We start from the raw sequence: 56437 nt of genomic DNA on the forward strand, positions 1-56437 counted from the left end.
TCGAGGTGGTCGTAGTGGTTGTGGCTGATGACGACCGCGTCGACCCGGGGCAGCGCCTCCCACGGCACGCCGACCGGCGTGATCCTGGCGGGGGTGCCGGGGATGCGGCGCGACCAGACCGGGTCGGTGAGCACGGTCAGCCCGCCGACGCTGATCACCCAGCTGGCGTGCCCGGCCCAGGTGACGCCGATGGTGCCGCGCCCCGGCTCGGGCAGCGGGCCACGCTCGACGGGGAGCAGCGGCACCTGCCGCAGGGTGTGCGCGGGCGGGCGGATGACGCACTCGCGGACGGCGCGCACGAGGGTGCGCAGCCCCGGCAGCGGTTCGGTGAGCCGGTCGGCGAAGGACCTGGGCCAGACGCGGTGCTCACCGTGCGGGCGGGGCGCGGCCAGGGTCCGTTCGCTCTGATCGGTCATCGGGACTCCGTCCGTGCGGTCCGTGCGGCCTGTGCTGCCGCCGGCCGGGAGGTCGCGGGTCGGGAGGTCGCGGGTCGGGGGGTCGCGGGTCGGGGGGTCGCGGGTCGGGGGGCGACGCCTCGAACGTAAGTCAGCCCGCCGCGCCCCGCGATCCCAGGTCGGCCGAACCGCTGACCACATCGGGGCCGGTCAGCGCGGCGAAGGCGGCCGTGAGGGCGTCCAGCGCCGCCGCCACATGGGGGACGGCGAGCGGGTCGGCGGCGGCCAGCGTCGTACGGCGTTCGGCCTCGGTGCCGCCGTGCAGGGCGCCGGTGGCGATCCGCACCCGGGGCTCGGCCGGGTCGTCGCCGAAGCGGTGGCCGCCTGGCACGGTCCTGCCGAGCGCGGCGCTCAGGCGCTCTTCGAGGGCGGCAGCGTCGAGGTCGGGATTGCGCAGTGTCGGGTAGATCTGGAAGCCGGCCTGCGGCGGGCGGCACACCGCGCCGGTACCGGTCACGGCCCGGTAGGCGGCGGCGGCCGTCCTGGCGTGCAGGCGGTTCGCGGCGGCGGCGCGTTCCACGACCTCGGCGGGCTCGGTGAGGACGTAGGCGGCGGCCGCGGCGACCGGCGCGGGCAGCACGGCCCGCAGCGCGGCCAGCGCCGCCGCGGTGCGCTGCCGCCACGCGGTGCCGTGTGCGGTGGCCGGGAAGCGGGCGATCGCGACGGGCACGCCGGCGGGCACCAGGGTGGCGCCGAGGTCGGTCAGGACGACGGTGTGGTCGGGCAGCATCTCGGCGGGGCTGAGCAGCACGGTGGCGCGGTGGTGCAGGGTGTCGGAATACGTCTCGTCGGAGACGATCTGCAGCCCGGCCTCGGCGGCGGCCTCGCAGGTCTCGTGCAGCAGCTCGGGCGCGGTCACCGTGCCGGTCGGGTCGTCGACGGCCGACAGCACCAGCAGCCGCGGGTCGGCGCCTGCCGCCCTGGCCCTGCGGACCGTCTCCAGCAGCGCGAACGGGTCGGGCACACCGCCGCCCTCGGGCGCGCTGCGCACCGCGTGCACGGGCCGGTCCACCAGGGCCGCGACCGGCGCCTGCCAGGCGGGCGCGGGACGGGCGAGCACCGGGTCGCCGCCGGACGCGGCGAGCAGCGCGAGCAGCAGCGGTTCCGCGCCGGGGGCGGCGAGCACCTGGCCAGGACCGCTCCACATGCCGCGCCGGGTGAAGTAGCCGCAGGCGGCGTCCAGCAGCCGCGGCCCGCCGCCCGCGGGTTCGGTGCCGGGCGTGGCCGCGGACAGGTGGGCGTGCCAGTACGCCGGCACCGGAAGGCCCGGCTCCGGCCGCACGTCGTGCGGCAGGCTGATCGGCATTGCGCACCTCCGCTGCTGGACGCCCCCGTGTGCCCACCTTCCCCCGCCGCGGGCCTTCCCGCACCAGCAGGCGCCGGCGGGGCGGTCAGCCCTGGAGCAGTGCGGGGAGTTTGCGCATGTCGTCGAAGACCGTGGTACCCGGGCCTTCGAGGCGGTGCGCGGGGGTGAGGCCGCCGCAGTAGCCGTACGCGCGCATGCCCGCCGCGCGGGCCGCGGCGACGCCGTACGGGCTGTCCTCGACGACCGCGCAGCGCGCCGGGTCCACGCCCAGGGTGTGCGCGGCGTGCAGGAAGAGGTCGGGCGCGGGCTTGCCGCGGGTGACGTCCTCGGCGCTGAAGACACGGCCGGCGAAGCGGTCGTAGAGCCCGGTCAGGCCGAGGGTGTGCCGCAGGCCGCGGTGGCTGGTGCTGGACGCGACGCAGACCGGCAGGGTGAGCGCGTCGAGTGCCTCGACGACGCCGTCGACCGGGGTGAGGTCCGCTTCGAAGGCGTCGCGGTAGAGCTGCCGGTAGCGGGAGTCCCAGCCGTCGGGGAGCGGTCGCCCCAGGTGGGCGGCGATCTCCGCGCCCATGTCGGCGAAGGAACGGCCGACGAAGCGCTCCACGACCTCGTCCTGAGACAGCGGCCAGCCCAGCTCGGCGAGCATCCGCACGTCGATCGTGACGGCGATCTTCTCGCTGTCGACCAGGACGCCGTCGCAGTCGAAGACGACCAGGTCAGGGGGCTCGGGTCGGGTGGCTGTCACCCGGCGAGCGTACAGCGAGCGTGCACGGCCCGGCGCAGGGTAACCGGCAGGCATGGCATACCCCTGGAAGAGCTGGGACGCGGCGCTGTTCGCCGAGGTGGCAGGTCGGCATTGGCCGGGCGCGGAGCCCGTGCTGCCACGGTTGAGCCGGGCGGCGAACCACGGGCGGCTGTGGTGCGCGGTCGCGGCCGGCATCGCGGTGGCGGGCGGCAGGGACGGGCGGCGGGCCGCGCTGCGCGGCATGGGCTCGCTGGCGCTGGCGTCGCTGACGGTCAACACGGTCGGCAAGGGCACGGTCCGCCGGACCAGGCCGCTGCTGGACGCCGTCCCGGTGATAAGGCGGCTGCACCGGCAGCCGGTCACCTCGTCCTTCCCCTCCGGGCACTCCGCGTCCGCGGCGGCCTTCGCCGTGGGTGTGGCCATCGAGTCGGCGGGCTGGGGCGCGGCGGTGGCACCGCTGGCGGCGAGCGTGGCCTTCTCCCGGATCTACACGGGCGTGCACTACCCGAGCGATGTGCTGGTGGGCTGCGCGCTGGGGGTGGGCGCGGCCCTGACGGTACGGGCGCTGCTGCCTCCCGCGCCGGGTGTTCCGCGGTCGGGTCCGGCGGCGCCGACGCCGTCGCTGCCGGAGGGGCGCGGGCTCCAGGTGGTGGTGAACGCCGCCTCGGGGCCGCCGCCGCTGCTGACCCCGCCGGAGGTGCGGATCGCCGCGGCGCTGCCGATGGCCGACGTCACCGAGTGCACGGAGGACGACGACCTGGCGGAGCTGCTGGAGAAGGCGGCGCGCACCGCGGTCGAGGTCGGCGGCGCGCTGGGGGTGTGCGGCGGCGACGGGACCGTACGGCTCGCGGCGGCGATCGCGATGCGGCACCGGCTGCCGCTGGCGGTCTTCCCCGGCGGGACGCGCAACCACTTCGCGCTCGACCTGGGCTTCAGCACCGTCGAGGACACCGCGCGGGCGGTGCTCGACCGGCGGGCGGCGGGAGTGGACGTGGCCCGCGTCACCGGTCTCGACACGCCGGACGGGGTGGCCGAGCCCTTCCTCAACACTTTCAGCATCGGCTCCTACCCGGACCTGGTGCGGGTGCGGGAGCGCTGGTCGCGGCGGGTCGGGTCGTGGCCGGCGAGCATGCTGGCGGCGGTGCACGTGCTGCGGACGTGTGAGCCGGTGGACATCGAGATCAACGGCAGGCCGCGCTCGGTGTGGCTGCTCTTCGCGGGGAACTGCCGCTATTCGAGTGTCGGCCTGGCGCCGGTGCGGCGGCGCGACCTGGCCGACGGGCGGCTCGACGTGCGGATCGTGGACGGCGGCCCCTTCGCCAGGACCCGGCTGCTGGGCGCGGCCCTGACCGGGGTGCTGACCAGGTCCCCGGTCTACGAGACGGCGGAGGTGCCACGGCTGCGGGTACGCGTGCCGGGCGCGGGCGTCCACCTGGCCTGCGACGGCGAGGTGGCGCCCGCGCCACGGGAACTGCTGCTCGACAAGGCGCCCGGCGGCCTTGTGGTCTACCGCGGACCGCGCTGAGGACGCGCGGGGGCCGGCCTGGGCTCAGTCGGTGCCGCCGACCAGGCCGGCCAGGGCGCGTACGCCTTCGCCGGAGATGCTGAGCGAGTCCTCGTTGCCGGTGTCGATGGAGAGGATCAGCTCGTCGGACGGCCAGGCGCCGCTGAGCGCGGCCAGCTGCACCAGCCGGTAGCGGCGGGTCGTCGGCAGGGCCTCCGCCATCCGCGTCTCGGAGGTGAACACCGGCACCAGCTGCCTGCCGTCCTCCTGCTCGAAGACCGGCAGCTGGATCTCCGGGGGCGGCTCGGAGCCGTCCACGCCTTCCGGGTAGTCGTCGACTGCGGGCACCGGCAGCAGCACCTCGCTGACCGCGAGGGTGCTGAGCGCGATGACGTTCTCGCTGCCGTTCGCTATCTCGTGCAGCGCGCGCTGCGCGGGGGGCAGTGCGCCGTTGGGGCTGATGTCGTCGGTCATCGCTTCTGTGTCCTCTCGCCGCGGGGGCTCGTCGCGCGAATACGGTCTCGGACCGCTGAACCCGGCGCGTACCCATCCCTCGGCGGTCCATGCCGTCCGGTCCGTGAAATGACGTTGACCAGGGACGTGGTCGGCCGGTTAGCGTGCGCGCATGGTCGCCGAGCACCCCGCACCCACTGTCCTCGAAGGCCGCCGTGTCCGGCTGGAGCCGCTGGATCCGGCCGCGCACGCCGCCGCGCTGTTCGCCGCGGGCGGCGGTGACGAGGAGGTGTGGCGCTGGCTGCCGGTGGAGCCGCCGCGCAGCCGGGACGAGATACGCGAGCTGGCCGGCCGGGTCGTCACCGGCGCCGAGGAATCGGGCGGGCTCGCCTTCGCGGTGGTCGACCGGGCCGGCGGGCAGGCGGTCGGCTGGACCACCTACTGCGACGTGAGCGCCGTCGACGAGCGGCTGGAGATCGGCTGGACCTGGTACGGACGGGCGTACTGGCGCACCGCGGTCAACACCGAGGCGAAGCTGCTGCTGATGGGCCACGCCTTCGACGAGCTGGGCTTCGGCCGGATCTGCTGGAAGACCGACCTGCTCAACACCCGCTCGCAGCAGGCCATCGCCCGGCTCGGGGCGGTCCGGGAGGGGGTGTGGCGGCGGCACCGGCTGCGGTCGGACGGGGTGACATGGCGGGACAGCGTCTTCTTCTCGATGCTGGCCGACGAGTGGCCGGACGCGCGGCAGCGGCTGCGCGCCCGGCTGGCGGACTGAACTTCCTCGGTCACTCGTATTCGGTGCCGCCCTTGCGGGTCAGATACGCGTCGCCGACGACCTTGGCGACGGCCCGGCTGCCGATGACCGGGCTGTAGGTGTCGTCGGCGGTGCGGACGACGACACCCTCGCGGATGTGCTCGCCCCGGCCGGAGACCGTCTCGCGGCCCTGGGCCAGCTCGAGTATCCGGTCCAGGTCGAAGGGACCGTGGTAGAGGCGCGGCACCAGCGGCAGGTCGCCGACCGGCAGGTCGGCCGGGTCGAGCCAGCCGATCCGGCCGCCGATCTCCGCGCACACGTCGAAGGCGGCGTAGCCGGGCAGCTCGCGGCGGGCGTCGACGCCGTAGCCGAGGTCCTGCACACCGCCGCCGTAGACCTCGCCGTAGATGCCGACCCTGGTCGCGCCGAGCTTTCCGGCCAGGTCCGCGGCGAGCTGCGGCAGACCGTAGCCGCGCACCGCACGCCAGTAGAGATTGCCGGGTGACTCGACGAGGGCCAGCCGCTGCGAGCCCAGGCCCTTGGACGTGACGTGGATCGCGCCGGTGTCGGCGTGGTAGGTCAGGCAGCAGGCGGTGCCGTGCAGCTTCTCGGTGACGGTGACCAGGTCGCCGGGCGCGAAGATGTCCGGGTGGCGCTTGAGGTTCTCGATGTCGATCCACGGCAGCAGGTCGGGGGCGGACTCCACGTCGCCGCTCATCGAGACCGGCACCGGCGGCACCCATTTGGTGATGCCGAGGCGCTCGGCGAAGTCCTCGTCGGCGGCCGCGGCGCTCGCCAGGTCGGTGCCGTCGAGCACGGCGGGGCGGCACACGATGCCCTGGGACAGCTCCCCGCGCAGCCGCACCGCCCGCACGCGGTTGGCCGCGCTGCCCGCGAGCCGTCCGGTCAGGCCCAGCTCGTCGATCAACGGGTCGGGCAGCACCGCCTGTTCGGGGATGTACACCGCGAACTCCCCCGTGCGGAAGGCGCCCTTGGCGACCACCGCGCGATACAGGCCGACCTGCGCCAGCTCCAGCGCATCGGCGTTGGGGTGCTCCACGATGGTCAGCTGCTCGGCGGTCACCCGCAGTGTGGACATGGCTGTCCCCTTCCCCCGACTCCCCCGTCGGCATCGTGATCGCCCCTGTGACCAGGGGCGCCGCGACCACTGTGGCGGGCGGGGCACGGGCCCGGCCACCGGTTTAAGCGTGCCCCGCGTCCGGGGTTCAGTCGGCGGGACCTATGGTGTCGGGCCGCATCAGGAAGTCGTAGCGGGCGGGCAGCGGGTGCTCGGCTCTGGCCGCGGCCCGCACCGCGTCGGTGATCTCGCCGTCGCCGGCCACCAGGCGCTCGGCCACGGCATGCCAGGTCTCGCTCAGCTCCTCGGCCCCCTCTCGCAGGTCGGCGACGACGATCCCGGCGTCCAGCAGGGCGCGGGCGGCGGCCGCGTCCCCTTGCGCCAGTGCCGTACGGGCGCGCAGCAGCCTGACGCGTCCGTCGTCCAGCGGTGCGGCGAGCAGGCGCTCGGCCTCGTCGGCACGGCCCGCGGCCAGCAGCACGGGCACCGCCTCGACCAGCAGCGCGCGCTGGACGGTCCGCGCCTGCGGCCCGTACTCCCCCGCGGTGGCCTGGAAGCCCTCCCAGGCGGCGACATAGTGCTCGGCTGCCTGCCCGGTCCTGCCCGCGACGCTGTCGGCGACGGCCAGCGCGCGGTGGCACCAGGGCGAGGGGTGGGCGGCGAGCGAACGCTCCCAGCTGCGCACTGCCTGCGCCCGGTCGTCGGCGGCCCACTGGGCGATGCCGAGGTAGTAGTCGAGGAACCACTCGTTGCCCGGGTAGGTGTCGGCGGCCTCCAGCAGTTCGCGCCACTGCGGGGACACCAGGCACGGGCCGGGCGGGGCGCCCGCTGCCGGCCGGGGGAAGACGCCGGCCAGCAGCAGCTCCAGCCAGGGCTTCTGCGGGTCGCCGAGGGTGGTCGCCTCGAAGGGGGTGCCCGGCAGCCGGAGGTGGCCGCGCTCGGCCTCCAGTGCGCCCCAGCCGGAGCCGGTGGCCAGGATGTCCTTGGGCTCGGCGTCGGCCTGCGCGAGCCAGTCGGCATAGGCGGTGTCGACGGCCGCGCGCGGCAGCGCCGCCTCCAGCCGGGCGGCGGCCTCGGCGCGGGCCGCGGACCAGTCCTCGGAGTGCACCAGCTCCGGGTCGGCGCTGAGCGGGCCGTAGGCCTCCAGCCAGGACAGGTCGGTGTCCGCGGGCATCGGGATGTGCTCGAACTGGGTGCGGGCCAGGCCCGCCTGGATCTCCAGATAGCCGCCGGTGCCCGGCTCGGTGAGCCACTCCTGCCAGCGCCGGCCGCCGCTGCCCCGGCCCCACCAGAAGATCTTCCGCCCGCGCAGCAGGTCGGTGGACGTCTGGACCAGGCCGTGGCCCTCGCAGTCCAGTGCGGTGATCCAGCGGCGGTCGTCGCCGCGGACGTCGAGGAAGTAGTCGGCGGGGTGCCGCGACCCGGCCGGGTAGCTGACATCGGGACCGCCGGCCGCCGGGACCGGCAGCCCGACCTGGCGCAGTGCGCGCTGGTGCCCGAAGTGCCAGGCCGCCTCCGCCGGCGCCAGCACACGGGTCCCGTCGGTCTCGGGGACGGCGGTGTTGGACCACCAGTAGGCGGGGACGGTGCGGTCGTGCGGATTGCGGACCCGGATGCCGACGTAGAGGAAGTCGGAGTCCTCCGGGAGCCACAGGTCGATCTGAAAGGCCAGGTCGCGCAGCCGCTCCCATTCCCACAGCCGGAGCATCTCGCCGCCGTCGGGCGCCGGCACCCGGCCGGCGTGCAGCGGGGCGCAGGTGTGCGCGGCATGCCCGGTGGCGCCGAGATTCCACTCGACGCCGCCGGAGAACCAGGCGCCGGCCAGCGCGAAGTCCGCGGGCTGGAACACCGGGTTGCGGTAGAGCAGTTCCCGCCCGGTCGGCTTGTGGAAGAGCGAATACAGCCGCCCGCCGAGGCCCGGCAGCACGGTGGCGCGCAGCCGGCTGTTCTCGATCACCAGGGCGTCCAGCGCGGCCGGCTCGCGGTCCCGCCCGTAGCCGTCGAGCAGCCGCACCGGGAGGACCGTCCGCAGGGGTGCGTACCCGATCTGCCGCACCATGTCGGCGGGCAGCCCTCCGAGGTCGGCCGCGTCGAGCCGGTGCAGTTCGCCCTGCGGGCGCAGCGCGGGCAGCGGATTCTCCGGTCCGAGCGGGGCGGCCGGGATGCTCACCTTCGTACTGCGCACGGTCGTAGCCAAGGCCACCTCATCCGGTTCGTCGGGTACGGGCCGGCCGCCGCGGTGCGGCGGGCCGTCGTCGGGGGGTGCGGGACTGACGCTTCTGACGATCACCATGGAACAGCCTCCGTGGCTCTCTGAACAGGCCCCACCTCAGTCAGGGTTGGGCAAAACTGCTGTAATCGGTCACCTTGGCGGCGGGCTTCCCGGACTCGCCCGCGACCGGGTTGGTTGTCGGTATTCGCTGCTACAACGGAGCCCATGACGACTTCGCCGGCGCCGCGGTTCGATGAATGGCTCGATCTGATAGCCGAGCAGTCCGCCGCGCTGCGCTCCGCCGCGCGCAAGGCGCCCTCCGACGCCAGGATCCCGGCCTGCCCGGACTGGACGGTGCCGGACCTGCTGGCGCACGTCGGCGGAATACAGCGCTTCTGGGCCGCCGCCGTCACGGCCGGCCCCGCGACCCGCCCGCCGGCGGACGGCCAGGTGCCGGACCGGGCGCCGACCGGTGATCTGCTGGAGTGGTCGGAGCATTCCACGGCGGCGCTGCTCGCCTCGTTGCGCGCCGCGGGTGCGGACGCGCCGTGCTGGACCTGGTGGGCGGACTCGGGCAACGCGTCCACGGCGGGCGCGGTCGCCCGGCACCACGTCCATGAGGTCGCGGTCCATGTCAGGGACGTCCAGGACGCCACGGGTGTCCCCGAACCCCTGCCGTCCGGGCTGGCGATGGATGCCGTCGATGAGTTCCTCCACATCCTTTTCGGCTCGATGGACGGTTGGCCGCACTCCCCCGCCCGGGTCGCTCTGGTCGCGGACGAGGGCCGGTCCTGGACGCTGATCCTGGACGCGACCGGCGCCTCCGCCGTGCTCAGCGCCGTGGGCGAGGGACGGCCCGAGGCCGACGCGACCGTGTCGGCCCCGGCGAGCGACCTGCTGCTCGCCCTCTACCGCCGGGCACCCTGGGGCTGCGGGACCCTGCGGGTGACCGGGGACGCGGCCCTCGTACGGCAGTTGGTGGTCTGGCCGCCGGTCGACTAAGGACGTACCTTCCTGATAAAGGGGTGATGCCCATGTCAGGTCGAGCGTGGCAAGCGGCCGGTGTGACGGGTGGGGCTCTGCTGTTGGTTGCCGGCTGCGCCTGGGGCGGCCACAAGGACCCGCCGGCGTCCCTGGACCCCACCGAAGCCCCCGGCCCTCCGGTCGGCAGCATCGAGCACCCCCGCCCCGTCGACTGCACCGACGGTGCGACTCCGCTGCCCAGCCGGACGACCGAGCCGACCCGGTCGGCCGACCCCACCGCCACCGCCGGCCGCCCGTGGTCGCCGCCCGTCTCACCGCCGGCCAGCCCCCGGCACGACGACGTCACGGTCGGCCCGTTGACACTGGCCGGCCTGCGCGGCCTGTCCGGTGGCGACCAGGACGCCCACGGCGTGCACAATGCCGACGGCTGGCACTATCTGGTCGGCGCGTCCGTCCGTGACGGCGGGGCGGTGACCGTCACGATCGGAGCCGAGCAGCGTGCCCGGGCGGGTCTGGAATTCGGCGGCAGCCAGAGCATGGCTCCCACGCCCGCGGTGACCTTCTACGCATGCGCCGATGCGGCGACCTCCTATCTCGGTGCCTTCTTCGTGGCGGGTGACGGCCGGGCGTGTGTGCCGCTGGACATCCGGGTGGGTGACGCCGCGCCACAGCGAGTGGTGATCTCCTTCTTCGACGGCCAGTGCCCTGCATAGGGTGGGCCCATGACCGAGCCGACCCCAGGACAGCGCCCCGAGCCCGACACCGAGCGCGAGCCCGCCCACGACCCAGAGGTGCTGCAACTGGCGGGGCAGGTCTTCGATCTCGCCCGGCAGGGCGACACCGCGAAACTCGCCGCCTACATCGATGCCGGCGTCCCGGCGAATCTGGCCAACGACAGCGGCGACACGCTGCTGATGCTTGCCGCCTACCACTGCCACGCGGACACCGTCAGGTCGCTGCTCCAGCGCGGCGCGGAGACCGACCGGGCCAACGACCGCGGCCAGACCCCGCTGGCCGGTGCGGTCTTCAAGGGCGACCAGGACGTGATCAGCGCCTTGGTCGAGGCCGGCGCCGACCCGACGGCCGGGGCTCCTTCGGCCGTCGACACGGCCCGGATGTTCGGCAAGGCCGACCTGCTCACCCTTTTCGGCGCCGCGTGACCCTCCTGGCCGGGCGGCGGGACATGACGCCCGGTCAGGCCCTTTCCGCGGCGCGGCGGGCGAGCCGGTCCACACCCTGAGCGGTCAGGGAGCCATGGAGCCGCAGTCGGGCTATCCCGCCGTCCGGGAAGATGTCGACCCTGACGTGGGTGGCCGGCCTGGCGTCGACCAGGAAGCGATGGACCGTGTCGGGCTGCAGCCGCACCCGGTCCAGCAGCGGGAACCAGCCCGCACCGCCCTCCTCGCGCGGCCCGCCGCCTTCCAGCTCCGCACCGCCGCCGTCACCGTCTGCCACGCCCGCCTCCCCGTCCTTGGCCCACAACTCCGCCCAGCCCGCCGCATTGCCCTTGAGATATCCGGTGTCGATCTCGACGGCGCGGATCTCGCCCTGCTCGACCAGCCGGTAGCTGATCCAGTCGTGCCCGCTGTCGCGCCGCCGCCTGGTCTCCCAGCCGTCGTCCATCTTCTGCGAGCGGCCCGGCAGGATGGTGTGCTCGGGCGGTGAGTAGAAGCGGTCGGAGGCGTCCTCCACCGCCCCGCCGTTCTCCAGCGCCACCAGGTCGAACGTCCCCAACCCCGCCAGCCACACCGGGTCCGGGACCACCTCGCCCAGCACCCGCAGCCGCGCTATGCCCCCGTCGGGATGCTGGCGCAGTCTCAGATGGGTGAAGCGGCGCTCCACATGGACCGCGAAGGCATTCTCCGCATGGCCTCCGACCGCGCTGCGCGCTATCACCTCGGTCCAGTGAAGCGCCGGATCCAGCAATTCCTCAGGGGAGGCCGACGGTGACGCGGCCACCGCCTCCACCGACACCGCGTGCGGGTAATTCCCCCGGAAGTGAGCGGTGTCGACCACGATCGCGCGGATCACCCCTGGCGTCCCCAGCCGGATCAGCGCCCAGTCGTGGTCGGCCGCGTCCGGGTGCGGGACCGCCGCGGACGCGCCGCGCCGCCGCCTGGTCTCCCAGCCGTCCATGACCTTGCCCTTGTGCCCGAAGCGCACGGGATCGAAGACCGCGGGGCCCCGCAGGAGGAGATTCTCCCGCTCGGCGAAGAACTCGTCATTCGCCGCGACCACCCCCGCGCCGAGCCGGCGGTCGGCCAGGTCCGAGAGCCCGGCGAGTCCCGCCGCGCCCAGGTCCGTACTTCGATAGTCCGCGAACGGATTGCCACCCGCATAGGGAAGCGCGTCCCCCGTGAAGGACGTCAGCGCCGTGAAGGTCGCCCCCGCGCCGGCGCCCGCGCTCGTACCCGCACCCACACCCGCCGCTGTGCTTGTCATCGCCTGTCCGCCTCCCTCGTCTGCTCCGATCTCCTCCTGCCTCTACTCTCCGTCCCCACGGCCGTTCACGTCCATCGAAACTTACTGAACAGACCTTTCAGTTGAGCTATACAATGGGTCGAGGTCAGCGGCCTGCCGCAGCGCCTCCAGCGTCCGGCGCAGCAGCGGCGCGTCCTGTGCCCCGCCGCGTACCGCCCCCACGATCCGGCGCCGCGGCCGGTCCGCCTCCAGCGCCCGCACCACGACCTCCTGCCGCAGCCCGCCCGCGGTCGCCATCCGCGGCACCAGCGCGATGCCCATGTCCGCCGCGACCAGCGAGAAGATGGCCGGCCAGTCCGACGCCGCATGCGCCTGCTCGGGCACGAATCCGGCGTCGGCGCAGGCCGCGAGTGTCAGGTCGCGCCACGGGCCGCGGCTGCCGAAGATCCACGGCTCCTCCGCGAGCTGGGCCAGCCGCAGGGCGGGCGCCGCAGCCAGCGGATGGCCGGGCGGCAGTGCGATGTCGAGCGGGTCGGTGAGCAGTGGGAAGAGCACGAAGCGCGGGTCCCCCGCGGTGGGCGCCTCGACGGCGAGCGACAGCGCCAGGTCGACGTCGCCCGCGGCGAGCTGCTCGTAGACCTCGGCGGCCTCGGCCTCCCGCACCGACACGGTGATCCCGGGCGAGCCGCGGCGCAGCAGCGCCACGGCGGGCACGACCAGCCGGGTGATCGCGGTGGCGATGGTCCCGATCCGCACCACGCCTGCCTCGCCCTGGGCCCAGCCGTCGATCTCGGCCCCGGCACGTTCGAGCTGCGCGAAGACGATCTCGGAGTGCCGCAGCAGGACGTGGGCGGCTCCGGTGAGGCGCACCCCCCGGCCGCGTGCCTCGATGACGGGGGTGCCGACCTGCTTGGACAGCGCGGTCAGCTGCTGCGACACGGCCGACGGGGTCATCCGCAGCGCGCCCGCCGCGGCGGTGACGGTGCCCGTGTCGTGCAGGGCACGGAGGATCTGCAGTTTGCGGAGGTCCCAGTCCTTCATGCAGCCAGCCTAAACATTCATCGCCGGAATGTTCTGCCGACGCGGCAAGAGGGACCATCGTCAGGAGGCCGCCGCGGCGCGCTCCCTGTGTTGCCGCGGGCTGACCCCGCGAACCCGTTTGAAGGCCGCGCTGAGCGCGAAAGGGCTGCCGTAGCCGACCCGGCGGGCGACGGAGGCGACGGTGGCGTCGGGCTCGCGCAGCAGGTCGGCGGCCAGGGCCAGCCGCCAGCCGGTCAGGTAGGCCATCGGCGGCTCGCCGACCAGGTCGGTGAAGCGCCGGCTGAGCGCGGCCCGCGACCCGCCGGTCCTGGCAGCCAGGTCCGCGACGGTCCAGGGGTGCGCGGGGTCGTCGTGCAGCAGGCGCAGCGCGGGGCCTACGACCGGGTCGCCCTGCGCGGCATACCAGGCGGGGGCGGCGGCCTCGGGCCGGGCGAACCAGGCCCGCAGCACGGCGATCAGCAGGAGGTCGAGCAGCCGGTCGAGCACCACCTCCTGGCCCGGCTCGTCGCGGACGATCTCGTCGCCGAGCAGCGCGGGCAGCGGGCTGGACCAGGCGTCGCCGGCCAGCACCAGGACCCGCGGCAACGCCGACAGCAGCCGGCTGCTGATCTCGCCGCGCATCTGGTAGGTCCCGCTGATCATCACGGCGGACGCGGGCGACCCGCCGGCGGTCCCGCCGCCGGGGGCTTCCACTCCGTCCGGGTCGTCCCCCCAGGTCCGCACCCCGAGGTCCATCTCCTCGCACAATTCGGTGCCGTCGACACCGGTGGAGACCTGGCCCGGCCTGATGACGATCTGCGGCTCGGTCTCCCGGTCGCCGGCCACGACGTAGGGCTCCGGCCCGCGGATCACCGCGATGTCGCCGGGGCGCAGCGGCCGCGCACGGCCGTCGTCGGTCCGGATCCAGGCGTCCCCCCTCGCCATGTGCACCAGGGTCAGCGGCGCCAGGTCGGCGATCCTGACCGACCAGGGCGGGGTGAGGACCGACCGCAGCAGGAACGCGCCGCGTGCCCGCGGGCCGTCGAGCAGGTTGGCCAATGCGTCCATGAACGACAGCCTAGGCGTGGACGCCTGCGTATGGGGATGAGCTTTTCAGCGATGGCCGGGCCGTCCGCCGCGCGGATTCACTGAGGTCATGACGCAGCAGACGCCTCCCGCCCCCCTCACCCCCGTCATCCGCCCGCATGTCCCCGCGCCGCATCCCGAGCGCCGCCCGACCCGAGGAGCTGCCGTGAACGGCGACCTCCGCAGCCTGGTGCTGCTTGCCGCCACGCTGACGACCGGCCTGACGGCCGGGCTGTACTTCGCCTTCTCGGTGGCCGTGATGCCCGGTCTCGCACGGGTCGGCGACCGCGCGTTCATCGAGACGATGCAGCGGGTCAACGTGGCGATTCTCAACGGCTGGTTCACCCTCGCCTTCGGCGGCGCCCTCGTGCTGGGCGTGGTCGCCGCGGTGCTGCACCGCGGCGGGGAGGGGCGGCCCGCGCTGCCGTGGATCATTGCCGGCGTCGTGCTCTACACGGCCTCGCTGGTGATCACGATGGGCTTCAGCGTGCCGCTCAACGACCGCCTGGCGGACGCGGGAGCACCGGAGCGGATCCACGATCCCGCGGCGGTGCGGGCACAGTTCGAGTCCGCCTGGGTGCACTGGAACATCGCGCGGACGCTGGTCACCACCGGCGCGCTCGGCTGCCTGGCGTGGGCGATGCGGGCGGCGGGCGCTGCGGGCCGCGCGTGACACGCGGTCGCGCGCCGGCTCCGCTAGAGTCGGTGGCGGTCGCGACTGGCGAGGGTGGACCACCACCGGGGAGCGGCCGTCCGCATCCGTGAGCGTCGACCGCCTGGGCGCCTCCCGTGAACGCAGCCCGTCCGCTCCGCACTTGCGGGGCCGCGGGCTCGGACCGAGGAGGCCGGGACGTGGAATTGCGGTACGGAACCAACCCTCAGCAGCACGCGGCGAGCGCCGCGCCGGTGAGCGCGGGCGCATGGCCGGTCCGGGTGGTCAACGGCGAGCCGTCCTACATCAACCTGCTGGACGCGCTGAGCGGCTGGCAGCTGGTCAGGGAGGCAGCCGGGGCGCTGGGGAGGCCGGCGGCGGCGTCCTTCAAGCACGTCTCGCCCGCCGGAGCCGCGCTCGCCGGCCCGCTCGACCCCGCCACCGCCGCGCTCTACCGCGCCGATCCCGCCGCCGGCCCACTGACCAGCGCCTACGTGCGCGCCAGGGACGCCGACCCGAAGTCGTCCTACGGTGACCTCGCCGCCGTGTCGCACCCGGTGGACGAGGAACTGGCCGCGTTGCTGGCCCAGGTGGTCTGCGACGGCATCGTCGCGCCTGGCTATGCGCCGGGCACGGTGGCCGCGCTCCGCCGGAAGAAGAAGGGCCGATTCCTGGTCCTGGAGGCGGACCCGCGGTTCGTGCCGCCGCCGCAGGAGGATCGCGAGGTGCACGGGCTGCGGCTGACCCAGCAGCGCGACGACGTACCGCTGCACACGTCGCTGCTCGACGACGTGGTGTGCGGCGGACCGCTGCCGGACACCGCCGTGGAGGACCTGCTGCTGGGGCTCGCGGTGGTGCGCTACACCCAGTCCAACTCGGTGTGCTACGTCCGTGACGGCGTCACGCTGGGCATCGGGGCCGGGCAGCAGTCGCGGGTGGACTGCACGCGGCTGGCGGGGGCGAAGGCCGACAGCTGGTGGCTGCGACGGCATCCGGCGGTGTCGGCGCTGGACTTCGTGCCGGGGATACGCCGCCAGGACCGCGTCAACTGGCACGTGCGCTTCATCGAGGGCGACATGACCGACGACGAACGCCGCCGCTTCGACCGGGCGCTGGCGGCCCCGGCCGACCCGCTCACGGACGCGCAGCGCCGGGAGTGGGGCGCCCGGCTGACCGGTGTGGCCTTCGCGTCCGACGGAGCCCTGCCCTTCCGCGACAACGTCGACCACGCGGCCCGCCACGGTGTGCGCTGGATCGCCGAGCCCGGCGGCTCCATCCGTTCGGGTGACGTGGCGGAGGCCTGCCGCGAGCACGGCATCACGCTGGCGCACACCAGGTTGCGGCTCTTCCGGCACTGACCAGGTCGCGCCCGGCGCGATCAGCCGCCGAAGGCGCCGTGCCGTCCCTCGCCGGCGGCGAAGCGGGCAGCGCCCCGGGCCGCCTCGGCCAGCGAGATGCGGCCGTGGGCCAATTCCACGGCCAGGGCGGCGTCTTCTGGCAGGCCCTGCTGTTCCAGCAGGGCCAGGCGGTCGTGCCGCAGGCAGGTCTGCGGGAAGGCGGCGATCTTCTCGGCGAGCTGCTCGGCGGCGGCACGGGCGGTGCCGGTGGGGACGACGCGGTCGGCGAGACCGATGGCCAGCGCCTCGGCCGCGTCGACCGGGCGGCCGGTCAGGACCAGGTCCATGGCACGGCCCGCGCCGATCAGCCGCGGCAGCCTTACGGTGCCGCCGTCGATCAGCGGGACGCCCCAGCGGCGGCAGAAGACCCCGAAGACGGCGGTCTCCTCCACGACCCGCAGGTCGCACCACAGGGCCAGTTCAAGACCGCCCGCCACGGCATGGCCCGACACGGCCGCGATGACCGGCTTCCCGAGCCGCATCCTGGTCGGCCCCATCGGACCGTCGCCATCTGCCACGCCGTCACCACGTACCGCGCCGTCACCACGTACCGCGCCGACAACGTCCGCGGCGGCGATGTCGGTGACGCGGTTGCCGCGGTCGGTGCCGATCGCCTTGAGGTCGGCGCCCGCGCAGAAGGTGCCGCCCTCGCCCCAGAGCACCGCAACGGCCGTTTCGTCGTCGGCGTCGAAGGCGCGGAAGGCGTCGGCGAGCGCCCGCGCAGTGGGGCCGTCCACGGCGTTGCGGGCGGCCGGCCGGGACAGCACGACGGTGGTCACCGCGCCCTTGCGCTCGGTCCGCACGGACGGCCCCGGCCCGTCCTGCTGCTGGGGTGGTCGCGGCATGGCGGCGGCTCCGTCCGGTCGGCGGGTCAGCGGTGTTCTTGGACGAGCACCGCGAGGGTGTCCGGCTCAAGTGCCCGGAAGATGTGGGCGAGGTCGCCCGGGTAGGCGATGTAGTCGCCGGGGGCGAGTTCGACCGGGTCCTCCGCGATGCCGACCAGCGCGCGGCCGGCGCTGAGCACCACGTGCTCGACGACTCCCGACATGTGCGGGTCCGACTCGCGGGCGCTGCCGGGCTGGGCGGTCAGCAGGTAGATGTCACGCCGGGTGTGGGGCGGGGACGAGGCGAGGAGGGTGGCGACGTAGTCGGCGCGTTCCGCGGTGAAGGCGGGGCCTTCGCCCGCCCTGATGATCTGCACCTGGGGCCGCGGTGGCTCGACCAGTTGGGCGAACGGCACGTCGAGGGTGACGCTGAGCGCCCACAGCGTCTCCACGCTCGGATTGCCGGTGCCGGATTCGAGTTGGGACAGCGTCGACTTGGCGATGCCCGCGCGGCGGGCGACTTCCGCGAGCGACAGGCCCGCGCGCCGCCTCTCGCGTTGGAGCGAGGCGGCTATGACGGCGAGCGGGGGCCCGCCGGGAGTTTTCTCGTCGTGTGCCACACCCGCTCCTTCGTTCGGCGTAGAAGTCGATGTGTTCGTCTTGACGAACGACTTCCTCAGTGTTCAGTATAGGCGGCGATGCGTTCGATATGGCGAACAAAAAGAGCCCCAACGCACGGCCTGGGGCGGGACATTGCCCTGGTGTGCGCCGCCGACGCGGTGGTCGGCGCCTCCTTCGGCGCGATCGCGGTCGGGCTCGGCCTGCCGGCCTGGCTGCCGATGCTGCTGTCGGTGGTCGTCTTCGCCGGGGCCGCGCAGTTCCTCTTCGTCGGCCTGGTGGCCGCGGGGGGCAACCCGATCGCCGCTGTCGCCGCCGGCTTGCTGGTGAACGCCCGTCATGTGCCGTTCGGCTTCGCGGTGGGCGACGTGTTCGGTACGGGATGGCTCCGGCGGATCGTCGGCAGCCACCTGATGGTGGACGAGACGGTGGCCTTCACCCTGGCGCAGCACGACCCGGCGCGACGGCGTACGGCGTACTGGTTCTGCGGGACCGGGCTGTTCTTCAGCTGGAACGTCGGCGTGGTGCTGGGCACTTACGGCGGGCAGGCGGTGGGCGACACCGACGCCCTCGGACTCGACGCGGCCTTCCCCGCGGTGCTGCTCGCGCTGCTGCTGCCGTCGCTGGGCACACCGCGGGCCCGGCGGGCGGCGCTCGTGGGGGTGCTGATCGCGCTGGCCGTGACGCCCTTCCTGCCGGCGGGCCTGCCCGTACTGCTCGCGCTGGCCGGCGTCGCGGCGGCCGGTACGGGGCGCGACAAGCACGCGGTCGGCGCCGGGGGCCCACGATGAGCACCGGAACGGGACTGGTCGTCGCCACCGCGGTCCTGGGCGCGGGCACCTTCGCCTTCCGCTTCGCCGGTCCGGTGCTGCGCTCGCGGGTGGCAATGCCGGCCCGCGCGGAGCAGTTGCTCGCGGTCGCGGTGGTGGTGCTGCTCGCCGCGCTGGTCGCCACCTCCGCACTGACCGACGCGCACAGCTTCGCCGGACCCGCCCGGCCTGCCGGTGTGGCGGTCGGTGCGCTGTGCGCCTGGCGCAAGGCTCCCTTCCTCGTGGTGGTCCTCGCCGCGGCGGCGACCACCGCCGTCCTGCGGCTGCTCGGCATGTCCTGAACCCGCGCGCCCCGGCACCCGGGGCAATGTGGCCGAACTCGGAGGTGACAGCAGGAATGCAGGCCGTGTTACGTGTCATGTCTCCGTCGCTTCATACGCGGACGTCACTGTCCTGACGGAGAGCCACCCCCACAGGAGGACACACGTGACCGGTCCGCTGACCCGCCGTCCCACGCTCCGACCGCGCGCCACCGCCCGCACTGCTCTGCTCGGCGCGCTCGCCGCATGCCTCGCCTTCACCCTCGCCGGCCCCGGCGACGCGTCGGCCGCCGACACCGACGCGCTGCCGCTGTCCGGCACCACCGCGTCCGGGCTGCACAACACCTACGACCCCGCCGCGTTCAGCTACCTGGCCCAGGCGCTCGACTCAGGCACATCCATGATCGAACTGGACGTGTGGGACGACTTCTTCACCCAGGAATGGAAGGTCAGCCACTCCAACCCGACCGGGAACAGCAACAACTGCGTCAACGCCTCCTCCCCGGCCCAGCTCTACACCGGCGGGGCGAACAAGGACCTGGAGAGCTGCCTCGACGATGTGCGGGTGTGGCTCGGCGCGCACCCCGGGCACGGCCCGCTGATCATCAAGCTGGAGATGAAGGCGGGCTTCCAGGCAACCTTCGGGATGAGCCCGGCCAAGCTCGACCAGTCCATCAGCGCCCACCTGGGCAGCCTGGTGTTCAAGCCGAACGACCTGCTCAACAAGCCGGGCGGCGGGCAGTACGCCACCCTCGACGCGGCCGCCACCGCCGGCAACTGGCCGACCCGCGCCCAGCTCGCGGGCAAGGTGCTGCTCGAGGTCATCCCCGGCACGGTCGAGGAGGCCAACCCCACCGACTCGCTGTGGACCGACAGCGAATACGCGGGCTACCTGCGGGACCTGCACAGCCAGGGCAAGACCGCGCAGGCGAACGTCTTCCCGTCGGTGCACAACGCCCAGGCGGGTGACCCCAGGACGCGGTATTCGGACACCTCGCTGCGGCCGTGGTTCGTGGCCTTCGACGGTGACGCCGCCACGTATCTGAACGGCAGCATCGACACGAGCTGGTACGACACCCACCACTACCTGCTCTTCATGACCGACTCGCAGAACGTGGCACCCGCGCTGGACGACGTGAACCCCGCGCCCGCCGACGCCCAGGCCAGGGTCGCCCAGCTCGCCAAGGCGCACGCCACGGTGGCCTCCAACGACTGGAAGGGGCTGCCCCAGGTCCAGTCGCTGGTGCTGCCGCGCGGCTGAGCCCGCCCGCCGGCGATCCCGCCACCCCTGACAGCGCCTCGCGGCGGTCGGTCCGCCGCGGGGCGCGCGGGCGGATCCTCGGGCTGACGGCGGGACTGCGGGCCCGGCCGGCTCAGGCGCCGCTACGCCTCGGGGCCTGACCGTCCGCCGGTCGGGCTGAGATGCACGGCCGCGAGCTTCCAGTCCGCGCCGTCCGCGACGATCATCTGCGTGACGCGGAAGTGGCCGTCCGCGTCACGCCCGTCGTAGATGCTCTGCTGGCCCTGCACGCCCACCGCGACCGCCGCCCTCCCGTGCCTGCGGACCGTCACCTCTTCCCAGGTGAAGGCGTCGTGTATGAGCGCGCCCGAGGCATAGCGGTCGATCCACTGCTTCTTGTCCAGGACGAAGCCCTGCGGACCCACCGCGGTGAAGTCGTCGGTGAGCAGCGCGTCCAGTGCGGCGACGTCGCCCAGCCGCTCGGCCTCGGTCCACCGCCGCGCGAAGTCGGCCAGCTCCCGGTCGTGGTCCATGCCGTTGCCTCCATTGCACCCGGGGAGAGTTGGGCAATCCCTCTTGCCCTCTAGACTCCCGCAACGGCACGGATGTGACATCGATCTCCAGGAGGTCTTCCGCCTACTCCTGCGGTCGCCGCCGCCACCCGGATGGCGTACTCCCCCGGGAGTAACCGCCGGCGCCCGCCCCGCGACCGGCGGGTCTCAGGTCGCCAGCGTGCCCTGGTCGCCCATGACGATCACCGGGTGGTCGGCGGGTAGCAGGGTGTGCAGCAGATCGACCATGTGGGCGGCCGAGATGCTGACGCAGCCGTGCGTCGGACCGCCGTGGTCCACGTGCACCCAGATGCCGCCGCCGCGGTTCGCGCCCAGCGGCTGCGTACCGTCGAGCGGCGATGTGCCGGGAAGGCGGTTGTAGTCGATCGCGATGACGTAGTCGAAGGCCTCGTCGAGGGGCTCGCCGTCGAAGCCGACGCCGCCCGCCCGGAATTCGGCGGAGTGGTGGTACGGCAGCTTCGAGCCGGGGTCGGCGTCGAAACCGCCCGCGTCGCTGAGGGTGTACACCCCGATCGGGCTGTGCAGGTCGCCCATCCGGTGGCCGGCGGTCCAGCCGCGCAGCGCGTTGTGCGCGGGCCAGGCCGCGCCCGGATGCCAGCGGCCGGCGCCGGTCCTGGTCCACAGGGTGACGACGGTGTCGGAGGAATTCTTCGCCTTGCCCGAGGCGACGAGCACCTGGCGGGTGGCGGCGGGGATCGCCGCGCGGGTCCTGGGGCCGAGACCGCTGATCGCCGCAAGCGAGCCGTCAGGGGCGGCGGTCGGGTTCGCGTTCGCCGCGGCAGCGCCGGGCCGCGGTCCGAGGGGGGCGGCCGGCGCGCCGGCGTGTCCGTGGCCCGCGGTGTCCGCGGCAGCGGTGCCGGTGTGCCGGGTCAGGACCGTGTAGCCGGAGCCCACCACGGCGAGTCCGGCCACGCCGACCGCCACCAGGGTCATCGCGCGCCGCCTGCGGCGGGGCCGGCGGTGCCGGTTGCGGTCGTGGCCTTCGGCGCCGTGGTCGCGGCGGCCGTCGCCGCCGGGACCGGTCGCCGTTGTCGGCCTGCGGTCGGCATATGCGTCGGAGGGTGTGGCAGTCATCGGCTCGATCCTCGCAAACACCCGGTTCTCATCCGTCACCCAGCCCCCACAGACGCCCGTTTCATCCCGCACATCCGCATTTCGTATGCCTCGGAAGAGCGACGGGCGACACCCGCCGCGCCGGCGTCACGCCTCCTTGAGCAATTCCGCGGCGACTTCGCGCGGGCGGCTGAGTGCCAGCAGATGGCCGCCGGGCAGCACCTCGACGTCGATGCCGAGCCTTTCGCGCACGACTTCCCGTTGGAATTCCAGCGGGAAGAAGCGGTCGTCGCGGCCCTGGAGGAAGCGGGTGGGCAGATCCGGCCAGGCCTTGAGCGGCCAAGGCTGGGCGAAGAGGGCGGCCGGCGGCCCGGACTGGGGGGCCGCCAGCGCCTCGTCGGTGACTTCGGCGGGCACGTCGTGGAAGAAGTCCGTCCGCAGGTCGAACTCGGCGTCCGCGCCGCGGCCCGTCGCCTCCGCATATGCGGATCTGGCGGCGGCCTGCCCGGTGTCGCCCCACCAGTCCCCCGCGGTCTCACCGGGGCGCGGCACCATCGCGTTGACCAGGACGATCCGGTCGACCGGGACGCGGTCGCAGATCAGGGGCGCGGAGAAGCCGCCGAGGGACTGGGCGACCAGGACGACGGGAGATTCCGGGTCGGGCGCCGTGGTGCGCACGGCCTCGACGATCGCGTCCGCCAAGGCGTCGAGCCCCGCGGAGTCGTCGCCCGGGAGGTCGACGGTGACCACCGTGTGGCCGCGGTCGCGGAGCTCGGGTACGACCAGGTGCCAATACCAGGCGGTGCCGTCAGCGCCGGGTACGAGGATGTACGTCGCCATGGACCAGACCGTAGCGCGCTTGCACGCGAGCGGGGGCGAACCGGGCCCGTCAGGCGTACACCTGGCCGAGCCAGGTGCTCCAGTCGGCGCCGATACGGTCGCCGTCCGCGCCCGCTGCGAAGTCGTGGACGGCCACGCCGACGGTCGCGCCCCAGTGGTTGCGGCCGAAGAAGCGGTACATGGCGTCGCCGGTGCGCAGGCCGAAGAAATACCCGTCCCGGTAGTCGACCACGGCCGGGACCTGTCCGGTGCCGGGCAGGTCGACGTCGACGACCGAGCCCCGGGCCGCGTCAGCGGGCAGGCCGAGCGCCTGCCAGGAGCGCTCCAGGGCGTCGGGGGTGCCGGACCCGGCCGGTCCGGCCACCGAGGCGTAGGCGGCGGCGCGGCCGTTGAAGTGCGCCAGGTACTGGCCGAGGGTGTGCAGGTAGAAGTCGGTGTGGCGGTTGGCGCCGTCGTACTGGTTGTCCCAGTCGTCGACGAAGATTCCGCTGTGCACATAGCGCACCCATGAACCGCCTCCCTCGCGGGGCTCGATGAGGTGGTCGAGCTGGTTGAGGGTCTGCCCGTGCACTCCGTCGGGCAGCTCGGCGCGCGCGGTCAGCCGGTGCGGCGGGTCCCACGCGGTGATGGTGGCGCCGAAGGGCGCGGCGCCGCCTTCCTTCGGTTCGTACTCCGACGGCCACAGCCAGCCGGCGGTGCCTGTGGTGAGGGCGGCGAAGACCTCCTCGGGGGTCGACTCGACCTCGAACTCGCGGACGATCTCGAACGGCTTCGACATGATGGGCGACTCCTCCTCGGGGTCAGGCGTGCTGGGGGGCGTAGACGACGTGGTGGACGCCGGAGCCGAACGTCTCCGAGCTGACGACCTTCAGCGCGGTGGCGGGCAGGCCGTCCTGGAAGAGCCGCTTGCCGCGGCCGACCACGACCGGGTCGATCAGCAGCTCGATCTCGTCCACCAGGCCCTTGCCGAGCAGCCACTGGACGAGGGTGCCGCTGCCCGCGACGGTGATGTCCTTGCCGTCCTGCTCCTTGAGCCGGGTGATGGCCTCGACCGGGTCGGCGCCGATGACCGTGGAGTTGTTCCACTCGGCCTTGTCGAGCGTGCGGGAGACGACGTATTTCGCGACGCCGTTCATGTGCGCGCCGCCGGGCTGGTCGATCATCTCCGGCCATGCGGAGGCGAAGCCCTCGTAGGTGACGCGGCCGAGCAGCAGCGCGTCGGTGGCCGCCATCTGCGCGCTGACCGTGCGGGCCATGTCGTCGTCGAAGTACGGCCCGTGCCACTCGTTCGGCGCCTCCATGACGCCGTCCGCGGTCAGGAACTCACTGACGATCAGCTTCCTCATGATGACTCTTCCTCGTTCTCTTCCGTACCGGTGATCCGTGCGGTCTGACTGTCGGACAGTTCGGGGCGGGCTTCCGCCGCCGCGGTCGTCCGCTTCACCGTGGGGTGCAGCGCGACGACGATCCGGTGCGGGCGTCCGCCCTCCGCGTCCTCGTCGTGGTATTTGGCGATGAGCGCGCCCACTCCGCGGGTCAGCTCCTCGACGAAGGCGGCCCGTTGCGCGGCGGAGGCGAAGCGGACCTCGCCGTCCAGCGCGTAGGTGGCTATCCGCTTGCCCGCCCGGTCGGCGCCGGTGATCAGCGCGCCGGTGTCCCTGACCAGCCGGGCGGCGACCGCCAGCAGCCAGCGCGCGGACAGCTGGTCGCGGAAGCGGGCCGGGTCCGGTTGTACGGCGGCCAGCGCCAGCGGCGAGATGACGTACGAGGCCGCGGTGGCCCGCATCAGCCGCTCGGTGACATTGCCCTTCCTGCGCTCGCCGGCCAGCTCGACCAGGCCGTGCTTCTCCAGGGCCTTGAGGTGGTAGTTCACCTTCTGCCGGGGCAGCCCCACCCGCCCGGCCAGCATCGCCGCCGAGGCGGGCCCCGCGGCCAGCTCGGCGAGCAGCCGGGCCCTTGTCGGGTCCAGGGAGACGGCGGCCGCCTCGGCGTCCTCGATCACGCTCACGTCCAACATGGCTCCAGCGTCCCACCGAAAACTTTTTTTGTCCAGGAGAGAATCTTTGTCGGTGAGAGTGGAGCGGGAAGGGCCGCGGGCAGGTCAGTCGACAGGGTGCGGGCGGCGCTCCCCGTAGTCGCGGAGGGCCTGCTCCACCATGGCGGCGAGGCGGGTGTGGTGGGCGCCCCGCCAGTAGACGCGGCCGCAGCCGGCGCATTCGGCGAAGACGTCGTAGGTCTTGCGCGTGCCGTCCGCGAGCCTGTCCCGCACCGAATCCTTGTCGGCGCCGGTGAGCGGGCCGTTGCAGGCGACGCAGCGGGTCCACGGGGCGAGTGCGGGCTCGAACCTGCTCAGCACGTCCTGCAGCTGCTCCTCGGGCCGGTCACTGTAGACGTAGCCGCCCGCCCACAGCTCGCGGCGGCGCAGCAGGCCGCGGTCGCGGGACAGCAGCACCCGGCGCTCCTTCGCGGACCGCGCGGCAAGTGCCGGGTCGCCGATGTCCTCGCTCTCGTACGCGGCGTCGACGCCCAGCAGGCGCAGGCGCCTGGCCAGCGTGCCGAGGTGCACGTCGAGCAGGAAGCGCAGCGGGGCGCCGGGCACCGCCTGCGGCCGGGTCACCGCGCGGACCTCCACGACCTCGCCGGAGGCGGGTACGTGTCCGGGCGGCACGTCGCGGCCGTCGACGGCCAGACCGCCGACCTCGGTCAGCGGGATGCCCAGCGATTCCACGACGTGGCCGAGGGAGGAGGAGCCGTCCGTGGTCAGTGCCGTCGCGGCGGCACGGCGGTCGGCGGCGACGAACAGGTGCAATTCCGCCGGGATTTTGACGGTCACTTCTGGTCGGGTCACGGCGTCACAATGCCAGCAGCCGGCCGCCGGCCGCTCTTTGTCTGTCCGCCGTGTCGGCCGCGGCGGGTCACGCGGCCGCCCAGGGCCTCAGGTGGTGTAGGTCACCGTGACCGGGGCGTGGTCCGACCAGCGGGCGGCGTAGCTGGGGGCGCGCTCGACGATGGCGGTGGCGGCCGCGGAGGCAAGCTTCGGCGTGGCCATGTGGTAGTCGATGCGCCAGCCCGTGTCGTTGTCGAAGGCCTTGCCGCGGTAGGACCACCACGAGTAGGGGCCGTCCACCCCCGGGTGCAGGCGGCGCACGACGTCGGTCCAGCCGGTCGCGGGGTCGAGGAGGTCGGTGAGCCAGGCGCGCTCCTCGGGCAGGAAGCCGGAGGACTTGAGATTGCCGCGCCAGTTGCGCAGGTCGGCTTCCTGGTGGGCGATATTCCAGTCGCCGCACACGAGGGCGTGGCCGCCGGTGGCGGCGGCGCGCTCGCGCAGGGTGTCGAGGTGGGCGCGGAATTCCGCCATGAAGCGGTATTTCGCGGTCTGGCGCTCGGTCTCCGCCTCGCCGGTGGGCAGGTAGAGGCTGCCGACGGTGAGCCCGGCGGACGCGCCTTCGCCCGGCAGGTCGACCTCGATGTAGCGTCCTGAGGCGTCGTATTCGGCCGAGCCGAAGCCGACGCGCACGGCGGTGGGTGCCTGCCGGGAGTAGACGGAGACGCCGGCGCGGCCCTTGGTGGCGGCGGGGGCGTGGTAGGCGTGCCAGCCGTCGGGGTCGCGCAGCTCGTCGGGGAGCTGGTCCGGCTCCGCGCGGACTTCCTGCAGGCATACGACGTCCGCCGCGGTCGCCGCCAGCCAGGGCAGGAAGCCCTTCTTCGCGGCGGCCCGCAGCCCGTTCACGTTCACGGAAGTCACGGTCAGCACCGCAGGGACGATACCCGCAGAGGCGCGGCGGCAGAAAATCGTATCGCACATGTGTGCGAAATATGGGTGTGGTGACCACGTAGAATGGCGGCGTGGAGATCAGGAAGACGCGTTACAACGAACCGGCCGCGATGCGGCTGAACGACCTGGTGCAGCGGGAGTATGTCGAGCGGTACGGCGACGGGGACGCGACCCCGATGGCCGCCGACCACTTCGACCCGCCGCACGGGCTGTATCTGGTGGCCTACGACGCCGACGGCGAGCCCGTCGCCAGCGGCGGCTGGCGGGCGCAGGACGCCTCGCCCGAGGGTCACGAGGACGGCGACGCGGAGGTCAAGCGGATGTTCGTGGTGCGGGAGGCCCGCGGGCGCGGGCTGGCCCGGGCGATCCTGGCGGCGCTGGAAGCGAGCGCCGCGGCGGCAGGGCGCACCAGGATGGTGCTGGAGACCGGGCTGCGTCAGCCCGAGGCCATATCCCTGTACGAGTCGTCCGGCTATGTGCCGGTGAAGAAGTTCGGCTACTACCGCGACCAGGACCTCAGCCTGTGCATGGGCAAGTCCCTGGTGGAGCCGCAGGACTGAGCGCCCGCCGGGGCCTGTCCGGCGCACCGCCGGCCGGACGGGATTCGTCGGACCGGCCCTAACGCCGCCGGGAGCCGCGCAGGAAGCGTCCGCACAGCCAGCCGACGACGAAGGTGGCGAGCAGCGCGAGCCACAGCGGCATGGTCACCTCGGGGACCAGCAGCCGGATGCGGACGTCCTTGGTGTTCTCGAAGATGAAGACCAGTGCGAGCGCGCCGAGGACCAGGACGACGATCCTGCCCGGGGTCAGCCGGTCGCGCAGGCCGCGGCCGGCCGCTTTCTCGGAAGTCATGGCGCCCTCCAGTTGTCGGCTGCCGGTCCCGTGCGGTTCATGATCCCCGGGAAGGGCGCCGGGCGCCGGGGCGTAGTACTCCGTCCGGGTGAGGGCGGGTTTTCGGCGCGGTCAGGCGCGCAATTCCTCGTAGACGGCCATCACGCTGCGAGCCTGCTGCTCGACCTGGTCGGTGACCGGCACCCAGCGCGGGCGGTAGGCCCGCTCGTAGGCCTCGCACCACTTGTCCACCAGCCGGGCGACCAGCGGGACGTCGGCGACCTGGCGGAGCATCGCGGCGGCGCGCAGCGGGATGCGCTGGGCGTAGACCTCGATGCTGGTCACCAGGGCGGTCGTCATGTCGGGCAGTGGCGCGGCGCCCGGCACGCGGACGGCGGGGTCCCAGTCGGCGGTGAGCGCGGGCCCGAGCCCGACCAGCTCGCGCACGGTGCGCAGCAGCGGGCAGTCCGCGGTCCTGAGCTGCGGGCGTACCGCGTCCAGCAGCCGTGCCACGGTGGGCAGGTCGCGGCGCAGGGCGGCGCCCGCGGTGCGCAGGGCGCGGTCGGGGTCGGGGTGCGGTGTGGTGTCCGCGCTGCGGTCGCAGGCCCACATCGGGACCTCCACGACCGCCGTCACCCCGTCGTAGCGCTTGGCGTGCATCCAGGTGGAGTGGGCGCCGTCGCCGACCGTCGGGTCGCCGCGGGGCGGCATCACGTAGACGCCGGGGCCGGGGCTCGGCCACTGGAAGGCGTCCGAGGAGCCGCTCTCCAGCGGGATGTCCAGCTCCGCGGCCGACTTGCCGATCCGCTCGGGCACCCCCGGCACTTCGCTGGTGAGCTGGACGAAGCTGCCGCCGACGTCGATGCCGTGCAGCGAGCACTGGAGCATGGGCCGCAACCGGTCGAGAACGCCGACCAGGGCCCGGGTCTCCGGCATCGCGGGGCAGCGGTCGTCGCCGTCGTGCGGCAGCCACTCGGGCTGTTCGGCCGCGCAGGGCCGGAAGAAGTGCTCGTAGTGGTCGCGCAGGGTGTACGGACCCGACAGCCAGGGCTCGTTGAGCACGGCACCGTCCGGGTCGATGCACAGCAGGAAGTGCCAGCTGCTGCCGTCGCCCTCACCGCGGGCCTGCTGCCTGGCGATGGCGCGGGCCAGCCGCAGCGCCGTCGCGCCGCCCACGGCGGCCTCGTTGGCGTGCGGGCCCGCGACCACCAGGACATTGCGGCTGCCTTCGCCCACCGTCAGCATCAGCAGCGGTCGGCCCGCCCGCGACCTGCCGACCCTCCCCAGCCGGCAGATCCCGGGATAACTCACGGTCAGAGCCCGTGCACCCGCAGTCACTTCGTCGGTCGTCGGATAGAGCATCCCCGCCATCCCCGCCACCGCAATCCCCCAGGAGCCCGGGCACGGAAGGCCGGGGCCGTATTACGACATCGAGTTCGATCCCGTTAGTACGACACGCCGCCGCAGAGGTGTCAACGGTGCTACCACGGCTGTTACGCAGGCCCTTGCGGGCGCGGCGCCGGAGCGTGACGCCGCAGATCACCCGCCGCGGCCGCACCGAGAGCGGCCGTCCGGAAGGCGGTGCCGTCGACGCCCGTCTCCTTGCCGGTACGGAGGGCGGGCCCGGCCGGCGGCACCCCGTGCCATTCCCGGCGCCCGCACACTGCCACCTGGGCGACCAGCGGCGAAGCGCATCAGTCATACGGCCGCGAGATCCGCAGCAGGAGCGGCGCCGGGTCGGTCACCCGGGCGGCGCGGGCCGCCGCGCCGCACCAGGAACCGCCATGGCAACGCCGAGCGTGACGGCGGCCGGCCCGGCCGCATCGTCGGGCGGCACCCGCGGCAACAGGCCGAAGCGGCGTACGCCGCCCGGCTCGTGGCCCTCCTCCTGCGGACAGCCCGACAGGTAGCCCGGCACCCCACCGCCCGGGGCCAGGACATACGGCAGATGGACGAGGGTGACCGCCGCGAGGGCGGTCGGGAGTGCCACCGGCGCCGGGCAGCGCGCCGAGCGGCGCGGGGCTCGGCGGCCGGGTGGGACGCGCACCGGCGCCCCGGGCAGGACGGCATCGGCGACGGACGGCGACGGGCGGGTCACGGATCTCACCCCGCGGAACCGGAAGGGGCGGAAAACGGTGCCGGATCCTTACGGAACAGGGACGCCGGCCGCTCCGGACCGCCGATCGATGGTCACTGTCAGTGGTGGGTGCGAGACTCTTTCCCATGAGCACCGCACCCGTGTCCGTACCGCCGCCGCGCCGGCGGATCCTCGTCGTGGACGACGATCCGACCGTCGCGGAGGTCGTCGCGGGCTATCTCGACAGAGCCGGCTTCGCCGTGGACCGGGCCGCAGACGGCCCGACCGCGGTCGCCCGCGCCGCCGCCGCACGACCCGATCTGGTCGTGCTCGACCTGATGCTGCCCGGCATGGACGGCCTCGAAGTCTGCCGCGTCATACGGGAGGACGGGCCGCTGCCGGTGGTCATGCTCACCGCGCGAGGCGACGAGGACGACCGCATCCTCGGCCTGGAGGTCGGGGCGGACGACTACGTGACCAAGCCGTTCTCACCTCGCGAGCTGGTGCTGCGGGTCGAGTCGGTGCTGCGCCGCGCGGGCGCGGCGCCCCCGCCCGGGCCGTGGCTGCGGTCGGGCACGCTCGCCCTCGACCCGGCAGCGCGCAGGGCGCTGCGGGAAGAGGAGGAGCTGCCGCTGACCATCCGCGAATTCGACCTCCTGGCCTTCTTCCTGCGGCACCCGGGCCGGGTGCTGGGCCGCGAGGAGCTGATGCGGCGGGTGTGGGGCTGGGAATTCGGCGACCTGTCGACGGTGACCGTCCATGTGCGGCGGCTGCGCGAGAAGATCGAGGACGATCCGGCCAGGCCGCGGCTCATCACCACGGTGTGGGGCGTCGGTTACCGCTTCGACCCGGAGGCGTCCGCGGACGCCGACACCCATGCGGGCGGGTCGGTGGACGGCGGTGGCGGCAATGGGTGACGTGGTGGTCATCGCGGCGTATGCCGCGGTCGGCGCGGCGGTCGTCGGGCTGCTCGGTGCCGGCGCCCTGCGCCTGCTGCGCGGCCGCTCTGTCGCGCTGTCGCTCGCCGTGGTCGTCGTGGTCGCGGTGTGCGCGATGCTCGCCGGGACACTCTCCGTGGCCTGGGCGATGCTGCTGTCGGAGCACGACCTCGCCGTCGTCACCACCGTGTGTGCGATAGCCGCGGCCGTCTCCCTCGCGGTGGCGCTGCTGCTCGGCCGCACGGTGGTCGCCGGCAGCCGGGCGCTCACCGCGGCCGCCCGTGCCTTCGGCGACGGCGACGCCTTTGCCGCGCCCGTCGGCACGCCCACGGCCGAGCTGGCCGAGCTGGGCCGCGAACTGGCCGCCACCAGCGCCAAGTTGGAGGCCTCCAGGGAGCGGGAGCGCGCGCTGGAGGCGTCCAGGCGCGAGCTGGTCGCCTGGATCTCCCACGACCTGCGCACCCCGCTGGCCGGTCTGCGAGCCATGACCGAAGCGCTGGAGGACGGGATAGCGGCCGACCCCGGCCGCTACCACCGGCAGATCCGCACGGAGGTCGACCGGCTCAGCGGGATGGTCGGCGACCTGTTCGAGCTGTCCCGCATCCAGGCCGGGGTGCTGGCGCTCAGCCCCTCGCGGATGTCCGTCTACGACCTGGTGGGCGACGCGATAGCCGGGGCGGATCCGCTCGCCGCGGAGCACGGAGTGCGGCTGGTCGGGGACCGGGTCGAGCGGATCCCCATCGAGGTCGACGGGCGGGAGATGACGCGGGTGCTGGCGAATCTGCTGACCAACGCGATTCACCGGACACCGGCGGACGGCACGGTCGCGGTGTCCGCCCTGCGGGACGCCGCGTCGGGGGCGGTCGTGGTGTCCGTGACGGACGGGTGCGGTGGGATTCCGGCCGCGGACCTTCCCCGCGTCTTCGACACGGGGTGGCGGGGCAGTGGGGCGCGCACTCCGACGGTGACGCCCTCGGCGGGGGCGGGCTTGGGGCTGGCGATCGTGCGCGGGATCGTGGAGGCGCATCACGGACGGGCGGCGGTGCGCAATGTGCCGGGCGGATGCCGGTTCGAGGTCGTGCTGCCCGCGGCCACTCCCTTGCCGGGGAGGCTGTAGGGGGTACGGCCGCGTACCCGGGCGGGGCCGGTGGCCCCGTGGCCTGCCGTTCGCCGTTGGCGGTGCGGTTCGCCGTTGGGGTGCGGTGGTTGGGGGCTGGGCGCGCAGTTCCCCGCGCCCCTGAGGTCCTGCTGCTTGCCGTGGTGTCGCGGCCTTCCCGCCGTCGTGGTCGCGCGCGCAGTTCCCCGCGCCCCTGAGGTGGTGCCCCTTGCCGTGACCTCGCAGCCCACCCGCCGTTATGGGCTGGGCGCGCAGTTCCTCGCGCCCCTGCGGTGGGGGTCGGGGGGAGTCAGCCGAGCGCGGGCAGTTCGATGGTGAGGGTGCCGGCGTCGGCGTCGAGGACGGCGGGCACCCCGAGCGGCACGGTCAGGGCGGGCAGGCAGTGCCCGAAGCCCAGGTTCTCCAGGACCGGGACGCCGAGCGGCCCGAGCCGGTCGAGCAGCAGGGCGCGCACCTCGTCGTCGGGGCCGCAGCCCTCCCAGGAGCCGAGCGCGATCCCGGCGACCCCGTCGAGCCAGCCGGTGCGCAGGAGTTGGGTGAGGAAGCGGTCGAGGCGGTACGCCTCCTCGCCGGTGTCCTCCAGCAGCAGGATGCCGCCCGCGGCCGAGGGGCGGCCCGAGGGCGTACCGATGTCGGAGGCGAGCAGGCTGAGGCAGCCGCCCAGGGTCACGCCCGCGGCCCGCCCGGGTACGAGCGCCCGGGTGCCCGGTGGGTGCAGCCGCTGGACGTCCTCGGGCGTGAAGAGGGTGCGGCGCAGGTGGTCGAGTCCGGCGGCGTCGGCGAGGAAGGCGGGGGTGCCGGGCATCGGGCCGTGCAAGGTGGCCAGGCCGAGGCGGGTGGCGAAGGCCTCGTGCAGCACGGTGACGTCGCTGAAGCCGAGGAAGGCCTTCGGGGCGGCCTGCCGCATGGCGTCCCAGTCCAGCAGGTCGACCATGCGCTGCGTGCCGTAGCCGCCACGGGCGCAGAAGACGGCGGCGAGCGCCGGGTCGCACCAGGTGTCCCGCAGGTCGTCGGCCCTGGCCCGGTCGACGCCCGCGAGGTAGCCGGAAGGGTGGCCGTCCAGCACATGCGGCGCGACGACCGGCTCCAGCCCCCAGCCCCGCAGGACGTCGAGCCCGGCCTCCAGCATCCCCGGCGGCACCGGTCCTGCGGGCGCGACAACACCCACCCGGTCGCCCGGAACCAGTCGCGGCGCCCTGACCAGCGCGCGCACGGCAGCCGCGGTCACCGAGTCCCGCCGGCCTCTACGCGAGGGCGGACGGGCGCGGCCACGGGTGCGGCGGCCGGCACCGCACCGCCACCCTCGGCGGACAGACCCGCCCGGCCGACCACGGGCACCACCGCCCGCACCGCACGCCCGCCCCCAACGCCGGAGCCGGCCGCCCCACGTACGGCGGCCCGCACCACCCCGGGGCCCTCAACGCGGGGGCGGACCTGCCCGGCCACGGACACGGTGGCCCGCACCGCACCCGCACCGCCACCCTCGGCGGACGAAGCCGCCCGCCCCACCACGGGCACCACCGCCCGCCCGCGCGCACGCGCCCTCCCCCGGGGCGCGCGCGGGGTCGGCCGTGGGCGCGGGGCGCAGGCGGTCACGGGGTGAGGTCCAGGACAGGGATGCCTGGTGGGGTGAAGTCGAAGGTCTGGGCGTAGAGGGAGAGTTCGGCTTCCAGGCAGGTCACGAGGGTGTCCAGGCGGCGGAAGCCGTGGCCTTCGCCGGGGAAGGCCAGGTAGGCGCGGGGGAGGGAGCTGCCGGCGAGGGCGGCGAGGAAGCGGTCGCATTGGGCCGGGGGGCAGATGACGTCGTCGAGGCCCTGCATCAGGAGGAAGGGGGCGGTGACGCGGTCGGCGAGGTGGACCGGGGAGCGGTCGTGGTAGCGCTCGGGGACCTCGGTGTGGGGGCCGATGAGGGATTCGAGATACCAGGCCTCGAAGTCGTGGGTCTCGCCGCCGGCCGGCGACCAGCCGGCCAGGTCGAGGATGGGGTAGCTGATCGCGCCGCAGGCGAAGGTCGAGGTGGTGGTCAGCGCGGCGGCGGTGGTCCAGCCGCCCGCGCTGCCGCCGCGGATGGCGAGCCGCCGGGGGTCGGCGGCGCCCTCGGCGGCCAGGCCCTCGGCGACGGCGACGCAGTCCTCGACGTCGACGATGCCCCACTGCTCGCGCAGCCGGTTGCGGTAGGCGCGGCCGTAACCGGTGGAGCCGCCGTAGTTGACCTCGGCGACGCCGATGCCGCGGGAGGTGAAGTAGGCGACTTCCAGGTCGAGGACCATGGGGGTGCGGCTGGTGGGGCCGCCGTGCACCCAGATGACGTACGGGGCGGGCCCGGTGGCGGTGTGGTCGGGGTGGCGCGGGGCGTAGACGTGGGCGTGGACGTCGCGGCCGCCGGGTCCGGTGAAGACGCGGGCCTCGGCCTGGGGGATGTACGCCGGGTCGACGGTGTCGCGGTGCGGGTTGCCGATGACCCTGGCGCGGCCGGTGGCGGCGTCGAGTTCGACGATCTCCGCAGCGCTGCGGGCGCTCGCGGCGACGCCGATGACGCGGCTGCCGGTGGCGGCGAGGGTGCTGCTCCACTCCGTCCAGTGGCCGAGGGCGTCGGTGAGCTGCCCGGTGGCGGGGTCGAACAGCGCGAGCCTGGCGGCCCCGACGCCGTGCAGGACGGCGATCAGGCCGTGGTCGAGCGGGGCGAACCAGCGCTGCCCGAGCTTCCACAGCGGCCCGCCGAATTCCTCCTCGCGCGGGCACAGGTCGACCGCTTCGCCGGTCGCGGGGTCGACGCGGTGAAGATTCCACCAGCCGGTGCGGTCGGTGGACGCGAGCAGGGTGCCGTCGGCGGCCCATTCGGCCTGGCAGACGGATTCCTCGGGGCCGCCGATGAGGGTGCGGGCCGGGCCGAGGGTGCCGTCGGAGCGGACGTCGGCGCAGCGCAGCTCCGTGCCGTCCCAGGGCATCCGCGGGTGGTCCCAGGCCAGCCAGACGGCCTGCCCGGCGTCGGGCGACAGGCGCAGGCCGGTGACGAAGCGGTGGTCGGCGGGGGCGAGTTCGCGTACGGCCGCGCGGTCCGACGCGGCGCTGCCGTCGAGCGGGACGGCGACGTGGACCCGGCGCAGGTCGCTGGGCGCCTCACCGGTGAATTCCTCCAGGACGGCCCACACCTCGCCGCGCCCGGTGTGCACGGACGGCTCGGCCCAGCGCAGTCCGCCGCCGACGGCGGAGACCGGGGTGAGCGGGTAGGGCGGGTCCTGCGGGCGGTCCGGGCGGAAGGCGTAGAGGCGCTGGTCGGGGTGGTGGGCGAAGACGATCAGCGGGGAGCCGTCGACGATCGCGCCGCCCCAGGGTGTGCCGCCGTATTCCATGACGCGGTTGCGGACGTTCCAGGGGGCGGGCAGCGGGCATTCCTCGGTGCCGTCGGGGCGGCGCCTGATCAGCGCGCGGCGGCCGCCCTCGGCGGGGCGGGGCGCGGTCCACCAGAGGTCGTCGCCGACGACGCCGATGCTGTCGGGGCTGCCGTCGTGGGCAGCGGCGGTGGCCGCGTCGATGGGCGAGGCCCAGCTGCCGTATCCGGTGTCCTGCTGCGTGGTGGCGGTCATGCGGTCTCCTCCCCCGCGGCTCCGCGCAGGAAACGGTCCAGTACGTGGACGCCGAAGTGCAGGGCGTCGACGGGTACGTGCTCGTCCACGCCGTGGAAGAGCGCCTGGTAGTCGAAGCCCGGCGGCAGGCGCAGCGGTGAGAAGCCGTAGCCGGTGATGCCGAGCCGGGCGAACTGCTTGGCGTCGGTGCCGCCCGACATGCAGAACGGCACCACGTGGGCTCCGGGGTCGAAGTGCTCGAGGGCCTCGCGCATCGCGGCGAAGGACGCCGAGTCGACGGGTGCTTCGAGCGGCACCTCGTGGTGCTGGTAGTCCCAGCGCACGTGGGGCCCGGTGAGCCGGTCCATGGTGGCGGTGAATTCGTCCTGGCCGCCGGGCAGGACGCGGCCGTCGACGTGTCCGGTGGCGGTGCCGGGGATGACGTTGACCTTGTAGCCGGCCTGCAGCATCGTCGGGTTGGCGCTGTTGCGGACGGTGGGGCGGACGAATGCCGCCGCACTGCCGAGCCGGTCGAGCAGCGCGTCGACGTCGTCCAGGTCGGCGGGGACGCCGTAGAGCGCGGCGAGTTCGGTGAGGGCCGCCTCCACGGTGCCGGTGAGGCGGACCGGCCAGCGGTGCTCGCCGATCCTGGTGACGGCGGCTGCCAGGTGGACGACGGCGTTCTCGTGGTTGATCTTGGAGCCGTGGCCCGCCCTTCCCTCGGCGGTCAGTTCGAGCCACGCGGTGCCGCGCTCGCCGGCCGCGACCGGGTAGAGGCGCAGCCCGTTGTCGGTGTGGACGGTGTAGGCGCCGGATTCGCTGACGCCCTCGGTGCAGCCGGCGAAGAGGTCGGCGTGCTCGGCGGCGAGGAAGCCGGCGCCGTAGGCGGCGCTGTCCTCCTCGTCGGCGGTGAAGGCCAGCACGATGTCCCGCGCCGGGCGCTTGCCGCCGCGGGCCCAGGCGCGGACGCAGGCCAGCACCATCGCGTCCGTGTTCTTCATGTCGATGGCGCCGCGGCCCCAGACGACGCCGTCGCGGACCTCGCCGGAGAAGGGGTGCACGGTCCAGTCCTCGGCCTGCGCGGGCACCACGTCGAGGTGTCCGTGCACCAGCAGCGCGTCGGCCGACGGGTCGGCGCCGGGGATTCTCGCCACCACGTTGCTGCGTCCCGGCGCCTTCTCCAGGACGGTGGGTTCGATGCCGGCCTCGGCGAGGCGCTCGGCGACGTATTCGGCGGCTGCCCGCTCGTTGCCGTCGCCGCCGCCGCGGTTGGTGGTGTCGATCCTGATCAGGTCGGAGGTGAAGCGCACCACCTCGTCCAGCGCCAGGTCGTCGACCACGGGTGCGCCGCCTCCGCGCGGGGCCGTCGTGGACCGCTCAGCCATACTGCTCCTCCACCGCCTGGGAAACGAGTGTGGTCACGGCCTTGAAGGCGCGCAGGGCCGCGTACATCGTCGGCAGGGTATACGCCACCCGCCGCTCGCCGGTCTGCTCCACCCCTGGGACGACGGTGGCGGCGCCGACCAGGTGCCAGGCGTCGAATTCCAGCTCCACGGTGAACGGCCCGGCCTGTACGGGTTCGTGCCGTACGGCCAGCGCGGCGGCCTCCTGGGCCGCCGCCCGGATGTCGGCGGCGGTCCTGGCCGGCGGCCGGCAGACGGCGGCGTAGCGGGACACGTAGTCCTTCACGGCGACCGTACGGGCCCGTGGCGCGTAGCCCTGCGCGTCGACGCCGGTGCGGTCGTCACCGGTCACCAGGACGACGGGGACGCCGTACTCGGCGACGACCAGCGCATTGAGCCGGCCCTCGCTCGCCGGCTCGCCGTTGACCCACACGCCGGTGACGGAGTTGGCGAGGTAGGTGTGCGCGAGGACGCCCTCGGTGCCGGCGCCGGTGTGGTAGCCGACGAAGGCGACACCGTCGACGTCGCCGTGCTGGACGCCCTCGACCATGGACAGTTCCTTGTGCCGCCCGGTGAGCAGCTGGGCGCGCTCGTCCAGCTGCTCCAGCAGCAGGTTGCGCATCGTCCAGTGCGCCTCGTTGATGAGCACCTGGTCGGCGCCGCCGTCCAGGAAGCCCGCCACGGCGGCGTTGACGTCGGAGGTGAACATATGGCGGCAGCGCTGCCACTGCTCTGTGCCGGGCAGGACGTCGGCCGGCCAGGTCACGCCGGTGGCGCCCTCCATGTCGGCCGAGATGAGGATCTTCCGCATGCGGGATCACATTACGCGGCCGGTCCGGATCATGCGGCGAGCCCTGCCACCAGCCATCGGGACGGGACCTCTATGCGGACGCCGTCCGGCCGGAATTCGGTGGTCCGCAGCGGCTCCTCGCCCGCGGCCAGCACGTCGAGTCCCGCCGAGGTGAAGTAGCCGTGCACCGCCGCGTCGTGGACCTCGCCGGGCGCGATGCCGTGCGCGAAGACCGCGCCGATCTTCGGCGGCGGCCCCGCGGGGCCCTGGGCCAGGCCCATGAGCACGCCCTTGGCGGCCTCGGCCAGTTCCACGGCGAAGGCCCTGCCGCGCTGCCCTATGAGGGTGGCGATGCCGTCGACCAGGCGGCTGCGGTCGGCGGTCTCGCACTGGTGGAGCACGCCGCGCATGTAGACGTTGGCGTCGCCCAATTCGGCGTGCAGCGCCCGGACCGCGTCGGTGTCGACGGCGTCGAGCTGCTGGTAGCCGGCGAGGCCGCGCGGGTCGTCCCTCCTGGCCCGCGCTATGGCCGCGCCCGCGAGGTCGACGCCGACGACGGACGGGTAGCGGCCGGCCAGGAAGCGGGTCTGGGTGCCGTTGCCGCAGCCCAGGTCCACCAGCGGCAGCCCGGGGTCGAAATACTCCTCGAAGTGGGCCAGGTGCCGCTCGGCCGTCAGTGCCGGCTCCGCGTCCCAGAGGACGCCTCCGGGCTCGTTCGGCGCGTCCGCCCAGAAGCTCTCCCACGCAAGTGCGTAACCGCCTGAGACGTTCACACGTACTCACCACTCCCCACGTCGTGATCGTACGGAAAGCTCGGCGGGCCACAGGGGGCCTGCCGAAGAGGGCCGGGGTCAGCGCCTGCGGCGCACCGGCAGTGCCTGCTCGAACCACACGGTCTTGCCCTGCGCCGACCGGCTGGTGCCCCATTCGCGGGCCAGCCGGCTGACGATCCGCATGCCGCGCCCGCCTTCGTCCTCGGGACCCGCGCTGAGCAGGACCGGCACCCCGTGGTCGTCGTCGGACACCTCTACCAGGAGCGCGTCGGCGCGCACCAGGCGCAGTCCCACCGGCCGGTCGTGGGCGTGCCGCACGGCGTTGGTGACGACCTCGCCGACCAGCAGCTCGGCCGTCTCGGCGACGTCCGCCAGCTGCCATTTCCGCAGGGTGTCGCGGACCAGGGACCTGGCCCTGCCCACTTCCGCGGGGTCGGCGGCCAATTCCCAGGCAGCCACGTCCTCGCGCGGGATGCCGCCCAGGCGGGCCATCAGCAGCGCCACGTCGTCCTTGCGGCCGCCGCGCGGGTTGAGGGCGCGGATGATCGTGTCGCAGGCGTCGTCCATGGACGCGGCCGGGTGCGCCGCGCTCTCGCACAGCGCGGCGAGTCCGGCGCCGATGTCCTGGCCGCGGACCTCGACCAGGCCGTCGGTGCACAGCACCAGCCGGTCGCCGGGCGCCACCGGGATCCCGACCGTCTCGAAGGGCACCCCGCCGACGCCCAGCGGTGCCCCGGTCGGCACGTCGAGTAGTTCGCTGTGGCCGTCTGCGGCCCGCACCAGGACCGGCGGGATGTGCCCGGCGTTGGCGATCAGCACCTCGGACTCGACCGGGTCGTAGACGGCGTAGAGGCAGGTGGCCAGATACTGCTCGCCGAGCCGCTGCGCCAGGTCGTCCAGATTGCGCAGCAGTTGCGCGGGCGGCAGGCCGAGCTGCGCCATGGTCTGCACGGCGGTGCGGAACTGCCCCATCATCGCCGCCGAGTTCAGCCCGTGGCCCATGACGTCGCCGACGACCAGGGCGAGCCGCGAGCCGGACAGTTTGATGCAGTCGAACCAGTCGCCGCCGACCCTGCCGAGCCGGGTGCCCGGCAGATAGCGGGTCGCCAGGTCGCAGCCGGGCATCCGCCGCGCGATGTGCGGCAGCATGCTGTCCTGGAGGGTGTCGGCGACATTCTCCTGGTACGTGTACATCCGCGCGTTGTCGAGCACGAGCCCGGCGCGGGCGGCCAGCTCGGAGCCGGTGACGCGGTCCATGTCGTTGAAGTCGGGGCGCTCGCGGTGGCGCAGCAGGATCATGAAGCCCAGCACCACATTGCGGGCCTTCAGCGGCACGACCAGCATCGAGCGGTGGGTGATCAGCGGGCTGATGTCGCGCTTGGGGAACTGCGCCGCGATCGCACGGCCCATCTCCTCGCTGATCCGCGGCACCATGACCGGCTCGCCGGTGGTCATGCACTGGAAGAACGGGGTCTGGGCGGGGAAGGGCATCGACTCGCCGACCGGCACGACGTCGTCCCAGCGCCCCGGCTCGTCAGTGTGCTCAAGGGCGACGCGGTACCACATGGTGGTGACGTCGGGCGGGCCGTCGGGGAAGCCCTCGCCCGCGAGCACCTGCTCGCGCAGGTAGGTGCCTGCGACGTCGGTGAAGCGCGGCACGACGGCCGCGCTGACCTCCTGGATGGTGCGGGCCAGGTCCAGCGAGGTGCCGATCCGGCCGCTGACCTCGTTGAGGAATTCCAGGTGCTCGCGCACCACGGCGTATTCCAGGTCCGGCGCCAGCTCCTCGGCGGGCACCGACGCCGGGTCGAGCGCCGCTTCCTGCTCGGCGGCCCGCCGCCTGGCCTGCCGCTCCGCCCTGCGCGGCACACCCCAGTCGGGGGTGACGGGGACCCGGTCGTGCCGGCTGATCTCCAGCACCGGATAGCCCAGGTCGAGGACCTGCGCCACGATCCGCGCGCTCTCCAGCGGATTCATGCTGGGCAGGATCTCCGGGAGCCGCTTGGCGAGGCCGTCCGCGCCGGCGAATTCGGTGTGCAGCGCGAAGCCCGGTGCGATCCGCTCGGGGCCCGCGGCCGGCGCGTCCGGGCCGCCGGGCGTCAGCCGCCCCGCGTCGGCGGCCAGCACGAGCAGCCGCTCGGGGCCCGGGCCGACCAGCGGGTAGGCCCACCACAGCACGTCAAGGGCGCCCTCGCCGCCGTTCCCTTCACCGCCCGCGGCCGGGTCCTGCCGCGGCTCGAAGAGCCGGGCACGGCCCGCGGTGGGATACGAGCCGGCGCCCGCGAGCGACGGCTCAAGGCCCCGCCCGTCGTCCTCCTCGGAGGGATACGCCGCTCCCGGCGCCTCGGGGGCGCCGGAATCCCGCACTGCCGCGCCCTCCAGGGCGCCGACCACCGGGAGCAGATCGACGGCGGGCTGCCCGACGGCCTCCTCACGGGAACGGCCGAACAGCCTGCGGGCGCCCGTACTCCAGTGCGACACCAGGCCCGCGGCGTCCACGACGATCACCGCGAGCGGGATCCGGCCGGAAAGCCCTGCGGGATTGCGGCGGTCCATGGTTCGTCGGGCTCCTTCCCCCGGCAGCCGAGTACCCCGTTCCGGCGGGTGGGCACACCCGTCCGGCGCAGGCTCCGCGGCGCCGCTACCACGGTACGGCCGGGCGGGCTTCGCCGAAGGCAAAGGCGGGAAACCGGGCGCACGCCCGCGCGCGAGCAACCGCACGAGCCGTGCTAGCGTCCAAACTCTGTGTTCGAACTCTGATCCGAGCCGCTCAACGGGTGGGGGTTCGATCCCCGCCGGGTGTCAGCCGGCCGGGGCATCCACACCGCCCGCCACCGGAAGAGGCTCTGTGACGACCTGGCAGCCTGCGCGTGTTTCCGTGCCCAGGAAACCCAAGGCACTGCTTCGCCGGGCGAATGTACGCCATCCGGTCGTCGTGGCGACCGCGGCCGCCTTCGTGCTCCATGTCCTGTGGGCCTTCTTCCTGGCCAAGGACTCCGGCGACATGGCCGCGCAGTACGCCTGGACCGACTTCATACGCGCCCATCCCTCGGCCTCGTACAACCTGTCCTGGTACGGCGGGATGCACCCCGCCTCCTACAGCATCCTGTCGCCGTACATCATGGCCGCGCTCGGGGTGCGGACCACCGCGGTGATCGCCGGCACACTGTCGGCGACGGTCGGCGCGGCACTGCTCATGCGGGGCGGTGTCCGCCGTCCGATGGTGCCGGCGCTGTGGACGACGTTCGCTCTTTGGTGTGACGTCGTCTCCGGCCGGGTGACCTTCGCGCTCGGCATGCTCTTCGCGATGGTCGCCACCCTTGTGCTCTTCCCCGCCGCCGCGAACCTGCGCGGGCGCTCACCGCGGCTCGCCACGGCGGTGGTGATGACCGCGCTGGCCACCATGTGCAGCCCCGTCGCGGGGCTCTTCATGCTGGTGGTCGCCGCCGCGCTGTTCCTGACCGGCCGCAGGACCGACAGCTACGTGCTGGCCGCGGTTCCGCCGCTCGTGGTCGGCGCGACCTCGCTGCTCTTCCCGTTCTACGGGGTGCAGCCCTTCAACTGGTATTTCGCGATCATCCCCTTCGCCATCACGGTGGTGACCGCCCTGGTGGTGCCGAAGTCCTGGCGCGAGATGCGCGCCGGGTCCTGGGTCTACGCCGCCGGTGTCGCGCTGACCTGGGTGATCCCCTCCCCCATCGGAAGCAACGTGGAACGCCTCGCGCTGCTCTTCGGCGGCACGGTGCTGCTGCTGGTGGCCCGCGGCAGCCACTGGACCGGGCGGCGCCTGCTGGCCCTGTGGCTGGCCTTCGCCGGGGTGGCCGGGTGGCAGATCGCCAAGCCGATAGTGGACCAGGTCAACACCTCCGCGGTCAGCTCCACCGTCCAGCACGCACCGCCGCTGATCGCCGAACTGCAGAAGGTGCACGCGGACAAGGGCCGCGTCGAGGTCGTCCCCTTGCGCTCGCACTGGGAGGCGTCCGGCCTGTCGCCGTACGTGAACCTGGCCCGCGGCTGGAACCGGCAGGCCGACGTCGAGCGCAACCCGCTCTTCTACGACGGCACGCTGAACGCCGAGAGCTACCGGGAGTGGCTGGAGCACTGGAGCGTCTACTACGTGGTGCTGCCGTCCGACCAGCCGGACGGCGCGGCCGTGGCCGAGGCGAAGCTCGTGCGCTCCGCGCCGGAGTGGCTGCTCCCGGTGTGGCACGACGAGAACTGGCAGGTCTTCAAGGTCTCCGGCGACGTCGACCCGCTGGCCGACCCGCCCGCGACCGTCGAGGAGGCCGGCCCGGCCGAGCTGACGGTCTCCATGCCGACCGCCGGCTCCGTGCTGCTGCGTATCCCCTGGTCACCAGTGCTGGGCATCGAGGGCACGGACGACAATCGGCACGGATGCCTCATGCCTGACGGCGAGTGGACGCGGCTCAATGTGCCGGCCGCCGGCACGTACCGGATCGGCGGCTCCTACGCCTCCATCCGGGGCACGCAGTGCCCCAAGCCCAAGACCCCGTAGGCCCTGGCCCCCCGCGGCACGGCTGCGTAAGGCGGCGCCTTCCAGGGGCGCCCACCACCGGCCGGTGGTCCGGCACGGACCGCCGCTTTCGGCCGGTGCCGACCCGCGCGCCCGGTGGGGGCTTGTCGCGCAGTTCCCCGCGCCCCTGGAAGGGCGCCGCCCAGCGCAGAGGGCAACCCCAGGGGCGCGGGGCCACGCGCGCAACCCACCACCCGCCGGTGGTCCGGCACGAACCGAACAGCCGCTTTCGGACGGTGACGACCCGCGCCACCGTGGGGGCTTGTCGCGCAGTTCCCCGCGCCCCTGAGGTGGTGACGGTCGTCGCCACACGACGGTGAGTGGTGGGCCGGTCGCGCAGTTCCCCGCGCCCCCGAAGGGCGCCGCCCAGCGCGGAGGGCAACCCCAGGGGCGCGGGGAACTGCGCGCGCAACCCACCACCGGCCGGTGGTCCGGGGCGGACCGAACAGCCCCTTGCGGACGGTGGCGACCCGCGCGCCCGGAGGGAGCCGTCGCGCAGTTCCCCGCGCCCCTGGGGCGGTGAGGGTCGTCGCCACACAACGGCGAGTGGTGGGCCGGGACACCCGGAGGGGCTAGTCCGGGTGGCCGAGTTGGAGGTCGCGTTCGGTGCGGCCGCCGCCGGCCACTTGGAGGACGGTGGCCACCGGCGGGTAACCGGCCGCGATGACGGTGTATTCGCCGGCCGCGAGGTCCACGAAGCGGAAGTGGCCGTCCGCGGCGGTGGTGACGGAGTCGACGACATTGCCCGCGGCGTCGAGGAGGGTGACGCGGGCGTCCTCGACCAGGCGGCCGCCGGGGGCGCGGACGGTGCCGCGCAGGACCGCGCCGCCGGCCAGTTCGACGTCCTGGCGGGTCTCCCGGGAGGCCTGGACGGTGACGGGGAGCGCGGCGGGGCGGTAGGCGGGGGCGCTGGCGGCCAGCGTGTATTCGCCGGCGACCAGTTCCGCCAGGACGTACGCGCCCTCACGGCCGCTGCGCGAGGTGGCCACGACGTCGCCGCGCACGTCGGTGAGGGTCACGATCGCGTCCCGCACGGGTGTGCCGTCGGCGGTGCGCACGGCCCCCGCGAGGCGGCCGGCGCCGCCGAGGACCACGTCGAGGTCGACCGGGTGGTCGCCGACGGTGACGCTGACCGCCTGCGGCTGGTGGCCGCCGGCCGCGGCGATCAGGACGTAGCTGCCGGCGCCCGGGGTGCTCAGCGCGTAGCGGCCGTCCTCCCCGGTGGCGCCGCGGCCGATCTGCCGTCCGGTGCCGTCGATCAGGGTGAGCGCGGCCCGGCCGACGCTGCTGCCGTCGGAGTGCTGGACGGTGCCGCAGACGGCGACGCCGCTTCGCGGCGGCGGGGTGGACAGCCGACGGGCGCCGGGCAGCGGCGCGTCGGCGGCGGCGCCGTCGAGGTGGCCCGTCGCGGGGGCGTCGTACGCGGTCGTGGCGGCGCTCGCGGCGGCGGTGCCGTGCTGGGTGACCAAGGGTTTCTCCTTGAGCAGGAAGGCGAAGAGGAAGCCGAGGACGAGCACCGGCACCAGGTAGAGGAAGATCCGCGGCATGGCGTCGGCGTACGCCTGCACATAGCCGTCGCGCACCGCGGCGGGCAGGGTGCGGACCAGTTGCGGGGTGACCGACTGCGGGTCGGGCAGATGTGCGCCGTGCGGCAGCTCGACGGCCAGCCGCTTGCCGAGCCGGTTCGCGAAGAGCGTGCCGAAGACGGCGGCGCCGACCGAGCCGCCGATCTGCCGGAAGTAGTTGTTGGCGCTGGTGGCGGACCCGATGTCGGCGGGGCTCACCGAATTCTGCACGGCGAGCACCAGGACGGGCAGCACCAGGCCGATGCCGAGGCCCAGCACGGCCATGTAGACGCTGTAGGTGAGCTGCGGGGTGTCGGCGTCCATCAGCGAGAGCATCCACATGCCGGCCGCGGACAGGGCGCCGCCGACGATGGGGAAGATCTTGTACCGCCCGGTGCGGCTGATGAGCTGGCCGCCGACGATGGACGCCACCACGACGCCGAGCATCATCGGCAGCATCAGCAGCCCGGAGCCGGTGGCGCTGGCCCCGTCGACCATCTGCAGGAAGGTCGGCAGGTAGCTGGCCGCGCCGAAGAGGGCGATGCCGACGACGCAGCCGATCAGCGCGGTGACGTTGAAGACCCCGTCGCGGAAGAGCCGCAGCGGGATGACCGGCTCCGGGGCGAAGCGCTCGACCAGCAGGAAGAGCAGCGCGCAGCCGACCGCGGCGGCGCCGAGGCCGAGGATCTGCCGGGACTGCCAGTCGTATTTCGAGCCGCCCCAGGTGGTGATCAGCACCAGGCAGGTGGAGCCGGCGGCCAGCAGCAGGGCGCCGAGCACGTCGAGCCGGGGGCGGGCGCTGGGTTTGGGGAGCTTCAGCACCAGCGTGATGACGATCAGGGTGACCACGCCGAAGGGGATGTTGACGGCGAAGCACCAGCGCCAGGAGGCGTGGTCGGTGAAGAAGCCGCCGAGCAGCGGTCCTGCGACCGAGGCGAGGCCGAAGGCCGCGCCGATCATGCCCATGTAGCGGCCGCGCTCACGGGGCGGGACGATGTCGGCCATGATCGCCTGCACGCCGATCATCAGCCCGCCGCCGCCGATGCCCTGGACCGCGCGGAAGGCGATCAGCTCGTTCATGGAGCGCGACCAGGCGGCCAGGGCTGAGCCGGCGACGAAGGTCAGGATCGCGAACTGGAAGACGCCCTTGCGGCCGAAGAGGTCGCCGAGCTTGCCGTAGATGGGCAGGCCGATGGTGGAGGCCAGCAGATACGCGGTGACGACCCAGGACATCTGGTCGAGGCCGTGCAGCTCGCCGACGATCTTCGGCAGGGCGGTGGCCACGATCATCTGGTCGAGGGCGGCCAGCAGCAGCGCCAGCATCAGGCCGAGGAAGACCAGCCGGACCCGGCGGGGGGTCAGATCGGGCCCGCCGCCGGGTGTGCCCGCGGCGGGCGCGGGCCCGGTGCCCGCGGCCTTCGTCGTGCCTTCGGCCAGGGCGGTGGCAGCGCCGGGACCGCCGCCGCTGTCGCCCCCTCCGCCCCCGCCTCCGTCCTCGGTCAGTGCCGCCGTCCGGTCGGTCAGCGTGCTGCCAGCCACCCTTCACTCCCCTCGTCACACCTGTTGCGCCACCGTCTCCCGCATGAGGCGACAACGAAGCAGTGGCGCGGCGATTCTCAGGAAGTAGGCAAAACCACCCTTATCAGTGAAAGATCACGAAACCAACCGGGTGAGGGTGCGGGGTGCTATGCGGCGGGCGCACCGCTCTCGACGTCGGCGGCGAGCGCCGCCAGGATCGCGTCGTAGATGCGGTTGAGGCCCTTGGGGGCGAAGGTGCGCTCGAAGAAGCCGCCGACGCCGGTCGCGCCCTGCCAGTGGGTGGCGGCGACCACCTTGCTGCCGCCCTCGCCGGACGGGGTGACCGTCCAGGTGGTGACGAGCGTGGAATTGCGGTCGGTCTCGACCAGCTGCCGCGCGGCGGGGGCGGTGACGTCGAGCACGCAGTCCCGCACCCGCTTGCTCGTGGCCTGGAGCCTCCAGTGCACGACGGTGCCCGCGCCGGTGCCGCCCTCGCGCACCTCGTACTCGCTGAACTGCTCAGGGAGCACCCGGCCGCGGGTGCCCGCGTAGTCGGCGAGGGCGTCGTACACCCGCTCAGGCTCCGCCGCGACGATCCGCTCCGTGGTGGCCTCGACCAGCGCCATGAATTCTCCTCGGTCCGTGTCCGTGCACGTTGTTCACGCGCCGCACAAGCCAACCACACCCGCTTTTCGAATCTGTGTTCTATTGTGGGGGCAGACGGCACACCCGACGACCGGAGGAGGGCGCGATGCGCTGGGACCAGCAGGGCCGGGGTGACGCCACGGCCGCGCTCTTCGGCACCGACGCGGTGACCCGCCGCTTCGACACCCCCGAATTCCGCGGTATCACCTTCCACGAGGTGCGGGCCAAGTCGATCCTGAACCGGGTGCCAGGCGCGTCGCGGATGCCCTTCGAGTGGACGGTCAACCCCTACCGCGGGTGCAGCCACGCCTGCGTCTACTGCTTCGCGCGCAAGACGCACAGCTATCTGGACCTGGACACCGGGCACGACTTCGACACCCAGATCGTGGTGAAGACCAATGCCGCGGAGCTGCTGCGCCGCGAGCTGGCCGCGCCCCGCTGGCAGGGCGACCACATCGCGATGGGCACGAATGTCGACTGCTACCAGCGGGCCGAGGGCCGCTACCAGCTGATGCCCGGCATCCTGGCGGCGCTGCGGGACCGGGCCAACCCCTTCTCGATCCTCACCAAGGGCTCGCTGATCCTGCGCGATCTCGAACTGGTGCGGCAGGCCGCGCGCGTCACCGAGGTGTCCATCGCGCTGTCCGTCGGCTTCCTCGACGGCGAGCTGTGGCGCAGCGTGGAATCGGGCACGCCTTCCCCCCAGACGCGCCTCGCGGTCTGCCGCACCCTCAGCGAGAACGGCATACCGTCCTCGGTGCTGATGGCGCCGGTGCTGCCCTTCCTGAGCGACTCGCCCGAGCAGTTGCGGGCGACGGTCCGTGCCATCGCGGCGACCGGGGCGGGGTCGATCACCCCGCTGGTGCTGCATCTGCGCCCCGGCGCCCGGGAGTGGTACATGTCGTGGCTGGCCCGCAACCACCCGCATCTCGTGCGGCGTTACGAGGCGCTGTACGCGGGCGGGTCGTATGCGCCGACCTGGTATCAGCGCCGGATCACCCGCCAGGTGCACGAATTCGCGGCCGAGTTCGGCTGCGGCCCGGCCCGCGGGACCGGCTTCCGGCAGGACCCGAGGGAGGACCGGGAGCCGGCGCGCGACCAGGATCAGGCGCGGCCGCAGGGCCGGGGAGGGCGGGCGCAGGGTCCGGCGGGGGCACAGGAGCCGCCCGCCGCCATACCCGCGTCCCGCCCGCCCGTGGAGCCCGGGGCCGGGGACACCCAGCTCACCCTGCTCTGACGGGACGGCGCCGCGCGCGCCGCCACATCTTCTGCCGGCCGTACTCCACGGGGGCGTACGGCCGGCAGATCACCGGCCGCCGCGGGACCGTTCGCGCTCATCTGTCGGCGGTGCAGATCACATGCGCGCAGGGGTGGCGCCGAAGTTACTCGCCAGTTACGCTCGAATGCATCGTGCACGGCGGCCTGGTGACGCAGCCGCCGCGCATGCGCAGCACCACGTAGGTCCGGCATCATCGCGGCGCGGCCCCGGGACAGGGCCGGCCGGCATCCCGCGCGGGCGCGCACATTTCGCGACCGGCCCGCGACTCCGCCTCACCACCGCCTCCCAGCCGTGCGCGCACCGCCGCGCCCGGTCTCCTCAGCGTCTGGAGTCACGCGATGGACCGTCCCTCAGCAGCCTCGGAATCCGCAGCTCCCGCCCCGGCGCCGTCCCCGGCGCCGTCCAATGAAGCCGCCGCCATTCCCCCGTCCGTCATCGCCGTGGTCGGCCTGGGCACCATGGGCTCCGGCATCGCCGAGATCATGGCCAGGGCCGGGCACGAGGTGGTCGGCGTCGACATCGACGTCGCCGCCGCCCGCCGCGCGGTCACCGCGCTGGAGGCCTCCACCGCGCGCGCGGTGGAGCGCGGCCGCTGCACCGCCTCCGAGCGCGACGACGCGCTCGCCCGCTTCCGCACCTTCCCCGACCTCCAGGCCGCCGCGGCAGCCGACCTGGTCATCGAGGTGGTGGACGAGCGCTACGACACCAAGCGCGAGGTCATCACCGCGCTCGACCGGATCGTCAAGCCGGGCGCGATCCTGGCCACCGGGACCAACGCGCTGTCGGTGACCCGGCTCGCGGCCGAGACCGGCCGCCCCGACCGGGTGCTCGGCCTGCACTTCTTCGCGCCCGCGCAGGTCATGAAGCTGGTCGAGGTGGTGTCCACGGTGCTGACCTCGCCGGAGACCACCGCGGCCGTCACCGCGCTGGTGCGCAGCCTCGGCAAGGAGCCGGTGCCGGTCGGCGACCGGCCGGGATTCATCGCCGACGGGCTGCTCTTCGGGTATCTGAACCAGGCCGCCGCGATGTACGAGGCCAGGTATGCCACCAGGGAGGACATCGACGCGGCGATGCGGCTGGGCTGCGGCCTGCCGATGGGCCCGCTGGCGCTGCTCGACCTGATCGGCGTGGACACCGCGACCACCGTCCTCGACGCGATGTACGAGGCGAGCAAGGACCGGCTGCACGCCCCCGCGCCCGTGCTGCGGCAGCTCACCGCGGCCGGGCTGCTGGGCCGCAAGTCGGGCCGCGGCTTCTACAGCTACGAGGCCCCCGGCGCTTCCACGGTGGTGCCGGACGCGGAGACCCCGGCGGAGGGCCGGGGGCCGGCGCGGATCCGTGCCGTCGGCAGTGTCGGGGTGGCCGGCTCGGGGACCATGGCGACGGGTATCGCCGAGGTCTTCGCGAAGGCCGGCTTCCCGGTGCAACTGGCCGCGCGCAGCCCGCAGAAGGCCGAGAAGGCGGTGGCGCGGCTGGCGAAGTCGCTGGACCGCTCGGTGGCGCGGGGACGGCTCAGCGCGGAGCAGCGCGACGCGGCCGTGGCCCTGGTCACCCCCGCGGCCTCCTACGACGCCCTGGGGCAGGCCGACCTGGTGGTCGAGGCGGTCACCGAGGACCTCTTCGTCAAGCAGGAGCTCTTCCGGGTCCTGGACAAGGTGTGCAGGCCGGGCGCGGTGCTCGCCACCACGACCTCCTCGCTGCCGGTGGTCGCGATCGCCCGATCCACCGGGCGCCCGCAGGACGTCGTCGGGATGCACTTCTTCAACCCGGCGCCCGCGATGAAGCTGGTCGAGGTGGTGCACACGGTGCTCACCGCCGACGATGTGCGGGCCACCGTCCACCAGGTGTGCGGTGCCCTGCGCAAGCACCCGGTGGACTGCGGCGACCGGGCGGGCTTCATCGTCAACGCCCTGCTCTTCCCGTACCTGAACAACGCGGTGAAGATGGTGCAGGACCACTACGCGAGCGTGGACGCGATCGACGCGGCGATGAAGCTCGGCGGCGGCTACCCGATGGGGCCCTTCGAACTGCTCGACGTGGTGGGCCTCGACGTGTCGCTGGCGATCGAGCAGGTGCTGCACGAGGAGTTCCGCGATCCGGGACTCGCGCCCGCGCCGCTGCTCGAACACCTGGTGTCCGCCGGCTGCCTGGGCCGCAAGACCGGTCGGGGCTTCCGCGAGTATGCCCGCCGCTGACCGGCCGGCGGGCCGCGGATCCCGTGCGGCGGGCTGGGGCGGTTTCCCCCCCGGCCGCCGGACGGGCGGGTCCTTCGTGTTACGTTCCCCACATGTCCCAGTCCGCGAAGTCCGGTGCCCCCGAGACCGCGACCGTCCGCCGCGCCGCCGCCCAGCGCCACCGGGTACGGCAGGACCTCGCGTCGGCCGCGATGCACCTGTTCGCGACGCAGGGCTACGAGGCGACCACGGTCGACGAGATCGCGGCGACGGCCGGTGTGGCGCGGCGGACCTTCTTCCGGCACTTCCGGTCCAAGGAAGAGGCGATCTTCCCCGACCACGACGACACGCTGGTCCGCGTCCAGGCCGTGCTGGACTCCGCCGACCCGCACGAGCACCCGCTGGACACCGTGTGCCGCGGTATCACCGAGGTGCTGCGGATGTACGCGCAGGTGCCCGAGGTGTCGGTGGAGCGCTACCGGCTGACCCGCGAGGTGCCGACGCTGCGGGAGCGCGAGATCGCCTCGGTGGCCCGCTACGAGCGTCTCTTCACGCGCTATCTGCTGGGCCACTTCGACGAGGGCGCCCAGGGCTACGGCGACGACGACCCGCTGCTCGCCGAGGTCGCCGCCTCCGCGGTGGTCGCCGCGCACAACCATGTGCTGCGGCGCTGGCTGCGGGCGGACGGCAAGGGCGACGTCGAGGCGCAGCTCGACCACGCCTTCGACGTCATCAAGGCGACCTTCGGCACCGGCATCGGGGCCGGGCGCATACCCTCCAGGGCCGCCTCCACGACCCCGGCGACGGTGTCCAGGCACGGCGAGGTGGTGGTCGCGGTGGCACGTACCGACGCCTCACCCGCGCAGATCCTGCGCAGCATCGAAGAGGCGCTGCGCAAGGCCTGAGCACCCTCCCGCACCCCCTGAACAGCGGTTGTCCGGTTTCCCGGGCGGCCGCTGTTGCCCGTTTCGGGCCGCGGGGTGACACTGAGAAGAAAAAATGGCACGCAGTGTCTTTACAACTGGCACGCAGTGCCATACGGTATCCCCAGTCCGGGCGGACGGCATGCGGTGATCCCCCGCAGGCCGGCTGTCCCCCAGGCCCCGGACGCCTGCGTCACAGGCATTCCGCGCCACCGCGCGGACCTTCCCACCGTCAAGCCCTTGGCCGGACCGACGGCGGCACCTCCATCCCACCCGACCCCCGCGTTCCCGCGCACACCACCGCACACACAGCCCCGTACCACCGGTGTGCACGCGGAACGCTTCGCCGGAGGCGAGTCATATGAAGGAAATCCTGGACGCGATCCTCGAAACCGACACCACGGCCGCCGACTTCGCGGCACTGAAGATGCCCACCTCCTACCGCGCGGTCACCGTGCACAAGGACGAGGCGGAGATGTTCGCCGGCCTGGCCACCCGGGACAAGGACCCGCGCAGCTCGCTGCACCTCGACGAGGTGCCGGTGCCGGAGATCGGCCCCGGCGAGGCCCTGGTCGCGGTGATGGCCAGCTCGGTGAACTACAACTCGGTCTGGACCTCGATCTTCGAGCCGGTCTCGACCTTCGCCTTCCTGGAGCGCTACGGCCGCCTGTCGCCGCTGGGCAAGCGGCACGACCTGCCCTACCACGTCATCGGCTCCGACCTGTCGGGCGTGGTGCTGCGCACCGGCCCCGGGGTGAACAAGTGGAAGCCCGGCGACCGGGTCGTCGCGCACTGCCTGAGCGTGGAGCTGGAGTCGGCCGACGGCCACAACGACACGATGCTCGACCCCGAGCAGCGGATCTGGGGCTTCGAGACCAACTTCGGCGGCCTGGCCGAGATCGCCCTGGTCAAGTCCAACCAGCTGATGCCCAAGCCGGAGCACCTGAGCTGGGAGGAGGCGGCCGCACCTGGCCTGGTCAATTCCACCGCCTACCGCCAGCTGGTCTCCCGCAACGGCGCCGGCATGAAGCAGGGCGACAACGTCCTGATCTGGGGCGCCAGCGGCGGACTCGGCTCCTACGCCACGCAGTTCGCGCTGGCCGGCGGCGCCAACCCGATCTGCGTCGTCTCCAGCCCGGAGAAGGCGGATATCTGCCACCGCATGGGCGCGAACGCGGTCATCGACCGCAGCGCGGACGGCTACCGCTTCTGGCGCGACGAGCACACCCAGGACCCCCGCGAGTGGAAGCGCTTCGGCGGCCGCATCCGCGAACTGACCGACGGCGAGGACGTCGACATCGTCTTCGAGCACCCCGGCAGGGAGACCTTCGGCGCCTCGGTCTACGTGACCCGCAAGGGCGGCACGATCGTCACCTGCGCCTCCACCAGCGGTTACACCCACGAATACGACAACCGCTACCTGTGGATGAGCCTCAAGAAGATCGTCGGCTCGCACTTCGCCAACTACCGCGAGGCGTGGGAGGCCAACCGGCTGGTCGCCAAGGGCAAGATCCACCCGACCCTGTCGCGCACCTACAGCCTGGCGGAAACCGGCCAGGCCGCCTACGACGTCCACCGCAACCTCCACCACGGCAAGGTCGGCGTCCTGGCGCTGGCCCCCGAGGAGGGCATGGGCGTGACGAACCCGGCCCTGCGAGACCAGCACCTCCCGGCGATCAATTTGTTCCGTGACGCGTCAGCGGAGCGGACCGACGAGCACAGCCGTGACGCGTCAGCGGAACAGGCCGGCGAGCGCGGCAGGGTCGCCTGATGACCGCCGCACCGGGCAGCAAGGACCGCCCCTGGCTCATGCGGACCTACGCCGGGCACTCCACCGCCGAGGCCTCCAACGCGCTCTACCGCAGCAACCTCGACAAGGGCCAGACCGGCCTGTCCGTGGCCTTCGACCTGCCGACGCAGACCGGCTACGACGCCGACCACGTCCTGGCCCGCGGCGAGGTCGGCAGGGTCGGGGTGCCGGTCGCGCACCTCGGCGACATGCGGCGGCTGTTCGAGGACATCCCGCTGGAGCGGATGAACACCTCGATGACCATCAACGCCACCGCCATGTGGCTGCTGGCGCTCTACCAGGTGGTCGCGGAGGAGCAGGGAGCGGACATCACCGCCCTCCAGGGAACCACCCAGAACGACATCGTCAAGGAGTACCTGTCCCGCGGTACGCATGTCTTCCCGCCGGTGCCGTCGCTGCGGCTGACCACGGACATGATCACGTACACCGTCCACCACATGCCGCGGTGGAACCCGATCAACATCTGCAGCTACCACCTGCAGGAGGCCGGGGCCACGCCCGTGCAGGAGATCGCCTACGCGATGTCCACCGCGGTCGCGGTGCTCGACGCGGTCTTCGCGTCGGGGCAGGTGCCGCAGGAGCGCAGGGGCGAGGTGGTCGGCCGGATCTCCTTCTTCGTCAACGCCGGCGTCCGCTTCGTCGAGGAGATGTGCAAGATGCGGGCCTTCGGGCGTATCTGGGACACCGTCACACGGGAGCGCTACGGCATCGAGGACCCCAGGCACCGGCGCTTCCGGTACGGCGTGCAGGTCAACTCGCTGGGCCTGACCGAGGCGCAGCCGGAGAACAACGTGCAGCGCATCGTGCTGGAGATGCTGGCCGTCACACTGTCCAAGGACGCCCGCGCCCGCGCGGTCCAGCTGCCCGCCTGGAACGAGGCGCTGGGCCTGCCCAGGCCGTGGGACCAGCAGTGGAGCCTGCGCATACAGCAGGTGCTGGCGCACGAGAGCGACCTGCTCGAATACGCCGACATCTTCGACGGCAGCCATGTGGTCGAGGCGAAGGTCGCCGAGCTGGTGGAGCGGGCGACCGCCGAGATGGCGCACATCGAGGAGCTGGGCGGCGCGATGGCGGCCGTCGAGTCCGGCTATCTGAAGTCCGAGCTGGTCGCCTCGCACGCCGCGCGCCGGGCGAGGATCGAGTCGGGCGAGGAGAAGATCGTCGGTGTCAACATCCATGAGGGCACCGAGCCCAGCCCGCTGACCGCCGACCTGGACACCGCGATCATGACGGTCGACCCGGCGAACGAGGCCCGGGTGGTGGCCGCGCTGCACGGCTGGCGGCTGGCCCGCGACGAGCCGCGCGCGCAGGCCGCGCTGGACGCGCTGCGGTCGGCGGCGGCCGGCACGGAGAACCTGATGGCGGCGACGCTGGACTGCGCGCGGGCGGGCGTGACGACCGGCGAGTGGTCCTGGGCGCTGCGGGACGTCTTCGGCGAATACCGCGCCCCGACCGGGGTGGGCGCCGCGCCGGTCGCGGTGTCGGCGGAGGACGGCAGCCCGCTGGCCGACGTACGCCGCAAGGTGGCGGCGACCGCGAAGGAGCTGGGCGGCGGGCGGCTGCGGCTGCTGGTCGGCAAGCCGGGCCTCGACGGGCACTCCAACGGCGCCGAGCAGATAGCGGTACGCGCCAGGGACGCCGGTTTCGAGGTGGTCTACCAGGGGATCAGGCTGACCCCCGAGCAGATCGTGTCGGCCGCGGTCGCCGAGGATGTGCACTGCGTGGGCCTGTCGATCCTGTCCGGGTCGCACGCCGCGCTGGTGCCCGACGTGCTGGAGCGGCTGCGCAGGGCGGGGGTGGACGACATCCCGGTGGTCGTCGGCGGCATCATTCCGGCCGCGGACGCGACCGTGTTGAAGGCCGCCGGTGTGGCGGCGGTGTTCACACCCAAGGACTTCGGTATCACCGGGATCATCGGCCGGATCGTGGACGAGATCCGGCTCGCGAACAAGCTGGAGGTATGACTGTGCAGTTCGGCCGCACATATGAGGAGTTCGAGGTCGGTGCCGTATACAAACACTGGCCGGGAAAGACGGTCACGGAATACGACGACCACCTCTTCTGCCTCCTCACGATGAATCACCACCCGCTGCACATGGATGCCAACTACGTGGAGAAGGCGACCGACTTCGGCCGCAATGTGGTGGTCGGGAACTACGTCTACTCGCTGCTGCTCGGCATGTCGGTGCCTGACGTGTCGGGAAAGGCCATCGCCAACCTTGAGGTCGAGTCGCTGCGGCATGTGGCACCGACCTTCCACGGCGACACCGTCTACGGCGAGACGACGGTGCTGGACAAGTGGCCGTCGAAGTCCAAGAGCGACCGCGGCATCGTCCAGGTCGAGACCCGCGGGCACAACCAGGACGGCACCCTGGTCTGCGTCTTCCGCCGCAAGGTGATGGTGCCCACCGCCACGTACATCGAGCAGCGGGGCGGGGAACAACCCGGCCGCCCGCAGCCGGAGGGGAACTGACAGATGGCCGACCGACTCGCGCGGACCGACGGGCTGACCGACGTCCAGCAGGAGATCCTCTCCACCGTCCGTAGTTTCGTGGACAAGGAGATCCTGCCGGTCGCCACCGAACTCGAACACCGTGACGAATACCCCACCGACATCGTCGAGGGACTCAAGGAACTGGGCATCTTCGGCCTGATGATCCCCGAGGAGTACGGCGGCCTCGGGGAATCACTGCTGACCTACGCGCTGACCGTGGAGGAGATCGCCCGCGGCTGGATGAGCGTGTCGGGCATCATCAACACGCATTTCATCGTCGCGTACATGATCAAGCAGCACGGGACGCAGGAGCAGAAGGAGCATTTCCTGCCGCGAATGGCGGCCGGCGAGGTGCGCGGCGCCTTCTCGATGTCGGAGCCGGAGCTCGGCTCCGACGTATCGGCGATCCGCACCAGGGGCGTGCGCGACGGGGACTGCTACGTCGTCAACGGGCAGAAGATGTGGCTGACCAACGGCGGCTCGTCGAACCTGGTGGCAGTGCTGTGCCGCACCGACGAGGGGCAGCCGGACGACGCGCCCGCGCACCGGTCGATGACGACCTTCCTGATCGAGAAGGAGCCCGGCTTCGGGCCAAATCCCTCGGTCCCCGGTCTGACCGTGCCCGGCAAGATCGACAAGATGGGCTACAAGGGCGTCGACACCACCGAGCTGATCCTCCAGGACGTGCGGGTGCCCGCCGACCGCGTGCTGGGCGGGGCCGGCGGGCGCGGCTTTTACCAGATGATGGACGGGGTCGAGGTGGGCCGGGTCAACGTGGCCGCCCGCGGCTGCGGTGTCGCAAAAAGGGCCTTCGAGCTGGGCATCTCCTACGCACAGCAACGGCACACCTTCGGCAAGGCCATCGCCGAGCACCAGGCGATCCAGTTCAAGCTCGCCGAAATGGCCACCAAGGTGGAGGCGGCGCACCAGATGATGGTCAATGCCGCACGCAAGAAGGATTCCGGCGAGCGCAACGACCTGGAAGCCGGGATGGCGAAATATCTGGCGTCAGAGTTCTGCAAAGAGGTCGTGGAGGACGCCTTCCGCATCCACGGCGGCTACGGCTTCTCCAAGGAGTACGAGATCGAGCGGCTCTACCGGGAGGCTCCGATGCTGCTGATCGGCGAGGGAACCGCAGAGATCCAGAAAATGATCATCGGCAGGAGGCTCTTGGAGGAGTACCGAATCCAGGGATGAATGTCCGGATTTGATCGGATTTATACGAGGCGAAGGTCACACTGTGTCATGCCCGACGCCACCGGAACCAGCCATCGACTCGCCCTTGCGCTTGCCCAGTTGCCGGTGTCAGCCGATACCATCGAGCAAAGCCGCCGTCCCCAGAAGTAATTCGCGGCATCCTCCGCTACGAAGGTCTTCCATGCCCCACAGCCATTCCCCTGCTCCACGCGGCCGGGTCCGCCTCGCACGTGGCGCATCACCGTGGCTCCTGCCGACCGTGGCCACCGCCGCGGTCTCCCTCGCCAAGGCGCGGCGCTCCGGCCGCTGGGCAACCGTGGCCGTCCCCGCCACGGTGCTCGCGGCCGGGATGCTGTGGTTCTTCCGCGACCCCGAGCGGGAGGTCGCCGAAGGCCGGGTGATCAGCCCGGCCGACGGCGTGGTCCAGAGCATCATGCCGTGGAAGGACGGGCGCACCCGCGTCGCGATCTTCATGAGCCCGTTGAATGTCCACGTCAACCGGGCCCCGCTCACCGGCACGGTCACCTCCGTCGAGCACATCCCCGGCGGGTACGTACCGGCGTTCAACAAGGAGAGCGAGAACAACGAGCGGGTGGTCTGGCACTTCGACACCGAGGCCGGCGACATCGAGATGGTGCAGATCGCCGGGGCGGTCGCGCGGCGGATCGTGCCGTACGTGCCGCGCGGCTGCAAGGTCGAGCAGGGCGAGCGGATCGGGCTG

Annotated in this window: 52 protein-coding genes and 1 riboswitch (2 of these 53 only partly in view); of the genes, 22 read left to right on the forward strand and 30 right to left on the reverse strand. The window is 73.2% G+C overall.

Features of this window, described 5'->3' with window-relative positions; all coding sequences use genetic code 11:
• The 3 genes from OG900_07425 to OG900_07435 all read right to left on the reverse strand — a co-directional run.
• On the reverse strand, positions 1-416 hold the beginning of the coding sequence (locus tag OG900_07425; protein WUH89953.1) for an MBL fold metallo-hydrolase. 586 nt of this gene lie to the left of the window's left edge; only the first 416 of its 1002 coding nucleotides appear in the window; it begins with the start codon at positions 414-416; the stop codon falls past the left edge of the window.
• A gap of 130 nt (positions 417-546) precedes the next feature.
• Positions 547-1761, reverse strand: coding sequence for an aminotransferase class I/II-fold pyridoxal phosphate-dependent enzyme (locus OG900_07430; protein ID WUH89954.1), 1215 nt, complete (start codon positions 1759-1761; stop codon positions 547-549).
• 85 nt (positions 1762-1846) lie between these two features.
• Positions 1847-2506 (reverse strand): HAD family hydrolase, encoded by a 660-nt coding sequence (locus OG900_07435; protein WUH89955.1) that lies wholly within the window; start codon positions 2504-2506, stop codon positions 1847-1849.
• 52 nt (positions 2507-2558) lie between these two features.
• Between OG900_07435 and OG900_07440 the strand changes: the two genes are divergently transcribed.
• The gene (locus OG900_07440) at positions 2559-4031 is read left to right on the forward strand and encodes a phosphatase PAP2 family protein (protein WUH89956.1); all 1473 of its coding nucleotides are present in this window, start codon (positions 2559-2561) and stop codon (positions 4029-4031) included.
• 24 nt (positions 4032-4055) lie between these two features.
• On the opposite strand, the gene OG900_07445 is transcribed toward OG900_07440, so the two are convergent.
• Positions 4056-4484 carry an SseB family protein gene (locus OG900_07445; GenBank protein ID WUH89957.1) on the reverse strand — a complete coding sequence of 143 codons (429 nt, stop codon included), beginning with the start codon at positions 4482-4484 and terminating at the stop codon, positions 4056-4058.
• A 151-nt stretch (positions 4485-4635) separates the two neighbouring features.
• Between OG900_07445 and OG900_07450 the strand changes: the two genes are divergently transcribed.
• Positions 4636-5241, forward strand: coding sequence for a GNAT family N-acetyltransferase (locus OG900_07450; protein ID WUH89958.1), 606 nt, complete (start codon positions 4636-4638; stop codon positions 5239-5241).
• 10 nt (positions 5242-5251) lie between these two features.
• On the opposite strand, the gene OG900_07455 is transcribed toward OG900_07450, so the two are convergent.
• Together OG900_07455 and OG900_07460 are read right to left on the reverse strand one after the other, a co-directional pair.
• A complete protein-coding gene (locus tag OG900_07455) occupies positions 5252-6319 on the reverse strand; it encodes an RNA ligase (ATP) (protein WUH89959.1) in 1068 nt (355 codons plus the stop codon).
• A gap of 127 nt (positions 6320-6446) precedes the next feature.
• Positions 6447-8495, reverse strand: a complete 2049-nt coding sequence (locus OG900_07460) for a DUF5107 domain-containing protein (protein ID WUH95654.1) — start codon at positions 8493-8495, stop codon at positions 6447-6449.
• 240 nt (positions 8496-8735) lie between these two features.
• Between OG900_07460 and OG900_07465 the strand changes: the two genes are divergently transcribed.
• From OG900_07465 to OG900_07475, 3 genes are read left to right on the forward strand one after another with little or no spacing between them, the layout of a single operon-like run.
• Positions 8736-9512: a maleylpyruvate isomerase family mycothiol-dependent enzyme gene (locus tag OG900_07465; GenBank protein ID WUH89960.1), complete on the forward strand. Its 777-nt coding sequence runs from the start codon at positions 8736-8738 to the stop codon at positions 9510-9512.
• A gap of 32 nt (positions 9513-9544) precedes the next feature.
• Positions 9545-10207 (forward strand): hypothetical protein, encoded by a 663-nt coding sequence (locus tag OG900_07470; GenBank protein ID WUH89961.1) that lies wholly within the window; start codon positions 9545-9547, stop codon positions 10205-10207.
• A gap of 9 nt (positions 10208-10216) precedes the next feature.
• Positions 10217-10654 (forward strand): ankyrin repeat domain-containing protein, encoded by a 438-nt coding sequence (locus OG900_07475; GenBank protein ID WUH89962.1) that lies wholly within the window; start codon positions 10217-10219, stop codon positions 10652-10654.
• A 34-nt stretch (positions 10655-10688) separates the two neighbouring features.
• Here the strand turns inward: OG900_07475 and alc are convergent, their stop codons facing one another.
• From alc to OG900_07490, 3 genes are all read right to left on the reverse strand, one after another.
• Positions 10689-11936 carry an allantoicase gene (gene alc / locus OG900_07480; GenBank protein WUH89963.1) on the reverse strand — a complete coding sequence of 416 codons (1248 nt, stop codon included), beginning with the start codon at positions 11934-11936 and terminating at the stop codon, positions 10689-10691.
• A gap of 81 nt (positions 11937-12017) precedes the next feature.
• Positions 12018-12956 carry a LysR substrate-binding domain-containing protein gene (locus OG900_07485; protein WUH89964.1) on the reverse strand — a complete coding sequence of 313 codons (939 nt, stop codon included), beginning with the start codon at positions 12954-12956 and terminating at the stop codon, positions 12018-12020.
• 60 nt (positions 12957-13016) lie between these two features.
• Complete coding sequence (locus OG900_07490) at positions 13017-14003, reverse strand: AraC family transcriptional regulator (protein WUH89965.1); 987 nt, start codon at positions 14001-14003, stop codon at positions 13017-13019.
• Between the two features lie 184 nt (positions 14004-14187).
• On the opposite strand from OG900_07490, the gene OG900_07495 reads away from it, so the two are divergent.
• Positions 14188-14694: a DUF1772 domain-containing protein gene (locus OG900_07495; protein ID WUH89966.1), complete on the forward strand. Its 507-nt coding sequence runs from the start codon at positions 14188-14190 to the stop codon at positions 14692-14694.
• A 31-nt stretch (positions 14695-14725) separates the two neighbouring features.
• Positions 14726-14810: riboswitch (ZMP/ZTP riboswitch) on the forward strand.
• A 63-nt stretch (positions 14811-14873) separates the two neighbouring features.
• Positions 14874-16031 (forward strand): phosphoribosylaminoimidazolecarboxamide formyltransferase, encoded by a 1158-nt coding sequence (locus tag OG900_07500; protein WUH89967.1) that lies wholly within the window; start codon positions 14874-14876, stop codon positions 16029-16031.
• 20 nt (positions 16032-16051) lie between these two features.
• Here the strand turns inward: OG900_07500 and OG900_07505 are convergent, their stop codons facing one another.
• Together OG900_07505 and OG900_07510 are read right to left on the reverse strand one after the other, a co-directional pair.
• Entirely contained in the window at positions 16052-16915 is an 864-nt protein-coding gene (locus OG900_07505) for a crotonase/enoyl-CoA hydratase family protein (protein ID WUH89968.1), read from the reverse strand.
• Positions 16916-16941: 26 nt separating this feature from the next.
• Positions 16942-17514, reverse strand: coding sequence for an XRE family transcriptional regulator (locus OG900_07510; protein ID WUH89969.1), 573 nt, complete (start codon positions 17512-17514; stop codon positions 16942-16944).
• A gap of 78 nt (positions 17515-17592) precedes the next feature.
• Here OG900_07510 and OG900_07515 point away from each other — a divergent pair, with 78 nt between their 5' ends.
• The 3 genes from OG900_07515 (at position 17593) to OG900_07525 (ending at position 19863) form a co-directional block, all read left to right on the forward strand.
• Positions 17593-18303, forward strand: coding sequence for an AzlC family ABC transporter permease (locus OG900_07515; protein ID WUH89970.1), 711 nt, complete (start codon positions 17593-17595; stop codon positions 18301-18303).
• The gene (locus tag OG900_07520) at positions 18300-18623 is read left to right on the forward strand and encodes an AzlD domain-containing protein (GenBank protein ID WUH89971.1); all 324 of its coding nucleotides are present in this window, start codon (positions 18300-18302) and stop codon (positions 18621-18623) included. The genes OG900_07515 and OG900_07520 overlap by 4 nt, the downstream gene beginning before the upstream one ends.
• A gap of 145 nt (positions 18624-18768) precedes the next feature.
• On the forward strand, positions 18769-19863 hold the full coding sequence (locus OG900_07525) for a Ca2+-dependent phosphoinositide-specific phospholipase C (protein ID WUH89972.1): 1095 nt from the start codon (positions 18769-18771) through the stop codon (positions 19861-19863).
• A gap of 122 nt (positions 19864-19985) precedes the next feature.
• Here the strand turns inward: OG900_07525 and OG900_07530 are convergent, their stop codons facing one another.
• The 8 genes from OG900_07530 to OG900_07565 form a co-directional block, all read right to left on the reverse strand.
• Positions 19986-20375, reverse strand: a complete 390-nt coding sequence (locus OG900_07530; GenBank protein ID WUH89973.1) for a nuclear transport factor 2 family protein — start codon at positions 20373-20375, stop codon at positions 19986-19988.
• A gap of 186 nt (positions 20376-20561) precedes the next feature.
• Positions 20562-21488, reverse strand: coding sequence for a L,D-transpeptidase family protein (locus OG900_07535; GenBank protein ID WUH89974.1), 927 nt, complete (start codon positions 21486-21488; stop codon positions 20562-20564).
• Between the two features lie 126 nt (positions 21489-21614).
• Positions 21615-22307, reverse strand: a complete 693-nt coding sequence (locus tag OG900_07540; protein ID WUH89975.1) for an alpha/beta hydrolase — start codon at positions 22305-22307, stop codon at positions 21615-21617.
• A 49-nt stretch (positions 22308-22356) separates the two neighbouring features.
• Positions 22357-23085 carry an SRPBCC domain-containing protein gene (locus OG900_07545; GenBank protein ID WUH89976.1) on the reverse strand — a complete coding sequence of 243 codons (729 nt, stop codon included), beginning with the start codon at positions 23083-23085 and terminating at the stop codon, positions 22357-22359.
• A gap of 22 nt (positions 23086-23107) precedes the next feature.
• Positions 23108-23653: a dihydrofolate reductase family protein gene (locus OG900_07550; protein WUH89977.1), complete on the reverse strand. Its 546-nt coding sequence runs from the start codon at positions 23651-23653 to the stop codon at positions 23108-23110.
• Entirely contained in the window at positions 23650-24324 is a 675-nt protein-coding gene (locus tag OG900_07555) for a helix-turn-helix domain-containing protein (protein ID WUH89978.1), read from the reverse strand. Before OG900_07555 ends, OG900_07550 begins: the two co-directional genes overlap by 4 nt.
• An 84-nt stretch (positions 24325-24408) precedes the next feature.
• The gene (locus OG900_07560) at positions 24409-25155 is read right to left on the reverse strand and encodes a Mut7-C ubiquitin/RNAse domain-containing protein (protein WUH89979.1); all 747 of its coding nucleotides are present in this window, start codon (positions 25153-25155) and stop codon (positions 24409-24411) included.
• Between the two features lie 87 nt (positions 25156-25242).
• Positions 25243-26061 carry an exodeoxyribonuclease III gene (locus OG900_07565; GenBank protein WUH89980.1) on the reverse strand — a complete coding sequence of 273 codons (819 nt, stop codon included), beginning with the start codon at positions 26059-26061 and terminating at the stop codon, positions 25243-25245.
• 131 nt (positions 26062-26192) lie between these two features.
• On the opposite strand from OG900_07565, the gene OG900_07570 reads away from it, so the two are divergent.
• On the forward strand, positions 26193-26642 hold the full coding sequence (locus OG900_07570) for a GNAT family N-acetyltransferase (protein ID WUH95655.1): 450 nt from the start codon (positions 26193-26195) through the stop codon (positions 26640-26642).
• 58 nt (positions 26643-26700) lie between these two features.
• Here the strand turns inward: OG900_07570 and OG900_07575 are convergent, their stop codons facing one another.
• From OG900_07575 to OG900_07585, 3 genes are all read right to left on the reverse strand, one after another.
• Positions 26701-26934 (reverse strand): DUF1049 domain-containing protein, encoded by a 234-nt coding sequence (locus tag OG900_07575; protein ID WUH89981.1) that lies wholly within the window; start codon positions 26932-26934, stop codon positions 26701-26703.
• Positions 26935-27045: 111 nt separating this feature from the next.
• The gene (locus OG900_07580; GenBank protein ID WUH89982.1) at positions 27046-28284 is read right to left on the reverse strand and encodes a M14 family zinc carboxypeptidase; all 1239 of its coding nucleotides are present in this window, start codon (positions 28282-28284) and stop codon (positions 27046-27048) included.
• A 370-nt stretch (positions 28285-28654) separates the two neighbouring features.
• Positions 28655-29011, reverse strand: coding sequence for a hypothetical protein (locus OG900_07585; protein WUH89983.1), 357 nt, complete (start codon positions 29009-29011; stop codon positions 28655-28657).
• A gap of 125 nt (positions 29012-29136) precedes the next feature.
• On the opposite strand from OG900_07585, the gene OG900_07590 reads away from it, so the two are divergent.
• Positions 29137-29907 (forward strand): response regulator transcription factor, encoded by a 771-nt coding sequence (locus OG900_07590; GenBank protein WUH89984.1) that lies wholly within the window; start codon positions 29137-29139, stop codon positions 29905-29907.
• Complete coding sequence (locus tag OG900_07595; protein ID WUH89985.1) at positions 29900-31045, forward strand: HAMP domain-containing histidine kinase; 1146 nt, start codon at positions 29900-29902, stop codon at positions 31043-31045. Before OG900_07590 ends, OG900_07595 begins: the two co-directional genes overlap by 8 nt.
• 289 nt (positions 31046-31334) lie before the next feature.
• Here the strand turns inward: OG900_07595 and OG900_07600 are convergent, their stop codons facing one another.
• From OG900_07600 to OG900_07625, 6 genes are all read right to left on the reverse strand, one after another.
• Complete coding sequence (locus OG900_07600; protein ID WUH95656.1) at positions 31335-32258, reverse strand: LD-carboxypeptidase; 924 nt, start codon at positions 32256-32258, stop codon at positions 31335-31337.
• A 379-nt stretch (positions 32259-32637) separates the two neighbouring features.
• Positions 32638-34632 (reverse strand): prolyl oligopeptidase family serine peptidase, encoded by a 1995-nt coding sequence (locus OG900_07605; protein ID WUH89986.1) that lies wholly within the window; start codon positions 34630-34632, stop codon positions 32638-32640.
• Positions 34629-35996 carry a M20/M25/M40 family metallo-hydrolase gene (locus OG900_07610; GenBank protein WUH89987.1) on the reverse strand — a complete coding sequence of 456 codons (1368 nt, stop codon included), beginning with the start codon at positions 35994-35996 and terminating at the stop codon, positions 34629-34631. Before OG900_07610 ends, OG900_07605 begins: the two co-directional genes overlap by 4 nt.
• Entirely contained in the window at positions 35989-36825 is an 837-nt protein-coding gene (locus OG900_07615) for a M55 family metallopeptidase (GenBank protein ID WUH89988.1), read from the reverse strand. The genes OG900_07610 and OG900_07615 overlap by 8 nt, the downstream gene beginning before the upstream one ends.
• Before the next feature lie 29 nt (positions 36826-36854).
• Positions 36855-37577, reverse strand: coding sequence for a methyltransferase domain-containing protein (locus OG900_07620; GenBank protein WUH89989.1), 723 nt, complete (start codon positions 37575-37577; stop codon positions 36855-36857).
• Positions 37578-37655: 78 nt separating this feature from the next.
• Positions 37656-40133 (reverse strand): SpoIIE family protein phosphatase, encoded by a 2478-nt coding sequence (locus OG900_07625; protein WUH89990.1) that lies wholly within the window; start codon positions 40131-40133, stop codon positions 37656-37658.
• Between the two features lie 322 nt (positions 40134-40455).
• Between OG900_07625 and OG900_07630 the strand changes: the two genes are divergently transcribed.
• A complete protein-coding gene (locus OG900_07630; protein WUH89991.1) occupies positions 40456-42093 on the forward strand; it encodes an MFS transporter in 1638 nt (545 codons plus the stop codon).
• Positions 42094-42683: 590 nt separating this feature from the next.
• Here OG900_07630 and OG900_07635 read toward each other — a convergent pair.
• Positions 42684-45215, reverse strand: a complete 2532-nt coding sequence (locus OG900_07635; GenBank protein WUH89992.1) for an MFS transporter — start codon at positions 45213-45215, stop codon at positions 42684-42686.
• Between the two features lie 146 nt (positions 45216-45361).
• The gene (locus tag OG900_07640; protein ID WUH89993.1) at positions 45362-45820 is read right to left on the reverse strand and encodes an SRPBCC family protein; all 459 of its coding nucleotides are present in this window, start codon (positions 45818-45820) and stop codon (positions 45362-45364) included.
• Positions 45821-45945: 125 nt separating this feature from the next.
• On the opposite strand from OG900_07640, the gene OG900_07645 reads away from it, so the two are divergent.
• The 8 genes from OG900_07645 to OG900_07680 all read left to right on the forward strand — a co-directional run.
• Positions 45946-47076 carry an Rv2578c family radical SAM protein gene (locus tag OG900_07645; GenBank protein ID WUH89994.1) on the forward strand — a complete coding sequence of 377 codons (1131 nt, stop codon included), beginning with the start codon at positions 45946-45948 and terminating at the stop codon, positions 47074-47076.
• A 380-nt stretch (positions 47077-47456) separates the two neighbouring features.
• Positions 47457-49313 carry a 3-hydroxyacyl-CoA dehydrogenase NAD-binding domain-containing protein gene (locus OG900_07650; protein WUH89995.1) on the forward strand — a complete coding sequence of 619 codons (1857 nt, stop codon included), beginning with the start codon at positions 47457-47459 and terminating at the stop codon, positions 49311-49313.
• Positions 49314-49405: 92 nt separating this feature from the next.
• On the forward strand, positions 49406-50197 hold the full coding sequence (locus OG900_07655; protein WUH89996.1) for a TetR family transcriptional regulator: 792 nt from the start codon (positions 49406-49408) through the stop codon (positions 50195-50197).
• 379 nt (positions 50198-50576) lie between these two features.
• A complete protein-coding gene (ccrA, locus tag OG900_07660) occupies positions 50577-51986 on the forward strand; it encodes a crotonyl-CoA carboxylase/reductase (protein WUH89997.1) in 1410 nt (469 codons plus the stop codon).
• Positions 51986-53989, forward strand: a complete 2004-nt coding sequence (locus OG900_07665) for a protein meaA (GenBank protein ID WUH89998.1) — start codon at positions 51986-51988, stop codon at positions 53987-53989. The genes ccrA and OG900_07665 overlap by 1 nt, the downstream gene beginning before the upstream one ends.
• 2 nt (positions 53990-53991) lie before the next feature.
• Entirely contained in the window at positions 53992-54498 is a 507-nt protein-coding gene (locus OG900_07670) for a MaoC family dehydratase (GenBank protein WUH95657.1), read from the forward strand.
• A 3-nt stretch (positions 54499-54501) separates the two neighbouring features.
• Positions 54502-55716: an acyl-CoA dehydrogenase family protein gene (locus tag OG900_07675; GenBank protein WUH89999.1), complete on the forward strand. Its 1215-nt coding sequence runs from the start codon at positions 54502-54504 to the stop codon at positions 55714-55716.
• 181 nt (positions 55717-55897) lie between these two features.
• A protein-coding gene (locus tag OG900_07680) for a phosphatidylserine decarboxylase (protein ID WUH90000.1) crosses the window boundary here: on the forward strand, positions 55898-56437 show its 5' portion. Its footprint extends 108 nt past the window's final position; only the first 540 of its 648 coding nucleotides appear in the window; the start codon lies at positions 55898-55900; its stop codon lies off the right edge, out of view.

This window comes from Streptomyces sp. NBC_00433 (genome assembly GCA_036015235.1).
Classification (GTDB): Bacteria; Actinomycetota; Actinomycetes; order Streptomycetales; family Streptomycetaceae; genus Actinacidiphila.

Excerpts from the sequence above, each read along its gene's own strand:
- OG900_07430 (WUH89954.1), bottom strand. The coding sequence starts at position 1,761 with ATGCCGATCAGCCTGCCGCACGACGTGCGGCCGGAGCCGGGCCTTCCG.
- OG900_07440 (WUH89956.1), top strand. The coding sequence starts at position 2,559 with ATGGCATACCCCTGGAAGAGCTGGGACGCGGCGCTGTTCGCCGAGGTG.
- OG900_07445 (WUH89957.1), bottom strand. The coding sequence starts at position 4,484 with ATGACCGACGACATCAGCCCCAACGGCGCACTGCCCCCCGCGCAGCGC.
- OG900_07450 (WUH89958.1), top strand. The coding sequence starts at position 4,636 with ATGGTCGCCGAGCACCCCGCACCCACTGTCCTCGAAGGCCGCCGTGTC.
- OG900_07455 (WUH89959.1), bottom strand. The coding sequence starts at position 6,319 with ATGTCCACACTGCGGGTGACCGCCGAGCAGCTGACCATCGTGGAGCAC.
- OG900_07465 (WUH89960.1), top strand. The coding sequence starts at position 8,736 with ATGACGACTTCGCCGGCGCCGCGGTTCGATGAATGGCTCGATCTGATA.
- OG900_07470 (WUH89961.1), top strand. The coding sequence starts at position 9,545 with ATGTCAGGTCGAGCGTGGCAAGCGGCCGGTGTGACGGGTGGGGCTCTG.
- OG900_07475 (WUH89962.1), top strand. The coding sequence starts at position 10,217 with ATGACCGAGCCGACCCCAGGACAGCGCCCCGAGCCCGACACCGAGCGC.
- alc (WUH89963.1), bottom strand. The coding sequence starts at position 11,936 with ATGACAAGCACAGCGGCGGGTGTGGGTGCGGGTACGAGCGCGGGCGCC.
- OG900_07485 (WUH89964.1), bottom strand. The coding sequence starts at position 12,956 with ATGAAGGACTGGGACCTCCGCAAACTGCAGATCCTCCGTGCCCTGCAC.
- OG900_07490 (WUH89965.1), bottom strand. The coding sequence starts at position 14,003 with ATGGACGCATTGGCCAACCTGCTCGACGGCCCGCGGGCACGCGGCGCG.
- OG900_07505 (WUH89968.1), bottom strand. The coding sequence starts at position 16,915 with ATGCCGCGACCACCCCAGCAGCAGGACGGGCCGGGGCCGTCCGTGCGG.
- OG900_07515 (WUH89970.1), top strand. The coding sequence starts at position 17,593 with ATGCGTTCGATATGGCGAACAAAAAGAGCCCCAACGCACGGCCTGGGG.
- OG900_07520 (WUH89971.1), top strand. The coding sequence starts at position 18,300 with ATGAGCACCGGAACGGGACTGGTCGTCGCCACCGCGGTCCTGGGCGCG.
- OG900_07530 (WUH89973.1), bottom strand. The coding sequence starts at position 20,375 with ATGGACCACGACCGGGAGCTGGCCGACTTCGCGCGGCGGTGGACCGAG.
- OG900_07535 (WUH89974.1), bottom strand. The coding sequence starts at position 21,488 with ATGACTGCCACACCCTCCGACGCATATGCCGACCGCAGGCCGACAACG.
- OG900_07540 (WUH89975.1), bottom strand. The coding sequence starts at position 22,307 with ATGGCGACGTACATCCTCGTACCCGGCGCTGACGGCACCGCCTGGTAT.
- OG900_07545 (WUH89976.1), bottom strand. The coding sequence starts at position 23,085 with ATGTCGAAGCCGTTCGAGATCGTCCGCGAGTTCGAGGTCGAGTCGACC.
- OG900_07550 (WUH89977.1), bottom strand. The coding sequence starts at position 23,653 with ATGAGGAAGCTGATCGTCAGTGAGTTCCTGACCGCGGACGGCGTCATG.
- OG900_07555 (WUH89978.1), bottom strand. The coding sequence starts at position 24,324 with ATGTTGGACGTGAGCGTGATCGAGGACGCCGAGGCGGCCGCCGTCTCC.
- OG900_07570 (WUH95655.1), top strand. The coding sequence starts at position 26,193 with ATGCGGCTGAACGACCTGGTGCAGCGGGAGTATGTCGAGCGGTACGGC.
- OG900_07575 (WUH89981.1), bottom strand. The coding sequence starts at position 26,934 with ATGACTTCCGAGAAAGCGGCCGGCCGCGGCCTGCGCGACCGGCTGACC.
- OG900_07580 (WUH89982.1), bottom strand. The coding sequence starts at position 28,284 with ATGGCGGGGATGCTCTATCCGACGACCGACGAAGTGACTGCGGGTGCA.
- OG900_07590 (WUH89984.1), top strand. The coding sequence starts at position 29,137 with ATGAGCACCGCACCCGTGTCCGTACCGCCGCCGCGCCGGCGGATCCTC.
- OG900_07595 (WUH89985.1), top strand. The coding sequence starts at position 29,900 with ATGGGTGACGTGGTGGTCATCGCGGCGTATGCCGCGGTCGGCGCGGCG.
- OG900_07605 (WUH89986.1), bottom strand. The coding sequence starts at position 34,632 with ATGACCGCCACCACGCAGCAGGACACCGGATACGGCAGCTGGGCCTCG.
- OG900_07610 (WUH89987.1), bottom strand. The coding sequence starts at position 35,996 with ATGGCTGAGCGGTCCACGACGGCCCCGCGCGGAGGCGGCGCACCCGTG.
- OG900_07615 (WUH89988.1), bottom strand. The coding sequence starts at position 36,825 with ATGCGGAAGATCCTCATCTCGGCCGACATGGAGGGCGCCACCGGCGTG.
- OG900_07625 (WUH89990.1), bottom strand. The coding sequence starts at position 40,133 with ATGGACCGCCGCAATCCCGCAGGGCTTTCCGGCCGGATCCCGCTCGCG.
- OG900_07640 (WUH89993.1), bottom strand. The coding sequence starts at position 45,820 with ATGGCGCTGGTCGAGGCCACCACGGAGCGGATCGTCGCGGCGGAGCCT.
- OG900_07645 (WUH89994.1), top strand. The coding sequence starts at position 45,946 with ATGCGCTGGGACCAGCAGGGCCGGGGTGACGCCACGGCCGCGCTCTTC.
- OG900_07650 (WUH89995.1), top strand. The coding sequence starts at position 47,457 with ATGGACCGTCCCTCAGCAGCCTCGGAATCCGCAGCTCCCGCCCCGGCG.
- OG900_07655 (WUH89996.1), top strand. The coding sequence starts at position 49,406 with ATGTCCCAGTCCGCGAAGTCCGGTGCCCCCGAGACCGCGACCGTCCGC.
- ccrA (WUH89997.1), top strand. The coding sequence starts at position 50,577 with ATGAAGGAAATCCTGGACGCGATCCTCGAAACCGACACCACGGCCGCC.
- OG900_07665 (WUH89998.1), top strand. The coding sequence starts at position 51,986 with ATGACCGCCGCACCGGGCAGCAAGGACCGCCCCTGGCTCATGCGGACC.
- OG900_07675 (WUH89999.1), top strand. The coding sequence starts at position 54,502 with ATGGCCGACCGACTCGCGCGGACCGACGGGCTGACCGACGTCCAGCAG.